The sequence below is a fragment of the Marivirga sp. genome (genome assembly GCF_024636815.1).
In the GTDB taxonomy this organism is placed as follows: domain Bacteria; phylum Bacteroidota; class Bacteroidia; order Cytophagales; family Cyclobacteriaceae; genus Marivirga.
Map to the genome: position 1 here is coordinate 1 of NZ_JAGXGF010000097.1, position 45,269 is coordinate 45,269.

Consider the following 45,269-nt stretch of genomic DNA (forward strand, 5'->3'; position numbering starts at 1 on the left):
GCTCCAGGGCTTATAAAATCAAGCATATTTACGAGTTCGGTAAAGGTGTTTTCCCCACCACTACCCGTAAAACTTAAATCTCCTTCAGGGCTTTTGTCATAGCCAAAGGCATGTGGTATTTGTTTAATGAAAATGATGATACCTATACCCGACAACATCCCCATTATAACCGATGAAGGGAAATAATAGGCGATAATACCTCCTTTGAGAAAGCCCATAATTATTTGGATAATTCCGGCCAATACAACGGCCATAAGGAAAATCTCAAAGCCTCCCAGATCCTGAATGGCAGCGAGGACTATAACAGCTAAACCAGCCGCAGGCCCACTAACTCCTGCGTGGGACCCACTTAATGATGCAACGACTATACCCCCAACTATACCGGCTATTAAGCCTGAATATAAAGGAGCACCCGATGCCAATGCAATACCTAAACAAAGAGGTAGGGCGACAAGGAATACCACAATACTCGCAGGTATATCGTTTTTTAAATTTTTTAAAGGATGAAAATTGCTCATTACTAAAAAAATTTATGTTTTATAAAAAAATTAATTATTCATCTATTTTAAACTATATTTTTTGTGAAATTCATCGAAGCCAAGCAATTCAACTTCTACATTTTTATACTTAGCTCCTTCATTGGTGTATAATTCAATTGCTTCAATTACATCAAAATCAATGAATTTTGATTTTCTAGCATCAATTATCACTTTAGAATTCTCAGGTATTTCGTCTAAAGTTTTCACCATGCTAGCTTTATTCAAGAATGACACTTCATCCGATAAAACTAATCTAATGGGTTCACCTTCTACATGTGCATTCTTATCAAAAGAATACGTATTCTTCATGTTTTTAACCAAAATGTTAAGGAATCCGGCTAATAAACCAATGATAATACCGATTAATAAATCAGTAAATACAATGGCAACAATTGTGATTATAAATGGATAAAACTGACTTGGCCCTACTTTATACATAGCCTTCATCAAATTGATATTGGCCAGTTTATAACCCGTAACCAATAGTATAGCTGCCAAACTTGCATAAGGGATCATATTGATAAATGTTGGGATTAAGAGAATAGCAACTATTAATAGTATACCATGTAACCAAGCAGATAATTTAGTTTTAGCTCCTGAATTGATGTTTACTGTACCTCTAATAATAACCGCAGTCATAGGTAAACCACCAAGGAAACCAGCAATGATATTACCTACACCCTGTGCTTTCATTTCCCTGTTTAAAGGAGTTCTTCTTTTCTGTGGATCTAATTTGTCAACTGCATCAATACTCAGCAATGTTTCTAAACTAGCTACAATAGCAATAGTGATGGCAACAGTATAAACCACAGGTTCAGTTAAGATTGACCAATCTGGAAATACGAATAGGTTTTCAAATGAAGTATCTTCACCTAATACAGGAATAGTAACTAGATGTTTTTGTGCCAGTGCCATTCCATTATCCAAAGCTATGAAAATAGCATTTATAGCAACACCTACAAATACTACTACCAATGGGGCAGGGATTGATTTGATGCTATTATTTTTTATATAATTCCAGCCTATCAGAATAATTAAGGATACTATTGATATTATAAAGGCTGTTGGGTCTATGTTTTCAAAGGCTGAGACTAACGCACTTAAAGCATTCTCATCATTATTCTGCCAGAAGTCCAAGTCACCTAAATAATCTTCGTCATATCCAAAAACATGAGGAATTTGTTTAATAATTAGTAATATACCAATTGCAGCCAACATCCCTTTGATAACGGAAGACGGGAAATAATTACCTATAGTACCTGCCTTTAAAAATCCTAAAATTAATTGTATAACACCCGCTAAAACTACTGCCACCAAGAAGCCTTCGAAAAAGCCTATTTCTTCGATACCATTATAAACAATTACTGCTAAACCTGCCGCAGGTCCTGAAACAGCTAATTGGCTACCACTTAGTAAGGCAACTACCACACCACCCACTATACCAGTAACTAAACCAGAAAAAAGTGGTGCGCCTGAAGCTAAAGCAATCCCCAAACATAATGGCATGGCTACTAAAAATACCACTAAACTTGATAAGGAGTCGCTTTTGAAATGTTTAAAAGTTATCCCTGTAAATTTCGAAAATTTTGATTCACTCATTATTTAATCAATTATTGAATTTATTGTAATAAAGTATTTACAGATTTATTCTATTGAAATCCAGTACATAACCAGAATTTCAACAAAAAACTCAAGCAAGTTTGATTAAACTTTGGGTGGAGGAGTGATTTTTAGTATAGGTATGGATTGGTAAAGATTTGAGTGAAAAAAATTATTTACCAATGATTCATGTAGAATATTATGAATGGATGCACGAAAAAGGCCTAATGCTTTTAGATTGAGGTGGTTGTTTTCGTTTTCATTATTTTCTTTTGAAGATTCTTTGCTCTCTTCTTCAAAAATATTCAAACCACTTGTTGATTCTTCTCCTAAAATATTATTTGTAACTTCTTTATGTTGCAAATCTTCAACAGCATCCAGACATAATTGTGGTATGAATGCTACATTAAAGAGGCATAGAAAAAAAAATGTTGATATGGTGATTTGAATAGTCTTCACTTATAATTTTCAATACCTCAAAATTAGGTATTAAAAAATTAAATATAGAATATAAGATACTTAAATGATTAGAAAAAGTTTCAAATACAAAGGTATTAAGGTGTAAAAAGCTCTTTTTTAATAAGTTTTAACAAAAGTCTAAATGTTCATGATTTCATGATTTTAACTTTATAATCAGTTCATCTTAGCGGTATATCTTTATAAAAAACAATTATGAAAATCTTATACGCTATACAAGGAACTGGAAATGGGCACATTAGCAGAGCCAGAGATATTATCCCAGTTTTAATTCAATATGGTGAGCTTGATGTTTTATTAAGTGGAACACAAGCAGATGTGGATTTGGAATATCCGGTTCGATATCAATTACATGGATTAAGCTTTGTTTTTGGCAAAAGGGGAGGGGTAGATGTTTTGAAAACTATAAAGTGTATGAAGTTTTTCAGACTTCTAAATGAGATATGGAAATTGAATGTTCATCAGTATGATTTGATCATCAATGATTTTGAACCAGTTTCTGCCTGGGCATGCCTATTTAAAGCTAAAAAATGTGTGGGCTTAAGTCATCAATCTGCCGTGATTCACCCTTTTTCCCCTAAACCAGAGAAGCTAGATTGGATAGGCTTTTTAATACTAAAATATTACGCACCCAGTGCGAATGCGTATGGATTCCATTTTAAGACTTATGCAGATAAAATTCATCACCCCGTTATTCGTAAAGAAGTTCGAGATTTAAAATTAAAGGAAGAGAATCATTATATAGTTTATCTACCTGCCTATAGTGACGAAAGAATTATTAAAGTATTATCAAAAATAGATGCTGAATTTCAAGTTTTCTCTAAATACAGTAATAAAAGGAAAACGATAGGTAACTTAGAAATTATACCCATTAATAATAAGTTGTATTTAGATAGTCTTAGTTCTTGTAAAGGTGTTATATGTGGGGCAGGATTTGAAGGGCCTTCAGAAGCTTTATTTCTTCAGAAAAAATTATTAGTAATCCCTATGAAGGGACAATATGAGCAACAATGTAATGCAGCGGCTTTAAAAACCTTAAATGTGAAGGTAATTAACTCCTTACATATAAAGCACCTTGATATTTTAATAGCTTTTATCAACCAACAAAATGTTCCAGTAGTTGATTTTCCAAATGAAACTAAGGGAATTATTCAAAAAATAATAAAGGAAAATGTAGCATCAGATTACTCCATCGCGGCTGATTCTTTTTCATTCTCCTGATGTTTTATGATACTGTGCATCATGCCATCAAAGATAAATTCATGAAATAAGTAGGTGCTATACCAATAGAGCCTACCAAATATTCCGTGGGGACGGAAGGTCGCAGTTTGTGTGATTTTATTTTCACCATTCTCTTTTGAGATTTTGAATTCAAGCCAAGCCTCACCAGGTAACCTCATTTCAGCAATTAAAAGTAATCTCCCTTCCTCTTTATCCGCTACTAAGACTCGCCAAAAGTCCAGAGAATCTCCTGCTATGAGTTGGTCAGGGCTTCTTCTACCTCTTCTAAGTCCAACTCCTCCTACAGCTTTATCCAAATTACCTCTTATTTTCCATAAAAAATTCCAGTAATACCAACCTTTATCTCCACCTATTTTCCAGATGTTTTGAAGAACTTCTGAACGATCTCTTTCAAATGCACTTGTCCTTTTATCCACAAAACAACCGTGAGTAGGTACTTGCACGAATTCCATTAGCTCTGGACTGATTTTCGAACTAGCAAAAGCATCTTTCCAGCTAGAAACCACTTCATTCTGCGCAATTCTATCAAAGGCCATTTTTACTGCTTCACTATATGTAATTAGTTCTTGAGGCACAATATCTTCAATTCCTTTTTTTTCTACTATCACTTCATTTCTCATGCTGTCCACCAGGCTGCTGGCAATTTTATAGCTAGTGGCAGTTACAAAATGAAGCCAGTAAGAACTTAAACGGGGGGTAAGTATCGGTAGGGTTATAATATATCTTTTTAGTCCTATCGCCTTGGCAAAGGTTAATAGCATTTCTTTATAGGTTAAAATATCGGGTCCGCCAATATCGTAAATCTTCCCATAAGATTTTTCCTTGCCTATGATTCCAGATAGGTAATTAATTACATTTTTTATGGCGATAGGTTGACAACGCGTTCTCAACCATTTTGGGGCAATCATTACTGGTAATTTTTCCACCAGATCTCTAATGATTTCAAATGATGCGCCTCCTGAACCTATGATAATGGCTGCACGCAATACTGTTAGAGATGCATTAGCTTGAGCTAAGATGGTTTCAGCATTTTTACGGGAAGATAAATGTTTCGAAAGTGAATCATCATTCGAAATTCCGCTTAAATAAATAATATGTTGACAGTTTGTTTTATTAATCGCATCTACAAAATTTTGAGAAGTATCCTTCTCCATTTGCTGGAAACTGCTTGAAGAACTGCCTAAGGAATGAACTAAATAATAAGATGCTTCAATGTCTTTTGGTAAATCTTGAAGTTGCTCTGGTTTTAGCAAATCTGCTTCATAGAACTGAACTTTTTTAATTAATTTATCTTCAAGTTTAATCCGCCTCTTATCCCTAACTAAGCAGATTACTTCATGCCCTTGCATTACTAAAACTGGCAATAGTCTTCTGCCTATGTATCCATTTGCTCCGGTCAATAATATCTTCATAATGTTAAAACCAATCTCAATCTGAAAAGTTGTAAGTTTCGTTTATCGAAAAATTAAGCTTGGTGGTAGAATTTGTTTAGTGAATAAAGATAAACTTTTTTATATTTAAATTATTATTATAAATAATTGCATTAATCTAGGATATATGGGAAGTTTTAAAGTTTTAAATATGAGAAAAAAAGCAATTGCTAATAATGAAATTAGTGTGCTTTTAGTAGGTAATAATCCTATCGAATTAGGGCTAATTTATGAAAAAATATCTGATTTAAAAGGTAAAATAAATAGAATAGAAACTGCATTTTCCCTCGAGGACACTATTAAGAAAATAAATTTAATGCATCCAAACTGCCTTTTACTAGATGATAATCTTGGATTAAATCCATTAAAAGCAATTATTAATAATGTTAATGCATTAAGTAAAGAAGTGATATCAATCACCTTATTGAAATCACACAATAAGCAAGAGGTAACTTCTGGTGTTCAGGAGTATATAATGAAGGAAGGGATGGATGGAACAAGAATTTATTATGCTTTAAGAAATGCACTTAAATTCAAGAAAACCCAACAGTTTTTCAGAATAAAATATTACTCAGGTAAAAGAAGTGTTAAAAGGTTATTTATATAAATTCTTCCAAATAGAAAGTAAAGGATAAGATTTCATCTCCTCTTTTTACTTTTACTTTAACCCTTTTACCCTCTTTTTTGCTTAATGTATTATTGATTTTTTCTAAGCTGAGCTCATGCCCTGAATAACCATTTAAACTAATAATTTTATCTTCCTTTCTTAATCCAGCATCGTATGCAGGCGTGTTTTCTCTTACTTTTTCAACTTCATAGTAAGGTTCTAAAAAATATTCACCTTTAGCAATAACAGTCATTCCGCTCATGTCATGCTTAAACTCTTCTCTAATAATACTATTTCTTTTTAAGTACAATTTCTCATTACCATAATCAAAAAACAACTTAAATCTCTTCAGCACTCCTCCGCCTATGGTGCCATTTCTTCCTGTCATATTTATGATATCTTGATAAGCACCGGAATCAGGATAATTGGTTACCACCTCTTCCAATATATATTTATCTATTGATAATTGTGGAATTCGTGCAGCATGTCCTTCAATAGTTCCTGCGATTCCTGCGCCTAATATGTCCCTTACATTTTTCTCGGGTAGCTGGATATATTCACTGCTGTTTTTGTGAAGCATGAGCGGGTGAGAAGCCCCAGTATCAATCATAAGTTTAGTTAAAATCTCTGTTGAGTCACTTACTTTTATTTTTTGGAATATGTAAGGCTTACTATTTTCGATTTTCATGTCGATAGATCTATAAAAAACTAAAGGTCGATTGAAACTTTCAGGTCTGTAGAATTTCATCAACTCATTTTTATAATCTATCCTTACGATAAAATTTTTAAAAAAATCATAACCCAAGATTCCATGGATTTTTATACCTAAGTTCTTTTGAAGGTTTAAATAATCTTCCTTTAATATTAGGAGTGGAATATTGTTTCCTGTTATGTTTCCAACCTTAATGCTAGTTCTATTTACTATATAAGCTTCCACTTCTTTTATCCCTGCAGCACCTACTAATGTTAATTTTCGATCTGGCTCAATGTTAAGTATATCGCTATATGATTTGTCAATTAAAACGGTATTGGTTACGCCTGTATCTACAATGAATTTTAAGGGGATAACGCCCTCAAATAGAACATTGATTATTATTAAATTGCTGTTTAGTTGGAAAGGGATAGTGGTACTTCTGCCATTATCATTAATTTCAAAGCCGAATTTAAAATTTTGCCCTGAAACTTTTTTAATTTCAGCTGTTAATAATAACAAGGTTAAAAAAGCATAGTGAATACACTTTTTAATCATAATTTAAAGTTATATGATGATATGAGAAATATACAAAAATACATTGAGCATACGAATCTTAAAACGACAATAACTTCAGATGATGTTGAAATGTTATTAAAAGAAGCACAAGAAAATAATATTTTTGGGATTTGTGTCCCCCCATTTTGGGTGAAAAAAGCAAAAAGAGATATTGGAAAATCTGATCTTCAATTAATTACGGTAATTGGTTTTCCTTTAGGTTATCAGATGAGTCAAACAAAAGAGGCAGAGGCAATTCAAGCTCTTAAAGATGGAGCCGATGAATTGGATATGGTTTTAAATATATCTGCTGTAAAATCTGAGATGATGTGGCCTAAAATTGAAGTTGCTAAAATGGGAAAAATAGCTCACGAGCATGGTAAAATTTTAAAGGTAATTATTGAAACGGCCTACTTATCAGATGCGGAAATTGTAGATGCATGTAAAATATGCGCAGATGCTGGGGCAGATTTTGTAAAAACTTCTACAGGCTTTGCTCCAGAAGGTGCAAAAGTAGAGTATATAAAGTTAATGCGATCCGTTTTACCTGATCATGTTGGGATTAAAGCAAGTGGCGGAATTAAGACTTATGAGCAAGCGGTAGAGTTGATAGAAGCAGGTGCTGAAAGAATTGGTACTTCTTCCGGTCCTGAAATTTGTAAAGGATTTTAGTTAGCTATTTTCATTGGAACTATTCCTTTGTGCTTGTATATCTTAATTCCAAAATGGTCAGAGATATAATTTTTCAATCTGGAATATGCTAATTGCGATTGCTTGTCATCTGGAAAGAAGATGGAAGTTTCTAAAACAGCTTTTAAGAAATTTTTTGATTTAGAAAATTCAATAATCCAATTCTTTAAAGTATCAGACCAATCGTCTTGATATTTTTCATGATGATCTCTTCCGTCAAAAAGTAGTTCTAATTGATTGGAGCTGTATTTATATCGGTAAAAACCTGCTAATTCATCATAGAAAGTAGATAGTTCCTCAAGATTGTATTCTGTTGTGGAAAGAATTTTTTCTATTGATTTATCTTTCAAGCCTAATGGGTTGTAGCGCAAAAGGTAAATATCTTTAACAATTTCAACCATTTGATTCATTAAGGAATCTTTCAGCTCCATCTGAGCATTTTCCAATAAGTAGTTTTTATCAAAAGGGAAAAATCTGCGCTGCATTTAAAAAATATTTTTTCAAATATAGAACCAAATCTATAAAATCAGAAGGCTTTTTGATGTTAAATACTCAAATTAATGTCTGATGCCACATTCATCGCAATATTTCATTTTTTCAGGAGATCGCTTTTTTGGTTTCCTTTTATGGCCGAAATAGGTCCAATCCGAATACTGAGGTTTTTCCATTTCCTTGGCTTTTTTACGTTTTGCTTTCGCATTTTCTTTCATTCTTTCCTCATATTCAGCAATCAGTTGGTCTCCCCAGCTTAATTTTTGCTTCTTTTTGAATAGACCAAAGAACCAGGTTTCTTGCCTTGCCTGAGGCCTTTGTCCATAATTTTGATTTGAATCAGGATTAAGACTAGATGGATTTTGCTGGTTATTCCCAGACTGAGACTGACTAATGGGTTGCTTTTGGCATGAAGCTAAAAACAGAACGGCACCTATAAATACAAAACACTTTTTATTCATACTCTTAAAAACGTTAATCTTTAAAATTATTGTATGCTATATCAGAACATAAATTGCAATATATAGTATATTGTACTCCATTAAAATTTATTAACTGTGAAAAAAGACTTAATTCAAATAGAATATAAAAAATTCGATACTATAGATGAACTTCCATCTGAATACCAAGAATTATGGAAATCAGCTATGGAAGCAAGACAATATTCCCATTCTCCTTATTCAAATTTTACTGTGGGGGCCGCAATAGAATTAGAGGACGGACAAATTATTACAGGAACCAATCAGGAAAATGCTTCCTTTCCAGCAGGATTATGTGCTGAAAGAACAGCCATGTATAGGGCCGGAATTCAGGCTCCTAATCAGAAGTTTAAAAAAATTGCAATTGCAGCCAGTAAGAGAGATTCGGATCAATTAGCAAGTGCACCACCTTGTGGAGGATGCCGACAGGTTATGTTAGAGTTTGAAAAAAGACATCAACAAGGGTTTGAAATATTATTTACCGATGCAGATGGTAAATTTGTTCTGTTAAATAAACCTACAGATTTATTTCCTTTTTCATTCGTGTTTTAAAATAATCATTCTAAATTTTTATAATATCATGATCCTTCCAGGATTAGTTTTGGTCTAGTATTTGAGATTTTTTAACGAAAATTCTCAAAATGCAAATAAAAATAAATACAAAATATTTTCACCGAACCATTTCTGCCGATCACCGAGTTTTTAATTTCCTTAACCTATTCATAAGAGTATAATAGGTGAATAGCTGTTAAATTTGATTCATTATTTAAAATAATTGAACAATGAAAAACAAACAGCATAACTCGGGAAAAAATAATCTATCATTTGGGGTACTTCTTTTGATAGTCGGAAGTATTCTATTGCTGGATAGAATGGATGTTATAGATTTTAGCTGGGTTTTCAGTTGGCCATTTATCCTTATAGGAATTGGTATTTTTTCTATTGTTCGACATGGGGCTAGTAATGGTTTTGGAGTGTTTATGATATTGTTAGGAAGTTTTTTTCTGGTCAGACGTGAGCATTTAATCCCGGCTGAATATTATGACTATTTATTGCCAGCAGGAATAATTATGGTTGGATTATATTTGATCTTCAGTCGTAGTTCAAAATTTAGATCTTCAAAAATTGATTCAGAAAAAGAGTTTGAAGCAAATGTTGGCGTCTCTGATGCAAAAATAGTAGAAAGCGATTATATCAAAGCAGAAGCAGTTTTTGCATCAGTGCAAAGAAGATTGATTACCAAAGATTTTAAAGGAGGGAAAATAACCACTGCATTTGGTGGGGCAGATATAGATTTATCCAAAGCAGATATCAAGGAAAGTGCTGTTTTAGACGTTGAAGTAATTTTTGGAGGTCTTAAATTAATAATTCCACCACATTGGGAAGTTCAAGCGGATGTGAGCAATGTATTCTCTGGAATTGAAGATAAAAGAGCTTTTCCTTCCGTTGATGAAGCCGATAGAAAAACTCTGTACATCAAGGGTTCAGTTAGTTTTGGTGGATTAGAATTTAAATCTTACTAAATAGGCCCTATTAGGTCATGATTTGAGAAATAAAGGGTTCTCTTTGGACTAGACTATCAAAGTTGAATCTTTTATTTTATTTAATAATTCCTATTACATTTAGTAATGTTTTTACAATTCATACGGTATCAAAATAAAGCATGGATTAAGTTTACAGGTATTATTTTACTTTGGATAAGCTTATGCACACTTTTATTAATGCAATATGGACTCAATTTTCCATCTGCATTAATTGATAGCACAATTTTCAGTCTATTATTGCTGTTAGGATTTATCTTGCTCGAAAATATTTTTAGGTTTTACTTGCCTACCAAAAGCAATGTGATTTTAGTTTTTGTTCTTCCATTCATTTTATCTTTAATTATCCTATTTTTAGGAGATTTTATAATAAAATGGACAATTCCAGATATATTCCCGAGTGCTGAATTCCTCAATTCCATTTTTCTAATTCGTGGATTCATCATTTTATTAATTTTCACAGCATATTCTTTGATGCTGAATTTTCAAGGAAAACTAGAAGAACAAAAAGAAGCTGAAGAAAGAGAAGTCAAGATGCAACAAATGATTAAAGAAGCAGAGCTTTATCAATTACGCCAGCAATTGCAGCCACATTTTTTGTTCAATAGCTTAAATTCTATTAGTGCTCTAGTAAAAGCTCAACCGGATAAAGCTAGAGAGATGTTATTACAATTATCTGATTTCTTAAGGGGTACGATCCAAAAAAAAGCTAATAAATGGATTAAGGTTGATGAAGAAATTAACTTTCTGAAACTCTTTACGGATATTGAAAAAACACGTTTTGGACACCGCTTGCAAGTTAATTTTGATATTGAGGAAGGAGTAGAAGGATTGAAATTACCTCATTTGATGATTCAGCCCCTGATGGAAAATGCCATTAAGCATAGTTTGTATGGCTTGACGGGAGAAGTTACTATTGAGGTTGACTTTAGAAAAAGAGATAAGAATCTTGAAGTAATTATTACAAATCCATTTGAGCCGGCCGCTGGACAAGCTAAAGGTGTAGGGTTTGGATTGGAGGCTGTCCAAAGAAGACTTTTTCTTATTTTTGGAAGGTATGATTTATTAAAAACGAATGCAACATCTCATCAATTTACTGTTGAACTTTTAATTCCCCAGCTATCATGATTAAAACCATTATTATTGATGACGAACCTTTGGCAGCAGACATAGTCCAGGAATTTTTAGGCGATTGTAAAGATTTTGAAATTCTATGCGTTTGCCATGATGGTTTTGATGGCTTAAAAGCAATTCAGAAACATCAGCCTGATTTAATCTTCCTGGATGTACAGATGCCAAAAATAAGTGGTTTTGAAATGCTTGAACTCTTGGAAGAACTTCCTGCAGTAATTTTTACCACTGCATTTGATGAATATGCATTACAAGCATTTGAAGTTCATGCGATAGATTATTTGCTTAAACCCTTTTCTCAAAATCGATTTAACAAGGCAATAGAAAAATACATACAAAGTGGATTAGCTCAAAATGTAAAAGATTTGCTAAATAATCAATCTTCAGAAGCAAAGGAATATTTAAGCAGGATTGTTTTAAAAGATCGAAATGACATTAAAATCATCCCGACTCAGAATATTAAATATCTTGAGGCTAATGATGATTATGTGAATATTCATACAAAAGAGGGTAAATACCTCAAAAACAAAACCTTAAGTTATTTTGAAAAACATTTAGATATTGAAGAATTTGTTAGGGTACATCGTTCCTATCTGGTGAAAATTGCTGAAATCACAAAAATTGAGACCTACAAAAAGGACAGTCATATTCTAATTTTGAAAAGCGGTGAGCAAATCCCTGTTAGTAAAACCGGTTATCCGAAGTTAAAGGCTGCTTTGGGTTTTTGATTTATCCAATGTCCCTTGTGTATTTGTGTAATCTTAAACATATTGAACGTTTAATTTTATTATAATGTCCATAGCCAATGCCAAAGTTACTTATCAGCCTATTATTTTTCTTATATATTTCAGTTAGTTTATTCGCCCAAGATACCTATCTCGCTTTTATTGATGAGGATAAAAAGGAGTTTTTCAGAAATAATGATTGGGAACTTTACTATTCCAATGATGACATAAAATTTTATGATTTTTTAATTTTCAAAGGGAATTTGGTCATAGCAGATGGTGAAGATTTCGACTACAATATTCATTTTTTAAATGAAAGCAGACTGATAGAGAAATCAAAAAGTATAAATGGAAATAATCATGCCCCTGGACTTCCAAAGTTGTATATTGATCAGGAAAATATAGCCTTTGCTCCAATGCAAAAATTTGAATGTATTATAATACCTGAAAAGGAAAGGGTAAAGAAAAAGAATAGACTAAAGAATTGGAGAAAAAGAAATCAGGGTGAGTATTTTAAAAAGTATTTGCATTACAGAGATTACACTTTTTACAGCTTTGCAAGTTTGAATGATGAGACGGGTTTCCAGGAAGTAGAAATTCAGTATGGAAAAGATGAAAAAAATCTTTCCACATTATATGTAGCCAAAATTAAGACCGATTATTTATCCTATTCAGATAATGCTGATAGAGTAGAGGTAGTTTTTTTAGATGATCGAATTTTATTGATAGATAATTTTAGTCATCAATTTTTAGTATTTGATTTTGAGGGAAATAAGCATTCTGAAACTAATTTGTCCCAATTTAAAGATAGAAATACTACTACTTATTTAAGTGATGCATTATTAAGAAAAGATCCAGTCAATAATGAAATGTATTTAGTGTTTCAGAAGGATATATATGAAATAGCCCTAGAAGCGAATAAATTTGAGTTCGAGAAAATTAAACTAGACGGAGGTTTAATGCTATATAAAGCAAGAATTTATGATAGTCACTTGTACCACCTTTTTTCCCTGGGAAAGGATAAAGGAAGAGCTATTTACAGAAAGAAATTAGAGTAAAATCAAGCCATGATTGTGAGTCATGGCTTGAATAAATATAAAATTAATCAGCAGATACTTTTGCTCCACTACTGCTATTACTTTCTAATCGAGGACTTCCTTGATAAGTGATTTTTGCAGCACTGCTAGCACTTGCATCTAAATATCCAGTAACATTCACCTCAGCTTTAGAAGCACTTGAAGCATCTATTTCACAATTTTTAACAATTAAGTCAAAAGCTTCAACATTGGCTGCACTACTAATATCCAAATCCATTTTATCTGCATTTCCTCTGAGTTTTACTTTTGAAGCACTGGAAACCTCCATGTTTAATTGATTATAATTTACATCACCAATAAGCTTGGCAGCTGAACTTATATCAATATTGAGTTTATCCCCTTTAAAACCCAAAAGATGAACTTGTGAAGCTGATGATAATTCCAATTCTTTTAACTCAGGTAAAGTAATGATACATTTCACATCCGGGATATTCCCTTTCCAATTCCATGAATCACCTGAGAAAAAATTCCAGTCCCAATCTCGTTTTTGAATATACATTTTCAGTCTTTCATTTTTCACTTCAAATCGGAAATCTTCCAAATCCTCCTGCTCATCAACCACTACCTGGAAATCATAACCATTTCCTTGTCTGATTTCAACAAATATTCCGGTGGAAGCTGAAATTTTACTAAAATCAACAATATCATAAGTTCGCACATAGGCATCATCTGAAAACGTGAAGGGTGTGGCAAAAAATCGGTCTGAATCTGTACGATTATACACACTGCTATTTGATTTCACCTCTGAACAAGTCAAACAATTCAAGCCTCCTTTTTTCTCAAAAACCCATCGGTTGTTATGTATTTGTCCCACATTATAGCCATTGATATAGATAGTGTTGCGTAAAATATGACGCATTTTTCTATCCATTTCAAATTCTTGTCCATAAGGAACATACAAAACCATATTTAAAGTTTGAGCTCTAAATGCAGCATCTTCTAAAAACTGAATGTTAGAATCGAACCAAAAAATACTATCGTTTTTTACCTCAACATTATGGTAAGTCATTTTAGCATTTTCTTCAGCATCAATCCTGCTGTTTCCTTGAGCTTTAAATCTTTTTTCTAGCTTTATTTTATCGCCTTCATATCCTCTGATTTTTAGATTTGTAACGTCATAATCTTCAAAGCCTACTTCCTTTAATTTTAATACAGCAACCTTATCTTGAAGCTCATATTCATGAGTTTCGAATACCTCTCCATCATTTCTGAATTTCATGGCAGTAGTCGGAATTATGATAGCTGCACCGATTAAACTCATAAACCAAATGGCTAAAAGTGAAAATGCTACAGTTCTATTCAATAACCATTTACGGGCCATTACACTTACTCCTGAAATCATGATAAACAGTGCCGGGACAATTAAAAACAAGAAACTGATTAGCACTAATTCTAATGAGAATGTATTGGCAATTAATTCATTTGGTATGTCGAAAAAGTTAATATTAGCTGATTCAAACCATATTCCTTGCGAAACAAAAAGTAGGACAATAAATGCAACACCCAGACCCAAACCAAATAAGCTTAATATAATTCCTAAGATTATTCTTGCAGCTTCCACTATGAAGTTCAATACTGGCCCTAAAGCTTTCGCCAAACCATTTAAGACAATAGCGATCAAACGGAAAGGGAATAATAAGATTTTCACTAAGGGAGTTTCTTCTCCATTCTCTACCTTCAAGCTGCTTTTAATATTTCTCTCAATATTGCTCAGCGTGATGGGTGTTCCTTCCATTTGCATTTTCTCAGTAACTGTTTTGGCTGCTGGAGTAATAAACCAAAGCACTAAATAAATAATAAATCCGGCTCCACCTGGGATAAGCAATAGAACAAATAAGATTCTAATTACGGCCACATCAGTTCCGAAATAAGCTGCCAGGCCACGAGCCACACCGCCAATCACTTTGTTTTCCTGGCTACGGTAGAGTTTCTTCACCTTTTCATCTTCCTTCAGATTAGGATTGGCCGGTAAGAAAATCCACATTACGATATAAGCTAAAAGAATAATAGCTGAAGTTGGGTGAAATGGGAAAAGCCCTAAAAATCCGAGTATTAATAATAATCTAATCCATAATACATCTATATTGAAATAATGTGCAATTCCTGCTGCCACACCACCGAAGATATATCTTTTGGTATCTCTATACAGTTTCTTGGTGCCAGTAGGATCTTGACTTTCGTAAGTTTCAGAAGTTTTTTCTTCAAAAGCCTCATCTGCTTCTTCTGCTTTTTGGAAATCCTCTATGCTACCCAAGGTAACCATTAGTGCGTTTACGTCCTCTAATTCAATGATTTGCTTTTCATCTTTTAGTTTAGCCAAGAAGATTTCAGCTATACGATTTTCAATATCATTGATAATTTCCTGACTGTCTTTGAAATCAGAAAAATAGCGGTTGATGGCATCCAAATAGTTTTTAAGCTTGTCAAAGCCGTCTTCTTCTATATGAAAAATTATGCCTCCTATATTTATACTTATATTCTTTTTCATTGCTTTAAAATTAAGATTTTTTAGATTAATGTTAATGAGAAATTATCAACCAATTAATTTTCTTCTTTAAATTCATCGGGTGATTTCAATTGCTCTTCAGTCTTTTTCTTGATTCTTTTGGCTGATTTATTAATCTCAATCCAAGTTTCATCCAATGCCTTTATAGTATTCTGCCCGCTTTCAGTCAATTGATAATGCTTTTTGGGCAGTCCGTTTTGCGCTTCGTTCCATTCATATTGAACTAGGTTTTCTTGTTTCAATCGCATCAAAAGAGGGTAAATAATTCCTTCTACTTTGATAAGATCTTCTTCCAGAAGTTCGTCAATGATGTCAGAGGCATAAATTTCACCTCTTCTTAAAATCTGCATCACACAATATTCCAGAACCCCAGTCCGCAATTGTGCTTTTATCTTTTCTGCTATCATATAATTATCCTTTAATGATGATTAATTTTGGCCCCTATGCCAATTCTCTTCATACTATGCCAAGATGTGTACCATTTAATAATTTGCATGATTACAGGCTTTGGTTTTAACCTCTAAATGTGCTTTTAAATAGTCATTAAGGCATTTTATATTTTTTTGAGCGTAAAATGGCGTGGTTTCTAAAAGGTTAATTTTGTACGTGAGAGGTCAATAAATAGCGAAAAGTGTACGGTTTTGAACAGCTCAAATATTCTTTCTATGTAGGCAGTTGAGTAATAATTTACTAAGATAAAAGCCTATCTACGACAATCTTTTCCTAGGATATTTGTTAATTTTGATGAATAATAGAGTTAGATTGAATTAATGCAAAAACTGCTTTACATATTTTTCTTTATAGTGCTTTCGTTTGAGTTGTCTGCTCAGGTTTCTAAACCAAAATATGCCAATGAATTTCTAGCTATTGGTGTTGGGGCTCGTGCTTTTGCCTTAGGTGGAGCAACCGTAGCTTCTGTGGAAGGAGCTTCAGCAGGTTATTGGAATCCAGCTAAATTAACGAGCCTGGAAACGGATCACTCTTTGGATTTAATGCACGCAGAGTATTTTGCAGGAATAGCCGCCTATGATTATGCTGGCTTTGCAACTTCAATTGATGAAGATAGTAAAATGGGGTTTTCATTGATACGATTTGGAGTAGATGATATACCCGATACGCGCTATCTGTATGATGCGAATGGTGCTTTGAATTATGATAATATCCGCTTCTTTTCAGCCGCTGATTATGCTTTTCAATTTTCTTATGCTCGTAATTTGAAATTTCTGGATGGACTTTCTTTTGGGGCTAATGCAAAAGTGATTCACAGAACAGTGGGTGAATTTGCTAAAGCTTGGGGATTTGGTTTTGATGTTGGGGCTGCATATAAATGGAAGAACCTAGATGTTGCATTGGTGGCACGGGATGTGACAGGAACTTTCACAACCTGGTATCATAATATAACCTTAATTGAAGATATCTATACCCAGACCAATAATGAAATCCCCGAAAATACTACCGAAATGACGGTTCCAAGATTAATTTTAGGAACTGCTTATACCCAAAAATTACCTTATAAATTTTCCATAATGGCAGAAGTGAATTTTGATGCCACTTTTGATGGAGAGCGAAATACCTACATCAGTGAAGATAAATTTTCAATTGATCCCAGAGCGGGAGTAGAACTGGCTTATGATAATATGGCTTTCCTCAGATTTGGAGGTAATAATCTTCAAAAAATAAAGAATTTTAACGGTTCAGAAAGATGGAATGGGCAAGCTAATATTGGAGTGGGTTTTAAATATAAAAGCCTGCAAATTGATTATGCTTTCACCGACTTAGGTAATAGTTCTGAATCGCTTTACTCACATGTTTTCACCATGATTTTTAATTGGAATGCGAAAAAATAGCATTTTATTTTTCATATCGCTTTTTATAGTATCTCATTTTTCCTGGGCTCAAAACCCTCAAGCATGGATCAATTTCAATCAATCTTATTATAAAATTTCAGTTGGAACCAATGCTGCTTTTGAATTAAATTATAATGATCTTTTGGAAGTAGGGGTGCCACTATCAACTATTGATGCCCGCGCCATAAGAATGTATCACAGAGGAGAAGAAATTGCCATTAGAGTGGTCGGACAAAATGATGGGAGAATAGATCAGGGAGATGTTATTCAATTTTTAGGGAAATCAAATGATGGGGTTTCTGATACACCATTATATCAAAATCCTGACGACCAAGCGCACCAATATTATAATCTTTTTTCAGATACTACCGCCTATTTCTTGACTTGGAGAACAGATGGAAGTACAGGAAAAAGAATGATAGAGCGAAATATCCTCAATAATATAGAAAACCTTCCTGAGGAGGAATCCATTCAGCAATCTAAACTCCAACTTTACACTAATAATGGGGACAGAGGGCAAAGATACAATCCGCAAAATGGGGTCTATAATTCTGCTTTTGATTTGGGAGAAGGCTGGACAGGTTCTGCCTTTACTGCTGCGACTAATTTCACGGTAAGTAATATTTTACAAGCTAATCGATCAGCAACGGTTCCTAATTTAGAAGTATTAATTCAGGGTAGAAATATGAGGCTTCATCAAACGGAAATTTTGGTGGGACCCACTGAAAATTCTTTACGCTCAATCGGCACTGTCAATCTTGAGAATTATGGGCATGTAGTTTTTAATGCAAATATACAATGGTCAGATGTTAATACTAATGGTAGTATGATGGTTCGCCTGATTCCACAAGCGGAAGGTTCGGATAGAATCTCTGCTTCCTATATAAAGTTAGATTATCAAAGGACCACTAATGTGGTAAATGAATCAGGAAATCAGTTTGCATTAAATCCTAATCCTACAGAATCAACTTATCTAAGATTTTTCAACACCAATAGCAGTGCTCGTCTTTATCGAATTGATGATTTCAATGAACCCGAATTACTCAGAACCAATAGAGTGGGAGCAGAAATTAATACGGTGATAGAAAATACTTTGAATGGTGCTCGATTATATTTGCAAAACCAAAATTTTTTAAAGCCAAAAATAGAAAGAGTAAATTTTAGGAATCTAAACAATATAAATCCGGATTATGTAGTCATTAGCCATCCTGAATTGATGAAGCCTAGCGGAGAATATAATAATCCTGTAAATGCTTATTCAGCTTATCGTGCCTCAGCTGAGGGTGGTGGATATGATACCTTGACGGTCGATATTTTAAGACTTTACAATCAATTCAATTATGGGGAGATTTCCCCTCTTGCGGTTTATAGATTTACCGAATTTTTAGTGCAAAATACTAAAGCGGAAATGGTATTTATTATTGGCAAAGGAATGAATTGGTATCATAATTACCACCGAAGAAATGAAATCCCTAATAGTTTATTTAATGAGTATGTACCTACTGCAGGCGCTCCCGGCTCTGATAATTTATTTGGTTTTAACCTTACGGAAAATAATAGAGCATCCATTTCATTTGGAAGATTGAATGCTCATAATAGTCAGATTGCAGCTAATTATTTAGATAAAATAAAGGAGATGGAATCTAAGCCTTTTAATGATTTAAGGAGGAAGCATTTTCTAAATCTAAGTGGAGGGATTTCTTTTTTTGAAGTCAATCGATTTATCAATTACATAGAAGATTTTGCTGATGACCAATCAAGTCCTTATGTAGGTGGGGATTATTCAAATCTAACTAAAGAGACTACCCAGGTGGTAGAGTTTATAAATGTAGCGGATCAGGTAAATCGCGGTTTAAATTTAATCACCTTTTTTGGTCATTCCGCAGCAAATACAGCCGATATCGATATCGGATTGGTTTCAGATGAAAGTTTAGGTTATGAGAATAAAGGTAAATATCCTTTCATCTTAATTAATGGATGCGATGCAGGGGCCTTTTATGAAATAGCTAAAACTGCGCGAACTTTTGGGGAGAACTGGGTGAATACTGCAGAAAAAGGAGCTACTGGGGTTATAGCTCATTCTTACTTAGGGTTTGCAAATGAATTAAAGCGCTATAGCGATATATTTTTTGCTAAAGCCTATGGTGATTCAGTGTTGATTAATCAACCCATCGGGATAGTGTATAAAGAAATAATAAATGAATACTTATCTATTTTTGGTGCTAATCCGGCACCTCTTTATTTATCACAAGCCCAACAAATGAATTTGTTGTGTGATCCCGCCTACAAACTTTTCCCGGCAGAAGATCCTGATTATGAAATTACTAATGAATCTTTAGAGATAGTCTCCTTGGATGGTAATAATATTGATGCATTGACATCTGAATTTGGTATAGATGTAATCATTAAAAACTACGGAATAACTGATAAAGATTCAATAGAGGTTTTGGTGAAAAGAACTTTGCCTGATAACGAAATTATAGTTCAGGATACGCAATACGTAGCCCCGGTTTATCATCAAGATACCGTACGCTTAACCATTTTTAATGATAGGCCTGAAAGTTTTGGGCAAAATATATTTGAAGTTATTTTAGATCCAGCCGGAAAAATTGAAGAGCTAAACGAAAATAATAATACTGCTCAAATAGAGTTTTTCATGTCATTAGGCACCACCTTGAACTTATACCCCTATACTTATGGAGTAAGTGGCATGCAGAACACCACTTTAACAGCCCAATCCATTGATTTAAAATCCGGGGAAAGAGAATTTATTTTTCAAATAGATACTACTGAAAGTTTTGACAGCCCTTACTTAAAATCTGAGACTTTAATGGCCAGAGTCATAGCAAAATGGGATGTTAACTTGTTGGCTGAAGACGATCAAGTATATTATTGGAGAACCAAATTTGCTAATCCTCAGGCAGGAGAATTAGATGAATGGACGACTTCCAACTTTATTTATAATGTTTCCTTACCTCAAGCGTGGAGGCAAAATAGTCAAACCCAACTAATGCAGAACAGTATAGTAGGCTTAACCATAAATGAGAATTGGGCATTTGAAGAAAATGTTTTTGATATTATTGCAGAGGCTCCGGGCAATAATGAGATTGACGACATCAGCATTAAAATTAATGGAAATGAATACGCTACTTCTGGAAGCCAATTGGGCCCTTGTGCTATTAATACAGTGAATTTAGTAGCTTTTGATAAGTCAACAGGTGTTCCTTATGTAATCCTTTCGAATGGTAATTTTGATGTTTTAGATCCTTTGTCCTGCGGAATTCGACCACAAGTGATCAATCAAATTAGAAATAATCAATTAAATCAGCCAGCCGAATATTTTAAGAAATATTATGATGAATTGCCAGATGGGGATTTTGTATTATTGACTTCTTATGATAGTGTTGCCTGGAATGTTCTAAGAGCGAATAATAGAGCAGAATTATTAGATTTAGGAGCGACTCCCTCAGCTATTGATAATTTACAAAATGGAGAGCCCTATATTTTATTGGGGAGAAAAGGTGTAGGAGCTGGAAATGGAACTGAAAGGATTGCTGATGCATCTTCAACAGTACCCACCATAGATCAAACGCTATTCTTACAAGAAGAATTAGTAGCTCGTTTTGAGTCAGGATCTATTTTGTCAAGAATGATAGGACCCGCTAAATCATGGAATTCAATCGATGCTAATTTTTCAAAAGTGGAAGCGACTGATGATATCCGCTTAGATGTTTTTGGAATTGATACCTTGAATAATCAGAGTTTAATATTTTCTGATGTACAATTGCCACTAGATATTTCAGCTGTTGATGCAAACCGATTTCCGCAATTGCGATTAAGAGTTACACTTTCTGATCCGGATAACCTAACACCGGCTGAGCTTTCAGCCTGGCAGGTAGTCTATGAAGAAGTGCCCGATGCAGTATTAATTCCTCAGGATGAAAATACTCCAGAGGCAAATGAAATAGCAGAAGGGGAGCTTTATACGAAATCATTTCAAGTATTTAACGTAACGCCTAATTCATTCGATACTCCTATTTATTATCAGCGTCAGATTTTTAATCGGGAAACAAGGACTTTTTATACTGAGGAAATGCAGATTCCACCCTTATTAGCCGAAACGGATACTTCTTTCACTATTGAAGTCAATACCCGCGGAAAAGTTGGTGAGAATGATTTAAACCTAAATTTTAATTATAACAGACCGTATAGTGAAAAACGATTTACCAATAATATATTAGACTATAATCGCTTATTCACTGTAAAAAAGGATTCACTTCCACCTCTAGTAGAAGTAACCTTTGATGGAATTACGATTTTAGATGGTGATATTGTTTCCCCAAGGCCCTACATTCAAATAAAATTGAAGGATGAAAATACTTTAATTACTAAATCAGATACCACAGGAATTGAAATTCGATTAAGAAGAGATTGTGAAGAGTGCATTTCAGAAAGAATAAATTTCTCTAATGCCAATATTGAGTGGATTCCGGCTACAGAGGAAAATTCTTTCACGGTTAATTACCAACCGGATGGTTTAGAAGATGGGAATTATCAATTGAGCGTACAAGCTTCGGATGCAAGTGAAAATACAGCAGGGGAGGAGCCCTACAAAGTTCGTTTTGAAGTAGTCAATGCTTCCACTATCACAAATTTTTATCCTTATCCAAATCCTTTTTCAACCAGCACTCGCTTTGTTTTTACCCTAACGGGAACTGACCTGCCGCAAGAGATTAAGATTCAGATTTTAACGGTTACAGGCCGAGTGGTTCGGAAAATATTGCAGGATGAAATCGGACCAATCCATATTGGAAATAACATAACCGATTATGCCTGGGATGGGAAAGATGAATTTGGAGATAGGCTAGCCAATGGAGTTTATTTATACAGAGTATTAGTCCGTAAAGACGGAGCTTTTATGGAACAAAGAGCCACCTCAGCAGACAAAGCCTTCACTAAGGGCTATGGGAAGTTGTATATTTTGAGATGATGGGCTTATGGTTTTGATGCTGAAATGAAAACCGTCATTGCGAATCCCTTTAAAGTGAAGCAATCTCTTAGGATTAAAATCAGAAGGAAGGAACCTTCTTGGCACCTCTTATTCTCTTTTAAATTTAATTATTTTCATTATATTTATTTCTTAGTTCATCTTCAATTAAAATCACATTTGATATTGGTTGCAGATGAAAGGTAAATAGTAGCAATAAAGTTGTCATTATTTAAGGAATATTGGGAATAGTGACATTTTTTATGTCTCTATTTAATTGTTGCCACACATACAAAAAACGACAGTGCAGACAAACAAGAACATACCATATTATTTGACAGCAGTAGGAATTTTCATTTTGCTGAAATTTGGTTTTACACTTGCTGACAATAACGACTTGGCCTTTCTTCTCAAACCGACCGACAAACTTTTTGGATTTTTGACAGGCTCACATTCCATTTATCTCTCAGAAAGTGGATATTTCCACGAGCACTTAAACATCATTATTGACAAATCTTGCTCGGGTTTTAACTTTTGGGTTTTGTGCTTCCTTCTTTTTACTTATTTGACAGTAAAACACTCTGACAAGACTTTAAGCAAAATCCTGATAATCCCGACTGCTTTAATTGGAGCGTATCTACTGACGATTTTTGTAAATACATCAAGGATTTTTGCCTCCATCGTTGTACAGACTCAGACAGAAAGCATTTTCCTGAACCAACAACATATCATACACGAAGCTATTGGCATAATTACGAATCTGACATTCCTGATTTTGGCTTACGTACTAATTGAGAAATTATTAATCCACAAACGATACAATGCGAAATTTGCTTAATCCGAAATGGCTATTTGTTATAAACACGCTACCGTTGGTCGTGCTGTTTTTCCTTTTTTTTGGTCAGTTTAATATCATAAAAACCTTATTGGAAGATAACAATATCCAACTTTGGAAAACTTTTGGTCTTTTGTTGGGAGTTCTTGGATTACTGAATTTTTCTTATGCTGTTTATTTGACTCTAAAGAAACAGAATGTTTCTGTATGGTATGGTTTACTCGCCCTAATTTGTTACATCCCTTTCATTTATCTCTATGGCTACCATTTAGACAAAATCATTCCTTTTTCAATCCCTCAATGGATGGTTTCGGGCAACATCTTTTTATACGTTGGAACATTCCTAATGCCAACACTTGCCTATTCTTTATTTGTTTTAGTTTCTCATTTTACACCTGACAACAAGGAACACAAGGCTTGGGTAAATTTTCTAATTGCAATAGGTATTCCTGTTGCAGGTTACTTGTTTTCACAAATCATACTTCCATTATGGCAACGAGTTGAAGGCGAATTTTATGTACACGCTTTTGTGGTAATTGTGATTACTGCCACTTTAGTTTTTCTATTTTTCTTAACTCGGGGCATTTTTATACTTGCGACAAAAAAGGCAGAAGTTTGGCAGAAATACCAATTAGCTTGGAAAATTCCAATTGCTGTAGTGCTTCCTTTGGTAGGATTATCTGTAAACAACGGACACCTATTTAATGATTTTGGTCCGAGTGAATCAGGAATTTTTGGAGATTTCAATAATGCTTGGTTTTATATTATTGCAATTGTTAATGGCATTTTTATTTGCTTACCCAACCTTGAAAATAAAATATACCGACTACTTGTATTCATCGGAAGAAGCATAACGTTTGCCTATACTTTCTATTTCTTTTTAGTATTCCTTCCGTTTTTGCCTTTATCAGTAATTGCAATTATTGCAATCGGAACAGGATTTTTAATGCTAACACCTTTACTGCTTTTCGTTATTCACATCAACGAGCTTTCAAAGGATTTTACTTACTTGAAAACACAGATTTCCAAAAAACTCATCATTGGAATTTCGTTATTGGGCTTTTTGGTAATTCCAGCATTTATCACAGCAACTTACCTGAAAGACAAAAGTGTTTTAAATGAAACACTAACTTATCTATATAGTCCTGATTACTCAACTCAATATGAAATTGATAAAAGTTCACTTCAAAAAACGCTTAATGTTATAAAAAGCCATAAAGAAAACAGAGGTGGAATATTTGGCAATGGTATTCCTTATTTGTCTTCCTATTTCAATTGGTTGGTAATGGACAACCTTACTTTGTCAGACACTAAAATCAACACTATTGAGAAAATATATTTTGGTAAAACTTCTTTTGAGTTACGCCCTGAAAATATCCAAAACGACAATGTTCAAATAAGTAATATTTCCACTAACAGCACCTACGACAAAACTCAGAATGCTTGGAAAAGTTGGGTTGACTTGGAAATAACCAATAAAAGTGGAAATAATTGGTTTTCAGAATATGCCACAACGATTGATTTGCCCGAAGGATGTTGGATTAGTGATTACTATCTATATGTTGGTGACATAAAAGAGCCAGGTATTTTAGCGGAGAAAAAATCGGCTATGTGGATATTCTCACAAATCCGAAACGAAAATCGCGATCCAGGGATTCTATATTATTTAACAGGAAATAAAATTGCTTTCAGAGTTTTTCCGTTTGCAAAAGATGAAGTGAGAAAAACGGGTATAGAACTCGTACATAAAGAGCCAATAAAGCTCAATATTGATAGCAACATAGTTGAATTAGGAAACAAAGAAGAGACTATTAACGAAAACATTGAAACTGAAAATATTGCATATGTTTCAGTTCAACAAAAACAAAAATTGAATTCGGTTAAACGTAAACCCTATTTTCATTTTTTAGTTGACGCTTCTAAAGACCAAAACAGTAATTCAACCGATTACATCAAAAGAATTGAACAGGTTATTAAAGACAATAAACCTCTTTCGGAAAACGCAAAAATCAGCTTTGTAAACAGCTATGTAATCACCAGAACGCTTGATAATGATTGGAAAGGTGAATATAAAAGTCAAACTTTTGAAGGCGGTTTTTATTTGGATAGAGCAATAAGAAAAACCTTGCTCAATGCTTACCAAGATAAATCGAAAACATATCCTGTAATTATGGTCGTAACTGACAGTATTCAAAATGCTGTTTTAGACAAAGATTTTGCAGACCTCAAATTCACATTTCCTGAAAGCGACTTGTTTTTCAGCCTAGACGAAAACGGGAATTTTAGAGAACATTCTTTAGTAGAAAACCCAATAGATGATCTGCCCGAAATACATAGAGAATGTATGTTCTGCGAAACTGTTTTGGAATACAAATTATCTGATAATTCTTTTGCCTATTTGCCAAATAACAATGAGCCAAGCATAATTTTAAAGAAGGATGAATTTGAAGTTAACAAAAATGAGATTAAAGAAAAGAATTGGCAATCTGCTTTGATAATGCAAGGGCAATGGAACTCGCAAATTCTGCATCCTGAAAACTCAAACAAAGAATGGCTGAATTTGGTAAAATACAGTTTCATCTCAAAGGTAATGACACCAGTAACATCCTATTTGGTGGTAGAAAATGAAGCACAAAAAGCTATGCTGAAAAAGAAACAAGAACAGGTTTTATCAGGTAACAAATCCTTAGAGCTTGGCGAAGATACCCAAAGGATGAGCGAACCAAGCTTGATTTTGTTGACAATTCTTCTTGGACTAATATTATGGTTCAGAGAAAAACGAAAAAGACATTTGATGGAATAAATAAAGTACGTGTGGCAACATTGTATAAGCGTAATGCGGGCTGATTCGCTAAAATGAAATTTTTTTCGCTTTTAATAAAATTGGAGATCACCGATACTGAAATACTCCGAAACCCGCACTACGCTTATACTTACCGTGAATGGTTAATCTAATAAAGCAATAATATTATCCACATTAGACAAATAGCTGCTTTTATCCCTATTGATTTTGGATTGTTGGCTCGCACCTATTAGAAACGTGATAATAGTGGCTGATACTGATTTAGCTGTATTCTTTTTGACCCCCTTTTCTACAAGGAAGAGTATAAAATATTTTTCAATGCGAGCGTAGTGCTCAGCTATTTTAACTCCAACCTTTGTATTTTCTCCATTAACTAATGAACAACTATTTGCCATAAAGCAACCTTTACGTTTATGATCATTCATTAATTCATCAATATAAGCTTCCAATAGTTTTCGTAACCCTTGCTTGTAATCAGATTCTGATTCTAAGGCCTGGTCAAGGAAGGGAAAATTGGAATTGGTATAACTCTCAATGCATTGGTTGAATAGGTTTTCTTTGCTTTTAAATGTTGCATAAAAACTACCCTTGCCTATTCCAAGATGTTGGGTTAAATCAGATATGGAGGTGGATTCATAACCTTTTTCCCAAAACAATTCCATTGCCCTTTTCAAAGCCTCATCTACATCGAATGTTTTAACTCTAGGCATCCTTTTATTTACAATTTTCTCCAAATTTAGAAAATTAATTACTTATCCTAATAGTTTCAATTATCTTTTTAGCCCTAGGTCCCGAATTTATGGACGAAAATAATATGGGTGAGATGACAACTACAATGTTAGCTGTTATGCTCCCTGGATTTTTTCTTTATTTTGCTAAAGATTCAATTAATGGTGTTAGTGCTGGAAAGTGGATTATGGGAATTATGGTACGAGATGCCAAAAATCCAAATGAGGTTCCTTCTTTTAGTAGATTGCTCCTCCGCAATTTGTTTATAATAATTTGGCCAATTGAATTTATCATTCTTGCTTCAAATAAAGATAAAAAAAGGCTTGGTGACAATACTGCAAATACTATAGTCGTTAAGAATCCTGATAAACCCTCAAGATTACCTAGAATTTTAGCATTAGTAGGAGTTGGTATTGCCTTTTTTACATTCATATTTTTATTTGCTGGGACAGCGATGAAAAACTCTGATGCATATAAAGTCGCAGTTAAGGAAATTGAACAGAATCAGGAAATATTAGTGGAGACAGGTGGAATTGAAGGATACGGGATGATGCCAATTGGTAGTGTAAATATTTCAAATGGAAACGGACAGGCTCAATTGGAAATAAAGGTTCTTGGAAATGACAAAGATTTAAATGTTAGTGTCTATCTAACTAAAGAACCGAATGGAGAGTGGAAACTAATAGAAATGAATAAATAAAGGCGCTAACACTATACGCTATAAAATCATAGTCGGCTGTGCGATGTTACACTTCAAACATTTAACATAGAAACAATTTAAATAAAGGACAAATGAAAAAAATAATAGGAATTATTACTGTTCTAATTCTATTTGTTTTGACAATATTGTCTTGTGAAAAGATTGAGTTGGAGAAGGACGTCCCCGATTGCATTGAAAGTAAAATCAGGAAAATAAAAAATGAAGAAGTTCAGAATCCTCCAACTGAGGTTTGGGAATGGAAAGCAGATGGAATGATCTATTATTATATTTCATCTGAATGTTGTGATCAATTTAACTTCTTGTATGACGAAAACTGCAATCAAGTTTGTGCTCCAGACGGAGGGATATCAGGAGGCGGAGATGGGAATTGCCCTACATTCAATGAACAAATTGAAAAAACCTTAATTTGGAGAGACGATAGAGGATAAAAAAAACTGCGCAGACAGTGGTGAATTTCAATTGTTTAGGTAGAGCATTTAAGGTTCTGTTCCAGTGTCCCGATAATCGCTCCGAAATGCCTAATTTTCCGTATACCAAAGCGTAAAGAGACCACATAAGATTTACAATAAAAATCGAGGAAATGAACATTTCATTTCCCCTTTGAATTAGGAGTTGACCTAATTTTTATTATTGGATTTTTGAAATTCCTGACGGTTATAAAATTCATCACCTTGGTGATGAGATTCATCAATTGACTTTTCCGGAAAATATTGTCCAAAGACTGTTATCTCATACTTACGATCCACACCTTCATCTTTGCTAAACCTTTTGGTTTTAGCAAAAGTACTGTGATTGATTTCATTAGTGAGCACCTTTTTATTTTCTTCATCCAGATTCACCATTCCTATCGGAATGATTAGATGATTTTCTCCTTCTTTATTAACAAATTCATGAGCGCCTCCTCCTGATGATTCATTATACACTTCATGTCCTTCCTCTATCAAAGATTCATCTACTTCTATGTCCAAATAGACCACCCTCTTTTTTTCTTTGTTGGCCAATAAACCATCTACTTTTCCAATCGTGCGGTTATCGGTATCTTTTACTTCCCATCCTCTAACGTCACTATCATCTGAGGCTACCTTATATTTGGAAAGATCATCCAGGTAATAAAGGTTTTTATTATTTTCTGACATGGTTCTAATTTTGTGGTGAGTTATTATTCATTTCTTCTAGCAAATCAGCAGACTCTTGGAAGAAATTTTTAACATCTTCTTTTTGATCTAAAGTAAGTACATCAGTTTCAATGTCCGCTGCTGCCTTTTTCACTTCATCGGCTTCACTTGTCAAATCTGGAAAAGCATTCTGTTGGATATTCTGTAAAGATTGAGCCAAAATCCTAGCTGCTTCTTTTATAGAATTGGCATGGGTAGTTTCGAAAGCTTCTTGGGTAATTTTCTCTAATAGAGTTCTTACCCTAGCTATATCCTTTTTGATATCATAGCCAATTTCAACGGCCATTGCATTGGTAGCCTTAGTTAATTTTAAAAAAGCTTCATTGATAAACTCATGATCAATCCCCATGGTGTCAGAATGTTCTTTCATAAAACTTACATAGGCGGTCACAGTAGAATTATTCGGAGATACCTGCCTTGTTTCTGATGATTCTTCAGTTGTTTGCTCAGTTGTATATTTTTGTCTATCATCAGATTCATCATCATTATTAAAGGTAAATATGTAAATCAGTATGCCAATGATGATCAAAATCAAAAGTATCCATGGCCATTTAGGCGTTTTCTTTTCTATTTCTATTTCGGCCATAATTATTATTTTTTTAAGGTTGTAAAAATTCTAACGTTAGCACCTGATGTAAGGTTTTAGGAAAAAATTGCTTTTTATCAGCTATATATGGAAAGCCCCTTAAACTGTAAATATATTTAGCGTTAAAAACATAGAACGATTAGCACTATTCATTTCTGGCAGTTAGTTTTACTTAGAGATCTACTATTTAGCTGGAGTGGCCTAGGTTTTAAAACCTTAGCGTTAAACATTTATAGTCACTCTAAATACTTAATTAATAATGAAAAATATAACCTTAATTCTAATAACCTGAGTTCGACTCTAATTTGTAAATTCAGATTTTCATATAATTCAATAGACAAGGCGTCTTTGAGAAGATATAGCGTGCTATATCGAGGGAAGATAACGCAGTATATTGGATTATATGGAAAAGCTTTTCCTATCCCACCTCTAAACAGCGATTTTCTTCCTAAAAATTCCTTATAATAGCCCGCTATTGCTTCAGAATTTTTAGTTGAAACTCACTATTTACAGGCGTTCTGAATCCTAAATTAGAATCGAACTCAGGTTAATAAGTATTTTTTATGCAGTATTTAGCGCAAAAGCTCAAGACTTATCTCAAGGTTTTCGATTAGGAATCTCCACTAGTATTGATGAAAATTTAAGTTCGGGAAGTATGTCTTTCGGTAATTATACGGGTTATTCCGCAGAATATTTTAAAATATTTCCGACACTTAACTTTCTAAGTCAGACAATTGGATTAAAAAATCAAGACAAGTAAATTATTAATTCGAGACACAAAATTAATCTCCCATCTCAACTCGAGAAGTTCTTAATAACATGAAGTCCGGTTTTACGGCCAGCATTTTTCATTTTCCAATCACAACTATTAAGTAATATCTCAATAAGTGTGAATAATATAACACATAATGATTTTAATGTAAGATTATGATCATTGATGAGTTATACCTTTGGTTGTTTAATACCTGTCTCCAAAATGAGGGTGTATCCTTAAAATAGTCAGTATAATTTATTATTATGAGTGAGAAAGTAGAAGTTGAGAAAAAGGCAATAAAAAAACTTGTTGAGCTAAACGAAGAGTTAGAGAACTATTTTAGAAATACGATTATACCTCAGCTGTTTGTGGACGCTGACATGATTCTAAGAAAGTTCAGTCCACCAGCAAATACTCACTTTAAGTTAGCGAAAGAGCATATTGGAAAATCTATTTATAATATACCAGCTCTTACTCAACTCAATGGATTGGTAGAAGTCATTAAAGAAGTAATAACGACTAACATTGATTATGAAGATGAAATTCAAACGCCAGACAAGCGATGGTTTCAGATGAATATACTTCCCTACATCATTAAGAAAGAAAATATTACGAATGGTGTAGTTATAACTTTTGTGGATATCACTGGTCGGATTAATGATAAAAAAATTATTGAAAAGATAAATGGTGAGCATGAAACTTTTATCTACTCTGTTTCTCATGATTTAAATGGCCCCATATCAAATTTGATTGCCTTGGTTGATTTAATAGATCGTTCAAAGACCGATGAGAATAAAGATGATACCAAGAAATATTTGAAAATGATTAAAGAATCAGCACATTCTTTAAAAGATATTATAAGTGAACTTACGCATATTGCTAAGATCGGTACTGATGCGAGCGACCTTGCTGATAAAGTTAATATTGAAAAGATTTTGGAGGATGTAAAGCTAACTTTGAAAAATCAAATCTATCAATCCCATGCCAAGATTACTACCAATATTCTTGTTCCCGAAATTCAGTTTTCAAAAAAGAACCTCAGAAGTATCCTCTATAATTTAATCTTTAATTCCATTAAATTTTCTAAAGATGACACCACCCCTGAGATTTTCATAAAAACAGAAGAAGCCGGAGAGTTTACCCTAATTTCAGTGACTGATAACGGAGTTGGTATTGAGCCGGAAAAGAAAGAGGAAATATTTTCAAAATTTTCACGATTGAAACCACATATAGAAGGAACTGGATTGGGTTTATTTATCATTAGCAAAATGGTTAGCAACCAGGGCGGAAAAATTGAAGTGGAAAGTGAGGTAGATAGTTTTACTACTTTTAACATTTATTTGAAGCATGGCTAAAAGGTATCTTCTTAAAGTTTCCATACTTAGGGTTTCTACACAAACTTTCCAGTTCTAAAGGTTTTCCATTACAAAGAATTCAGAAATTAATTTCACCGCAGGATAGCTTATTATTTTTATTACGTGTTCGCCACAGCTAAAATGTTAGTGATAGCAAAAGAATAATCACTTAAAAGAAATGGAAAATAGTCATAGAATGAATCAAGGCAAGGAAAGCAAAAGCCACTATACAAAATTCGTATTGATGTTGCTAGCATCCTTTACCGCAATGTACATAACCATGTATTTTAATACATATGAAATAGATCATGTTTATTTCAGCCTTACCCGTTTCTACATGGCTTGTTTAGGGATTTCTGCTATGGCCGTGATCATGCTTTTTTTTATGTTAAAAATGTACATGAACAGAAAGAAAAATATTGGAATTATTTTGGGTAGTGTAATTCTTTTTGCGAGTGCTTTAACTTTAGTGAGGACACAAACTCCAGTTGGTGATGTACTGTATATGAAAGCAATGATTCCACATCATTCAATAGCCATACTCACAAGCAAAAGAGCAGAAATAATAGATCCTGAAGTAAGAAAACTGGCAGATGATATTATAAAGGCTCAAGAAAAAGAAATTGCAGAAATGAATGCGCTTATTATAAGATTGCAAGCAGGTGATTAGTTACTTTGTCGAATAACATTCAGGCTAAAAACCATTAAAAATAGGTTTAAATGGAATCATCATCCATCAGTGAAACTTATCATTTCAAATTCTATTAATTATTATTAACTGATAAAATATATTTATTTTAATTTGTGAATTTGTTATATGGCTTAGGAATTGCTTACTTCAGGTTTGTGTTTTTAATGGCCACAAATTAGATGGATTATACTCAATAAGTAAGGCAAGATGAAAATTTTACTAATCCCCTTTTTCTTATTATTTGGTGATTTCGCTATTGGACAAGTACCTCCATATGAACAAATAGCGTTTGACTACTACAGAAATGTAATTCTTGATGATGATAAACCAGACAAGAAATTTACATTGTGGACAGAACTTCATAGACAATTTGACATTTTCCATTACCCAAGATGTTTAGATTTTAAATTAACAAATGTAGATTCATTAAATCTTAATGCTTCTGGATTAACTCATCTTGAATTGAAAAATGATAAAAGGTTTAAAATCAAACCAACACATAAAGGGGCTTTTCCAAGGGTTTATTCTCAACTTTCATACCACACTACCAACGATCAACATATAGTGGCGATTATTGAAATTCATAAAAACCAAGGAATTGTGTATTACATAGAAATGAAAAATTCGGGTGATGTAACTAATTGGTGTAAAGGCGGGTGGATAGAATAAGCATTTTTCATATTATATTCTGATAAAAATAATGACACCATACCAGCCAATTAATGTTTTTGTTTTTCTACTGTTGCAAAAGAATTAACCCGACAACTTCCGAGGAACTCGGAAAAGCGGGAGGGAGGAAAATTTAGCGGGCCAGCGCAGGGTTTGAGGGTAGAAGCCAGCCAGAGGCTGGTCAGCCTCTGGCTGACATTAAACTTTCTTGAATTTTTGTTTCTTTTTGTTCATGCAAAAAGAAAATAGAAAAAATTGGAAACGAAAGCTTGGAAATTCAATAAGAAACATTGAAAAGTAAAATCAATTATAATGAGAAGCTTAAGAATTATCAATTTGCTTGAGATAGCTTGTGCCAATTCAATATCAAGATTAACAATTCTCAATTCGCAAACTGCGAATTGAGAATTGTTTTCATCTCCTTATAAAATTAAGAGTTAAATCATTCAGTCCAACTCATTGGATATTTCTTATCCATAAATTCTTTACCTTCTTCAGTAGCGAAAAGTGGTTTGAAAGTATCCAACATTACGGCCAGTTCTTCAGTTTCTTTTGCTCCTATACTTTTTTCTACTGTCCCAGGGTGTGGTCCATGAGGTAAACCTCCAGGATGGAGCGTAAAAGAACCTCTATCTATTCCTTTTCTACTCATAAAGTTACCTTCCACATAATACAATACCTCATCGGAATCAATATTACTGTGATTATAAGGTGCAGGAATAGCATCAGGGTGATAATCGAATAATCTTGGTACAAAAGAACAAATCACGTAACCCGCTGCCTGGAAAGTTTGATGTACGGGAGGCGGCTGATGGATTCTGCCAGTTATCGGCTCAAAATCATGGATGGATAGCGTATAAGGATATAAAAATCCATCCCAACCTACTAAATCAAAAGGGCTGTGATCATAAACATAATGATGAATATAACCGCCTTTTTTAATTTTAACATGATAATCTCCTTTGCTTTCTTCTGTAATCATTTCCTGTGGAGGATGAATATCACGCTCGCAATAAGGAGAATGTTCCAATAGTTGACCCAATTCATTTCTATATCGGCTTACCGTTTCTATTGGGCTAGCTGATTCCATAACTAGATATCGAATTTCACTTGTGTCCCATTCCAGTTTATAGATTGTGGTTCTAGGTATTACTACATAATCACCCGCTTGAATTTTTAGCTTTCCAAATTGGGAATACATATAGCCACTGCCATCATGAATGAATAATAACTCATCTGCTTCCGCATTTTTATAGTAATAATCCATGCTTTGGCGACTCGGCATACAAAGCGCCATGGAAACGTCATCATTCATCAATAATACTTTTCGGCTGTCAAGGAAATCACTTCCTGTATTTTTAACACCTGATGTATTTAAGTGAATTTGTTGTAGTGGTAAATCTTTATCAGGTTTGGCTCCATAAGCCACAGACTTTTTAATCTCCTTAACCCGAGTTGGAGGATTTATGTGATATAGATTTGAATAAATACCTGAAAACCCTAAAGAACTGACTAATTCTTCCGCATACAAACTTCCATCTGGTTGTCTGAATTGAGTATGTCTTTTAGGTGGTATGTTTCCTTTTCTTACGTAATATGCCATATTATTAAAATTCTAAAAAATTATTTCTTAGCTAATGTTTCAGCTCTATCAAAAAGTTTAAGTGCTTCCAGGAACACTTCATTCTGTTGATTAAAGATAGGGTAGAAGCCCTCATTATTCCAAATATTTCTCGCTATGTAAGCCTTGCTATAAAGTTTTATTAACTCTTTAGATTTGTTAAAGCCTTCTTCATTAAACTCAACATTATTGCTTTTAGCCAGGCTTGTCAATTCATTTAGCATTTTATCGGTCACTTGGAAATTATTGATAAATCCTTCCATTCCCATGTTCTCCAACAACTTTTTATTCTTTTCATAATAAGAGAAAGTGTATTGTCTTAAGGTATTGCTTAAGAATAATCTATTCAAATATGTTGAAGTCTGAGCAGTATCAAGCGGTACGAAATAATCAGGCATTATACCTCCGCCACCATATACAATTCTACCATTTGAAGTAGTATATTTCAATGAATCATCAAATTGGATGCTGTCAGCTACGAAATATTCCCCATGCTCATAGCGATAATTCATATCCTCTCTATATTCGTTAGGATTTTCACCAAAGGGTTTTTGAATAGACCTTCCTGAAGGTGTATAATACCTTGAGATGGTCAATCGCAATTCAGAACCATCTTTTAAAGGAACCGGCATTTGAACCAAACCTTTTCCGAATGATCTTCTTCCCACTATCAAACCTCTGTCATTATCCTGAATAGCACCCGAAACAATTTCTGAAGCGGAAGCACTTCCTTCATTAATCAGTACAATTAAAGGACTTTCTTCGAATTTTCCTTCTTTAATAGCTCTGGCTTCAGAATTGTATCTTTGCTCTTTTCCTTTTGTATAAACTATTAAGGCATTATCTTTCAAGAATTCATCTGCCATGCTGATTGCCTTATCCATATAGCCACCAGGATTATCCTGTAAATCCAATATTAATTTCTTTAAACCTTCTTCTTTCAATTTATTTAAGGCTTCCATAAACTCATTATAAGTAGTAGCGGAAAAACGGCTTACTTTAATATAACCGATTTCATCATCTACCATATAACTCACATCAACAGAAAATTGAGGAATTTTATCTCGAATGATTGTGTATTCAACCGGCTCCTTTAAGCCTGATCGCATAATTTTCAATTCTACCTCGCTGCCTTTTTCTCCCCTCAAGTTTTCATGGACTTGTCTGTTGGTTAAACCGGTCCCTGCTATGTTTTTACCATCCACAGCTATGATTTTATCGCCAGACTGTAAGCCGGCAGTTTCAGAAGGACCTCCGCTCAAAGGTGCTACCACATAAAGGGTATCATTAAAAATATTGAATTCAATCCCAATACCTTCAAAATTTCCTTTTAAATCAGCAGAAACCATTTCCAAATCTTTAGCGGGAATGTAAGAGGTATGGGGGTCTAATTCTTTAACGATTCCTTCAATGGCGCTATTCACCAATCTGTCGGTGTCCACCTCTTCCACATAGTTTTGATCAACCTGCAAAAGAATCTCTTTTATTCTTGTAATTCCCTCTAAAACAGTATCTTTATTGGAAGAAGGATTCGCCATAGTGGCGCCAATCAATATGCCTGCCGCCAAAGTGGAGAAAATGATGATCGGCAGTTTGATCTGAAATGAACTATTTTTATTGTTTTGCACGTTTAAAGATTTTTATTTTAACAAATAACGCAGGAAATTAGTAAATCGTTGGATTGAAAAGCTTTAAAATTAAATTACCTTTGTAATATACCTAAATTAGTTAAAGTGGAATACTCTCAAAAGAAAATAAAGGAATTAGTTGCAGAAAATTACGTTTTTGCTTCCGTTCTCTATTATTTAGGTATAGAATACTATGAATTTGCTGAAGATTCATTGGAAAAAGTATGCAAAACCAAGAAAGTTGACCTGAATTATGTAGTTTCTGAATTGGAGAAAATCAATCAAAATGAGGAAATAGAAAATATCAGATTATTATCTTTCCCCATTGATTTGGTGATTACTTATCTTAAACATGCTCATTTCATTTTTATAAAAAAAGATTTACCATTTTTAGTGAAATTGGTAAATAAGTTGAATAGCATTTCTCCTGATTTGGCACCGGTAGAAAGAGAAATTAAGGATGTATTTCCTTTGTTTGTGGAAGATTTTGTTCACCATATATATGAGGAAGAAGACACCCTGTTCGAATATATTTCCCAACTCAAAGCAATAGAAGATAAAAAGAAGAATCCATCTGCATTTTTTTATAAGTACCCCAACTTCAATATGCAGAAATTTGCTATTGACCATGAGGTGCATGATGATGAAATGAAAGGTATTCGTTTTTTGATGGATCAATATCCTGTGGACCAAGAATCACCACTGAATGTAAAAGTTCTTTTTTCAGAATTGGAACGCTTCGAAGATAAACTGAAAGTACACGCTAAAATTGAAAATGAAGTTCTTTTCCCCAAAGCCCTGATGCTGGAAAAATCAGTCAGAAAGAAGTTTGATTCGCTTATCCGTTTGAATTAAACAGTTTTCTTTTAGACAACCGCTAGAAATAATACAAATTTATTTGATGACATGCCTAGAGTTTTAGCAATAGATTATGGTACCAAAAGAGTTGGTTTAGCAGTAACAGATCCACTGAAAATCATTGCTTCACCCTTAGAAATGGTTCATTCCAAAGATTTAATCCTGTACTTATCCGAGTATTTCACAAAAGAAGAAGTAGAAGCTGTGGTTTGTGGTTATCCTACCAATGAAGAAGGAGAAGCTACTGACGCTACCCGTCATGTTGATGCATTTATTAATCTTTTTAGAAAGAAGTTCCCAACAATGCCCTTACATTTGCAAGATGAAAGCTTTAGTTCGCAAGAAGCTATGCAAGCCATGATACATTCCGGATCCAATAGGAAACAAAGGAATAAGAAATCGGGTAATATAGATAAAATTAGTGCGGCAATTATTTTACAACAATTTTTAGAAGAAAATTAAATTATGATTTATCCTATAGTAGCCTATGGGCACCCTGTTCTCAAAACAAGGGGGAAAGATATAGAAAAAGGGGAGATGGATGTGAAAGCATTGGTGGATGATATGTTTGAAACCATGTACAATGCAAATGGTGTTGGGCTTGCTGCTCCTCAAATTGGCAAAAGCTTAAGATTATTTGTGATTGATACTGACCCAATTGATGATGATGACGATGAGCCTAAAGTAAAGAAGGCTTTTATTAATCCGGAAATATTAAAGGAAGAGGGAGAAGAATGGGCTTTTGAAGAAGGTTGCTTAAGCATTCCTAATATTCGGGAGGATGTGAATCGTAAGCCTAATATTAGGATAAAATATTTTGACGAAAACTGGGAAGAGCACGAAGAAGAATTTGATGGATTTGTAGCTCGAGTTATCCAGCATGAATATGATCATATAGATGGCATTCTTTTTACAGACCATGTTTCAGCTTTTAAAAAGCGAATTTTGAAAGGTAAATTAGGAAATATCAGTAAAGGAAAAGTATCAGCTGATTATAAAATGATATTTCCTTTAAAGAAGTAAATAGATGTAAGTTCAGCTTGATTTTAGCTATTGTTTTAATTAAACTTATAATTAAATTTGATTAGTGCAATAAAGCTGAATGCTTCTGTAACATTGGCAAACTTATTGCATGCAATATCATTCAACATACTTATTTTCATTATGAATCGATTATCAAAAATATTAGTCTTGAGTATAACAATGGTTTTTTGTATTTCCGTTGCAGTAGCTCAGCAGAAAAAAGCCTCAGAATTTATTGAGAATGGTATCAATAAATTTGAAGAGAAAGAATATATGGAGGCTATTGTAAGCTTTAACGAGGCTATAAAATTAGATCCACAAGCGCATCAGGCTTATTATATGAGAGGTAATATCAAACAAAAATTTGCGGATGTTCATGGCGCTATGAAGGATTATAACAAAGCAATAGAAGCAAAAGCGGATTTTTCAGAAGCATATTTTGAAAGAGGGAATATCAAATATTTACTCCAGGATTATTATGGAGCGATCAATGATTATACTAAAACCATTGAGCTCAATGAAAATAATTTAGACGCATATTATAAAAGAGGACAAGCAAAACAGCAATTAGAAGCTTATCAGGATGCCATAAATGACTGTACAAAAATCATTGAAAAGGATAAAGATAATGTGGATGCTTACTATCTAAGGGGTGTTTTAAGAATTGAATACGGTCAGCTTTCTGAAGGTTGTCTTGATTTAAGCAAGGCTGGAGAGCTGGGTGATTTAAAAGCTTATGAAATGATTCGTGAAAGATGCAATGATGTAAAATGTTATCCTTCTGAATTTGAATAAAAGAAGTAAAAGAATTTAAAAAAGACCCGTGAGATTTATAATCTTACGGGCCTTTTTGGTTTCGGATACTCTTTATAAACATCTAATTTCATCACTTTTCCTCCTGTTCTTGGATTATCTTTCACTTCAATGGCAAATGAAAATTCCCCATAAGTATGCCTATTATCTTTAAAGTCGTTCAAGCCAGAGGTTGGCAGGCTATCCCGATCTGCTAGCTAGCGGACCACCCTTCTCTTTAAAAAGAGAAAGGGAACATTTTAGCAATCCTCATAAAATTTTTGATAATTAATCTCTTAATCCGTTTAAAAAAAAGATGTAAATCTGTGCGATATTTCTCCCCTCTATTCTCCGAAGAGAGGGGAAGATTTGTCAAAGACGAATCAGGGGTGAGTTTCTTTGATTAGCTTAGCAATAAGCCAATCGAGCTAGTTATATAGTAGAAAAAATTGGGAGAAAATGAAAGCAAAGAATATTTCACCCAAAGGTATTGAATTGATAAAGTTTTTAAAGCTTAGTCTTCACTTTCTTCCATTCTTTAATTTGCCAATAGATTTTCCCAGTACTCAAGTGATTTTCATTTTTGTCATACAGTTTTATTTCACACGGAATAACCACAGCATCTTCTGTTTCTAAAGGCTTTTCCACTTTATTTTTCACCCAGTCTTCATCAATGGAGAACTCAGCAAAGGCATCCATCTTCGCCTGAAAATGATATTCCATTTCCAACTTCTGCATGATAATGCGGTATTTTTTTACATCCAGCTTATATAAAATCATCAAGCCGGTAGTATATTCAGAAATGGTAGCCATCGCACAGGCATGAATTCCCTTGATATGATTCAAATTTCTTTTCTTATAGGGTAGTTTGGTTTGAATTTTATCGGGTGTAATCTTCGTGATTTTAAATCCATGCGGTTTGTTGAAAGGAATCATTCGGTTCAATCCCTGATTAAGAAGCCATAAATAAAATTTAGAATCCTGCGCTTTATTAATGATGGAAGTTAAGTTCATGAAATTGATTGTTTATCAGATTGAATTGAATTTGAAAGTGATTTTTATAAAATATTACAGGTTTTATAAAGCAATCTCGTTGAAATAGACCTATTTTTCAACTATTGATAAAAATTTATTATGCATGCTGAGTTTTTGGGAAAGAGAAAGTTTAACGAAATACGATTATATCATAGTAGGTGGAGGCATAGTGGGTTGTTCAACAGCCTACCATTTGAAGAAGAAATATCCTAAAGCTGAAATCGCCATAATTGAAAGGGGAGTTTTTCCAAGTGGTGCAAGTTCAAAAAATGCGGGTTTTGCATGTTTTGGAAGCTTGACAGAATTAGTGGATGACAGAAATGGACTTAGCGAAGACGAACAGTTAGCTTTAGTAGAGAAAAGGTGGAAGGGGTTATTAGCGCTTCGAAATATCTTGGGAGAGAAAAACATAGGCTTTGAGGAAAATGGAGGGTTTGAAGTCATTAGAAAAGCCGAACTTCCTGCCTTAGAGTATTTAGATCATTATAATCAATTGCTCAGCAGCATATTCAAGAATGATGTCTACAGCCTAAAACCTAATTTGATTCAAGAATTTGGTTTCAAGTCAAATGATATTGAAACTATTGTCTCGAATCCCTTCGAAGGACAGATTGATACTGGCAAAATGATCAAGAGTTGGTGGTCTTTGTGTAATGAAACGGGCATTAAAATCATTACGGGTTGTGAGGCGAAAGATTTTCAAGAAGAGCATGATAGTGTAAAACTACATTGCCAATCTGCTAATCAATCCTTTTACTTAGAAGCTAAAAAGTTAGCAATTTGTACTAATGCATTTGCTCAAAAATGGTTTAATAAGGAAGATATCAATCCTGGAAGAGGAATGGTTTTAGTGACTCATCCAATCGAGAATTTAAAATTTAAAGGTGTTTTTCACTATGATGAAGGCTATTTCTATTTCAGAAATGTTGGGGACAGAGTTTTGATTGGCGGAGGTCGGAACCTAGATAAATCTACTGAAGACACCACCGAATTTGGAATTAATCCTAAAATTAAATCAGCTATTCTACATGATTTGAAAGAATTGATTTTACCTGATCAAGAATTTTCAATTGATATGGAATGGTCAGGTATCATGGCATTTGGCAAAACTAAATCACCGATCATAAAAAAAATATCCGATAAAATTGCAATTGGAGTACGGCTAGGAGGGATGGGAGTTGCCATTGGTACTCAAGTAGGACAGGAATTACATGAATTGCTTGCTGACTGATAACTTGAAATAGTGTAATTTTTTTTAATATTTTAATTTAGTGTCATAGTAAGCCTGTAGGACGGGCATTATTTATTTTAGGGATTTTGGATTCAAAAAGAGGAATAGAAATAAAAATGTTTGAGACCTCCTGCAAGGAGGTTGAGTTTTTTTATTTCCCTCCTGTGAATTCAAAATATCGTTAAGAAATAAATACAGCCCTAGATTTTTGTTTACTTTTTATCAATGAAAAAGTAAAAGCCTGCCCGGCTTGAGGGCATTTGTATAAGATTCATTAATCATATATGAGTAAATTTAGGTTCTAAAATTCAAAGAGCTCCTTATTTTTATTATATTTCGAATTAATTTAAAATTAATATTTTGATTTAACTTCCATGACGGACAAGCAGCTCAAGCCAAGTTTACTACAAGCACTGATTCCAATAATATTTTTAATTTTTCTTTTAAGCTTAAATGTTTATTTCTTTGGTGATGGAACTTTAGATGGTTCTAACCAAATTGCTTTGATATTATCAGCTGGAGTTGCTGCTATTATTGCTTTAAAGGTTGGTTTTAAATGGTCAACTATGCTTGATGGCATAGTCAGCAGCATTAGTTCGGCTATGTCTTCTATATTGATTTTATTATTAATAGGTTCTTTGGCTGGTACATGGTTGTTAAGCGGTATTGTCCCCGCCATGATTTACTATGGCTTAAATATATTAAACCCTACCATTTTTCTATTTGCAGCTTGCATTGTGAGTGCGATCGTTTCAGTGGCAACAGGAAGCTCCTGGAGTACTATTGCTACATTGGGCTTAGCGTTGTTAGGAATTGGACAAACCTTGGGTATGAGCGAAGGAGTAGTAGCAGGAGCTATTATTTCAGGAGCATATTTTGGTGATAAAATGTCTCCTTTAAGTGATACTACTAATCTTGCACCCGCTATGGCTGGAACGGATTTGTTTACTCATATTCGTTATATGGCTTACACTACGATTCCATCATTATCCATTGCATTGATTATATACTTAGTTTTAGGTTTTATGAATAGCTCAGAAACCGATATCGAGCAGGTAGGCTTAGTTCAAGCGGCAATTCAGGATAAATTCAATATTAATTTATGGTTGTTTTTAGTCCCTGCAGCAGTGATATTTATGATCGTAAAAAAGATTTCTGCAATTCCAGCTCTTTTGATCGGTTCGTTATTAGGAGGTGCATTTGCAATCATTTTTCAGCCGCAAATTATTGAAATCATTTCGGGTGGTGGAGGAAATCTCTTTGAACAATCTTATAAAGCAGTGATGTTGTCTATGTATGGAGATATTAGTGTTACCACCAATAATGATATGGTAAATGATTTACTTTCCACTAGTGGGATGGCAGGTATGTTGAATACCATTTGGTTAATTGTTTGCGCTATGGTATTTGGAGGAGTGATGGAGTCAACCAATATGTTGCGAGTAATCACAGCTTCTATCATCAAATTAGCAAATTCAACAGGCTCATTGGTGGCATCAACTGCCGGAACTTGTGTGTTTTTCAATGTCACTGCTTCCGATCAATATTTGGCGATTGTAGTGCCTGGAAGAATGTTCGCAGAAACGTATAGAGAACGTGGTTTAAAACCCGAGGTATTGAGTAGAACGTTAGAGGATTCAGGTACAGTGACTAGTGTTTTAATTCCATGGAATACCTGTGGAGCAACTCAATCATCGGTATTAGGTGTTTCAACTTGGACTTATGCGCCTTATGCATTTTTTAATATCATAAGTCCGTTTATGACGATATTATTCGCATATCTTAATATTAAAATAAGAAGATTTACTGATAAATGAATTTTGTAAAGGAGATCTCGAAAGAAGAAATCAATGAATTGCCTCTTTGGAAATTTGAAGGCGAAATTACATTGGTGGAGAAAGATAAAGATTGGGAAGAGGTAATTCCCAAGCTGTGGAGAGCCGAAATATTAGGTTTTGATACCGAAGCCAAGCCTGTTTTTAGAAAAGGACAGTATAATCCTGTTTCTCTTATACAGCTGGCTACAGAAGAGGAGGTATTTCTTATCCGTAATTTAATGTGTGGTTTTCCGGGTGATTTAATCCGGATTTTTGAAGATCCTTCCATCATTAAAACGGGAGCTGCTATTCATGATGATTTGAAAGACTTGCAGAAATTAAGAAAATTTAAACCGGCAGGCTTTGAGGATATTGGTTCCATAGCAAGAGAAAACGGAATGCTACAAAGTGGCGCTAAAAATCTGACAGCGATTTTTCTTAATAAAAGAATTTCCAAAGCTCAGCAAACCTCCAATTGGGAGAAATCAGAACTCACACAAGCACAACTTGATTATGCTGCAACAGATGCCTATCTGGGTTTAAAAGTATATGAAGTTTTTGAAAGAATTGGATGGGTTTGATAATTTAATATTACCATTGATCAAAGATTTTAAGAGCGATAATTTTTAATATGGAAAGAAATTAATTTTTCATCCATTGCGTTTAATATATTCATTTTTATTCGCTAATCTAAATTTCCCATTCTCCAATATGTAACAACTGTTACTATCCTATCCTTTGAAAGTCCGTTACTTAGCATTATAATTCATAAAGAAGAAAAAATGAAAAATTCAAATAAAACAATAATTGACGTAAGGTCAGAAGGAGAATTTGCAATGGGTCACGCAGAAGACGCATTGAATATTCCTTTAAATGAAGTAGAATCTCGTGCTGAGGAAATCAGCAAGATTGAAGGTGAAATTATTTTGTGTTTTGCATCAGGAAACAGAAGTGGAATGGCACAACAGATATTGCAGTCCAAAGGGATTGATTGCCATAATGGTGGTTCTTGGTTTGCGGCTGAAAACTATGCAATGGCCTTATGAGTTTCCTGAGAAAATTATTCGGAATGGGCCCAGCTGTTGATATGAAAGCATTAGCAGATGATGGAGCTATTATATTAGATGTAAGAACAAAAGGAGAATTTCAAAGCGGACATATTAAAAAAGCAATAAATATTCCTGTTGAAAGTCTTGATTCTAATTTATCTAAATTGAAAAATAAGGATAAAGCCATTATTACTTGTTGCGCTTCCGGAATGAGAAGTGGACGTGCAAAAGGTATTTTGAAAGCAAAAGGTTATGAAAAAGTTTATAATGGTGGAGCATGGACTTCACTCAATAGAAAAATTGCATGATTAAGACTATTTTACATACCCCTTGGACTTTCATGCGCTGGCTTAGGTTGGCTATAGGGCTATATTTAGTCTTTGTAGGCATTACAGAGTCAGAAATATTTGCAGGAAGCATAGGCGCCCTTTTTACTTTTTTAGCCTTGTTTAATCAAGGTTGTGGAGGAGGAAGTTGTGCTAGCGGAAACTGCGATTTACCAAAAAAATAAAATTAGAACCTAGAGTCTAGAACCTAGATTTCGTCTTGATTCTAGACTCTAGACTCTAAAAATCCCACCAATGATTGAATTCTGGAACGAAAGATACGCCAAAGATGAATTTATTTATGGAACTGAACCAAATGAATTCTTGCGTGAACAATTAGAAAACCTACCTAAAGGTAAAATCATTTTACCCTGCGATGGAGAAGGAAGAAATGCTGTTTTTGCCGCCAAATTAGGCTGGGAGGTAAATGCCTTTGACTTCAGTTCTTCTGCTAAAGAAAAAGCTAAAGCTTTGGCTAAGCAGGAGAGTGTAAGTCTCAATTATGAAGTGGCTGATATCCATGAAAAGGATTTTAAAGAAAACTCAGTGGATGTGGTGGCTTTAATCTATGCACATTTTCCTGAAAAATTAAGAAAAATTGCTCATCAAAAAGCAGTAAAATGGTTAAAGCCCGGAGGTCGACTTATTTTGGAAGCTTTTAATCCTAATCAACTTGATAATAATACTGGTGGTCCTAAAAGTATAGACATGCTTTACACTGAATCAATGTTAAGAGATGATTTTCAAGATCTAAAAATTGAAAAACTGGAAAGTTTGGATACAAATTTGTCTGAAGGTGATTTTCATAAGGGTAAAGCTGATGTTATCAGACTTATTGCAGTTAAAAAGTAATTACTGAATTTTATTTTAGACGGAAGTCGAAATCTTTGATCGCGTTTAGCCTACATTACCTTTCATCTATCCGTGCTCTAA

The 45,269-nt window shown here is 33.9% G+C and carries 44 protein-coding genes; 28 read left to right on the forward strand and 16 right to left on the reverse strand.

All coding sequences use genetic code 11. The annotated features are described in order from the left end of the window. From Q0L29_RS07205 to Q0L29_RS07215, 3 genes are all read right to left on the reverse strand, one after another. Positions 1–518, reverse strand: a 518-nt coding sequence (locus Q0L29_RS07205) for a SulP family inorganic anion transporter (RefSeq protein ID WP_296620337.1), incomplete at its 3' end; no start/stop codon positions are given. Positions 519–560: 42 nt separating this feature from the next. Beyond that, positions 561–2,138, reverse strand: a complete 1,578-nt coding sequence (locus tag Q0L29_RS07210; RefSeq protein ID WP_296620339.1) for a SulP family inorganic anion transporter — start codon at positions 2,136–2,138, stop codon at positions 561–563. 105 nt (positions 2,139–2,243) lie between these two features. Beyond that, entirely contained in the window at positions 2,244–2,597 is a 354-nt protein-coding gene (locus Q0L29_RS07215; protein ID WP_296620341.1) for a hypothetical protein, read from the reverse strand. Between the two features lie 213 nt (positions 2,598–2,810). On the opposite strand from Q0L29_RS07215, the gene Q0L29_RS07220 reads away from it, so the two are divergent. Beyond that, the gene (locus Q0L29_RS07220) at positions 2,811–3,836 is read left to right on the forward strand and encodes a glycosyltransferase family protein (protein ID WP_296620343.1); all 1,026 of its coding nucleotides are present in this window, start codon (positions 2,811–2,813) and stop codon (positions 3,834–3,836) included. On the opposite strand, the gene Q0L29_RS07225 is transcribed toward Q0L29_RS07220, so the two are convergent. Then, positions 3,800–5,269 carry an SDR family oxidoreductase gene (locus Q0L29_RS07225; RefSeq protein ID WP_296620345.1) on the reverse strand — a complete coding sequence of 490 codons (1,470 nt, stop codon included), beginning with the start codon at positions 5,267–5,269 and terminating at the stop codon, positions 3,800–3,802. The genes Q0L29_RS07220 and Q0L29_RS07225 overlap by 37 nt on opposite strands. Positions 5,270–5,438: 169 nt before the next feature. On the opposite strand from Q0L29_RS07225, the gene Q0L29_RS07230 reads away from it, so the two are divergent. After that, a complete protein-coding gene (locus Q0L29_RS07230; RefSeq protein ID WP_296620346.1) occupies positions 5,439–5,894 on the forward strand; it encodes a hypothetical protein in 456 nt (151 codons plus the stop codon). Here the strand turns inward: Q0L29_RS07230 and Q0L29_RS07235 are convergent. Next, on the reverse strand, positions 5,887–7,143 hold the full coding sequence (locus Q0L29_RS07235; protein ID WP_296620348.1) for an aspartyl protease family protein: 1,257 nt from the start codon (positions 7,141–7,143) through the stop codon (positions 5,887–5,889). The two genes, Q0L29_RS07230 and Q0L29_RS07235, sit on opposite strands and share 8 nt — an antisense overlap. A gap of 21 nt (positions 7,144–7,164) precedes the next feature. Between Q0L29_RS07235 and deoC the strand changes: the two genes are divergently transcribed. After that, positions 7,165–7,815 carry a deoxyribose-phosphate aldolase gene (deoC, locus tag Q0L29_RS07240; RefSeq protein ID WP_296620349.1) on the forward strand — a complete coding sequence of 217 codons (651 nt, stop codon included), beginning with the start codon at positions 7,165–7,167 and terminating at the stop codon, positions 7,813–7,815. On the opposite strand, the gene Q0L29_RS07245 is transcribed toward deoC, so the two are convergent. Further along, positions 7,812–8,318: a hypothetical protein gene (locus Q0L29_RS07245; protein WP_296620351.1), complete on the reverse strand. Its 507-nt coding sequence runs from the start codon at positions 8,316–8,318 to the stop codon at positions 7,812–7,814. The two genes, deoC and Q0L29_RS07245, sit on opposite strands and share 4 nt — an antisense overlap. Positions 8,319–8,390: 72 nt before the next feature. Next, a complete protein-coding gene (locus Q0L29_RS07250; protein ID WP_296620353.1) occupies positions 8,391–8,786 on the reverse strand; it encodes a hypothetical protein in 396 nt (131 codons plus the stop codon). Between the two features lie 96 nt (positions 8,787–8,882). On the opposite strand from Q0L29_RS07250, the gene cdd reads away from it, so the two are divergent. From cdd to Q0L29_RS07275, 5 genes are all read left to right on the forward strand, one after another. Next, a complete protein-coding gene (gene cdd / locus Q0L29_RS07255) occupies positions 8,883–9,356 on the forward strand; it encodes a cytidine deaminase (RefSeq protein ID WP_296620355.1) in 474 nt (157 codons plus the stop codon). 230 nt (positions 9,357–9,586) lie between these two features. Next, positions 9,587–10,327, forward strand: coding sequence for a DUF5668 domain-containing protein (locus Q0L29_RS07260; protein WP_296620357.1), 741 nt, complete (start codon positions 9,587–9,589; stop codon positions 10,325–10,327). Between the two features lie 105 nt (positions 10,328–10,432). Beyond that, the gene (locus tag Q0L29_RS07265; RefSeq protein ID WP_296620359.1) at positions 10,433–11,473 is read left to right on the forward strand and encodes a sensor histidine kinase; all 1,041 of its coding nucleotides are present in this window, start codon (positions 10,433–10,435) and stop codon (positions 11,471–11,473) included. Beyond that, positions 11,470–12,204, forward strand: a complete 735-nt coding sequence (locus tag Q0L29_RS07270) for a LytTR family DNA-binding domain-containing protein (protein WP_296620361.1) — start codon at positions 11,470–11,472, stop codon at positions 12,202–12,204. The genes Q0L29_RS07265 and Q0L29_RS07270 overlap by 4 nt, the downstream gene beginning before the upstream one ends. 77 nt (positions 12,205–12,281) lie before the next feature. Then, positions 12,282–13,259 carry a hypothetical protein gene (locus Q0L29_RS07275; protein WP_296620363.1) on the forward strand — a complete coding sequence of 326 codons (978 nt, stop codon included), beginning with the start codon at positions 12,282–12,284 and terminating at the stop codon, positions 13,257–13,259. Positions 13,260–13,302: 43 nt separating this feature from the next. Here the strand turns inward: Q0L29_RS07275 and Q0L29_RS07280 are convergent, their stop codons facing one another. After that, on the reverse strand, positions 13,303–15,786 hold the full coding sequence (locus Q0L29_RS07280) for a DUF2807 domain-containing protein (protein ID WP_296620365.1): 2,484 nt from the start codon (positions 15,784–15,786) through the stop codon (positions 13,303–13,305). Between the two features lie 53 nt (positions 15,787–15,839). Continuing rightward, positions 15,840–16,211, reverse strand: a complete 372-nt coding sequence (locus tag Q0L29_RS07285; protein WP_296620366.1) for a PadR family transcriptional regulator — start codon at positions 16,209–16,211, stop codon at positions 15,840–15,842. A 363-nt stretch (positions 16,212–16,574) separates the two neighbouring features. Here Q0L29_RS07285 and Q0L29_RS07290 point away from each other — a divergent pair, with 363 nt between their 5' ends. The 4 genes from Q0L29_RS07290 to Q0L29_RS07305 all read left to right on the forward strand — a co-directional run bounded on the left by Q0L29_RS07290 (position 16,575) and on the right by Q0L29_RS07305 (position 26,276). Continuing rightward, the gene (locus Q0L29_RS07290) at positions 16,575–17,651 is read left to right on the forward strand and encodes a PorV/PorQ family protein (RefSeq protein ID WP_296620368.1); all 1,077 of its coding nucleotides are present in this window, start codon (positions 16,575–16,577) and stop codon (positions 17,649–17,651) included. After that, positions 17,638–22,641: a C25 family cysteine peptidase gene (locus Q0L29_RS07295; protein ID WP_296620370.1), complete on the forward strand. Its 5,004-nt coding sequence runs from the start codon at positions 17,638–17,640 to the stop codon at positions 22,639–22,641. Before Q0L29_RS07290 ends, Q0L29_RS07295 begins: the two co-directional genes overlap by 14 nt. A gap of 301 nt (positions 22,642–22,942) precedes the next feature. Further along, positions 22,943–23,476 carry an exosortase K gene (gene xrtK, locus Q0L29_RS07300; RefSeq protein ID WP_296620372.1) on the forward strand — a complete coding sequence of 178 codons (534 nt, stop codon included), beginning with the start codon at positions 22,943–22,945 and terminating at the stop codon, positions 23,474–23,476. Beyond that, positions 23,460–26,276, forward strand: a complete 2,817-nt coding sequence (locus Q0L29_RS07305) for an MSEP-CTERM sorting domain-containing protein (RefSeq protein ID WP_296620376.1) — start codon at positions 23,460–23,462, stop codon at positions 26,274–26,276. Before xrtK ends, Q0L29_RS07305 begins: the two co-directional genes overlap by 17 nt. A gap of 143 nt (positions 26,277–26,419) precedes the next feature. Here the strand turns inward: Q0L29_RS07305 and Q0L29_RS07310 are convergent, their stop codons facing one another. After that, a complete protein-coding gene (locus tag Q0L29_RS07310; RefSeq protein ID WP_296620378.1) occupies positions 26,420–27,010 on the reverse strand; it encodes a TetR/AcrR family transcriptional regulator in 591 nt (196 codons plus the stop codon). Between the two features lie 26 nt (positions 27,011–27,036). On the opposite strand from Q0L29_RS07310, the gene Q0L29_RS07315 reads away from it, so the two are divergent. Beyond that, positions 27,037–27,705: an RDD family protein gene (locus Q0L29_RS07315; RefSeq protein ID WP_367275761.1), complete on the forward strand. Its 669-nt coding sequence runs from the start codon at positions 27,037–27,039 to the stop codon at positions 27,703–27,705. Positions 27,706–27,797: 92 nt separating this feature from the next. Then, positions 27,798–28,154 (forward strand): hypothetical protein, encoded by a 357-nt coding sequence (locus tag Q0L29_RS07320; protein WP_296620380.1) that lies wholly within the window; start codon positions 27,798–27,800, stop codon positions 28,152–28,154. Between the two features lie 189 nt (positions 28,155–28,343). Here the strand turns inward: Q0L29_RS07320 and Q0L29_RS07325 are convergent, their stop codons facing one another. Further along, complete coding sequence (locus Q0L29_RS07325; protein WP_296620382.1) at positions 28,344–28,862, reverse strand: PRC-barrel domain-containing protein; 519 nt, start codon at positions 28,860–28,862, stop codon at positions 28,344–28,346. Between the two features lie 4 nt (positions 28,863–28,866). Continuing rightward, positions 28,867–29,487: a hypothetical protein gene (locus Q0L29_RS07330; RefSeq protein ID WP_296620384.1), complete on the reverse strand. Its 621-nt coding sequence runs from the start codon at positions 29,485–29,487 to the stop codon at positions 28,867–28,869. Positions 29,488–30,504: 1,017 nt separating this feature from the next. On the opposite strand from Q0L29_RS07330, the gene Q0L29_RS07335 reads away from it, so the two are divergent. The 3 genes from Q0L29_RS07335 (at position 30,505) to Q0L29_RS07345 (ending at position 32,956) form a co-directional block, all read left to right on the forward strand. Next, positions 30,505–31,596, forward strand: coding sequence for a PAS domain-containing protein (locus Q0L29_RS07335; RefSeq protein WP_296620386.1), 1,092 nt, complete (start codon positions 30,505–30,507; stop codon positions 31,594–31,596). A gap of 178 nt (positions 31,597–31,774) precedes the next feature. After that, entirely contained in the window at positions 31,775–32,266 is a 492-nt protein-coding gene (locus tag Q0L29_RS07340) for a DUF305 domain-containing protein (protein WP_296620388.1), read from the forward strand. 228 nt (positions 32,267–32,494) lie between these two features. Next, complete coding sequence (locus tag Q0L29_RS07345) at positions 32,495–32,956, forward strand: hypothetical protein (RefSeq protein ID WP_296620389.1); 462 nt, start codon at positions 32,495–32,497, stop codon at positions 32,954–32,956. 442 nt (positions 32,957–33,398) lie between these two features. Here Q0L29_RS07345 and Q0L29_RS07350 read toward each other — a convergent pair whose 3' ends face one another. Both Q0L29_RS07350 and Q0L29_RS07355 read right to left on the reverse strand, forming a co-directional pair. Beyond that, positions 33,399–34,559 carry a homogentisate 1,2-dioxygenase gene (locus Q0L29_RS07350; protein WP_296620390.1) on the reverse strand — a complete coding sequence of 387 codons (1,161 nt, stop codon included), beginning with the start codon at positions 34,557–34,559 and terminating at the stop codon, positions 33,399–33,401. Between the two features lie 20 nt (positions 34,560–34,579). Continuing rightward, the gene (locus Q0L29_RS07355; protein WP_296620392.1) at positions 34,580–36,205 is read right to left on the reverse strand and encodes a S41 family peptidase; all 1,626 of its coding nucleotides are present in this window, start codon (positions 36,203–36,205) and stop codon (positions 34,580–34,582) included. 105 nt (positions 36,206–36,310) lie between these two features. On the opposite strand from Q0L29_RS07355, the gene Q0L29_RS07360 reads away from it, so the two are divergent. From Q0L29_RS07360 to Q0L29_RS07375, 4 genes are all read left to right on the forward strand, one after another. Then, on the forward strand, positions 36,311–37,060 hold the full coding sequence (locus Q0L29_RS07360; protein ID WP_296620393.1) for a hemerythrin domain-containing protein: 750 nt from the start codon (positions 36,311–36,313) through the stop codon (positions 37,058–37,060). 51 nt (positions 37,061–37,111) lie between these two features. Continuing rightward, a complete protein-coding gene (gene ruvX / locus Q0L29_RS07365) occupies positions 37,112–37,525 on the forward strand; it encodes a Holliday junction resolvase RuvX (RefSeq protein ID WP_296620395.1) in 414 nt (137 codons plus the stop codon). 3 nt (positions 37,526–37,528) lie between these two features. Then, entirely contained in the window at positions 37,529–38,086 is a 558-nt protein-coding gene (def, locus tag Q0L29_RS07370; protein WP_296620397.1) for a peptide deformylase, read from the forward strand. Positions 38,087–38,227: 141 nt separating this feature from the next. After that, positions 38,228–38,881 carry a tetratricopeptide repeat protein gene (locus Q0L29_RS07375; RefSeq protein WP_296620399.1) on the forward strand — a complete coding sequence of 218 codons (654 nt, stop codon included), beginning with the start codon at positions 38,228–38,230 and terminating at the stop codon, positions 38,879–38,881. Between the two features lie 35 nt (positions 38,882–38,916). Here the strand turns inward: Q0L29_RS07375 and Q0L29_RS07380 are convergent, their stop codons facing one another. Together Q0L29_RS07380 and Q0L29_RS07385 are read right to left on the reverse strand one after the other, a co-directional pair. After that, positions 38,917–39,063: a hypothetical protein gene (locus tag Q0L29_RS07380; RefSeq protein WP_296620401.1), complete on the reverse strand. Its 147-nt coding sequence runs from the start codon at positions 39,061–39,063 to the stop codon at positions 38,917–38,919. A gap of 322 nt (positions 39,064–39,385) precedes the next feature. Further along, complete coding sequence (locus Q0L29_RS07385; protein WP_296620403.1) at positions 39,386–39,892, reverse strand: DUF4442 domain-containing protein; 507 nt, start codon at positions 39,890–39,892, stop codon at positions 39,386–39,388. A gap of 124 nt (positions 39,893–40,016) precedes the next feature. On the opposite strand from Q0L29_RS07385, the gene Q0L29_RS07390 reads away from it, so the two are divergent. From Q0L29_RS07390 to Q0L29_RS07420, 7 genes are all read left to right on the forward strand, one after another. After that, the gene (locus Q0L29_RS07390) at positions 40,017–41,144 is read left to right on the forward strand and encodes an FAD-binding oxidoreductase (RefSeq protein WP_296620404.1); all 1,128 of its coding nucleotides are present in this window, start codon (positions 40,017–40,019) and stop codon (positions 41,142–41,144) included. 374 nt (positions 41,145–41,518) lie between these two features. After that, positions 41,519–42,961, forward strand: a complete 1,443-nt coding sequence (nhaC, locus tag Q0L29_RS07395) for a Na+/H+ antiporter NhaC (RefSeq protein ID WP_296620406.1) — start codon at positions 41,519–41,521, stop codon at positions 42,959–42,961. Next, positions 42,958–43,542 (forward strand): 3'-5' exonuclease, encoded by a 585-nt coding sequence (locus tag Q0L29_RS07400; protein WP_296620408.1) that lies wholly within the window; start codon positions 42,958–42,960, stop codon positions 43,540–43,542. The genes nhaC and Q0L29_RS07400 overlap by 4 nt, the downstream gene beginning before the upstream one ends. 201 nt (positions 43,543–43,743) lie before the next feature. Further along, positions 43,744–44,007 carry a rhodanese-like domain-containing protein gene (locus Q0L29_RS07405; protein ID WP_296620410.1) on the forward strand — a complete coding sequence of 88 codons (264 nt, stop codon included), beginning with the start codon at positions 43,744–43,746 and terminating at the stop codon, positions 44,005–44,007. Next, the gene (locus Q0L29_RS07410) at positions 44,004–44,318 is read left to right on the forward strand and encodes a rhodanese-like domain-containing protein (RefSeq protein WP_296620412.1); all 315 of its coding nucleotides are present in this window, start codon (positions 44,004–44,006) and stop codon (positions 44,316–44,318) included. The genes Q0L29_RS07405 and Q0L29_RS07410 overlap by 4 nt, the downstream gene beginning before the upstream one ends. Beyond that, the gene (locus Q0L29_RS07415; protein ID WP_296620414.1) at positions 44,315–44,521 is read left to right on the forward strand and encodes a hypothetical protein; all 207 of its coding nucleotides are present in this window, start codon (positions 44,315–44,317) and stop codon (positions 44,519–44,521) included. Before Q0L29_RS07410 ends, Q0L29_RS07415 begins: the two co-directional genes overlap by 4 nt. A gap of 70 nt (positions 44,522–44,591) precedes the next feature. Next, on the forward strand, positions 44,592–45,188 hold the full coding sequence (locus tag Q0L29_RS07420; RefSeq protein ID WP_296620416.1) for a bifunctional 2-polyprenyl-6-hydroxyphenol methylase/3-demethylubiquinol 3-O-methyltransferase UbiG: 597 nt from the start codon (positions 44,592–44,594) through the stop codon (positions 45,186–45,188). The last annotated feature ends 81 nt before the right edge of the window (positions 45,189–45,269 follow it).

Bases quoted from the DNA above. Each gene is read 5' to 3' on its own strand.
- Q0L29_RS07210 (WP_296620339.1), bottom strand. From the start codon at position 2,138: ATGAGTGAATCAAAATTTTCGAAATTTACAGGGATAACTTTTAAACAT.
- Q0L29_RS07220 (WP_296620343.1), top strand. From the start codon at position 2,811: ATGAAAATCTTATACGCTATACAAGGAACTGGAAATGGGCACATTAGC.
- Q0L29_RS07225 (WP_296620345.1), bottom strand. From the start codon at position 5,269: ATGAAGATATTATTGACCGGAGCAAATGGATACATAGGCAGAAGACTA.
- Q0L29_RS07230 (WP_296620346.1), top strand. From the start codon at position 5,439: ATGAGAAAAAAAGCAATTGCTAATAATGAAATTAGTGTGCTTTTAGTA.
- Q0L29_RS07235 (WP_296620348.1), bottom strand. From the start codon at position 7,143: ATGATTAAAAAGTGTATTCACTATGCTTTTTTAACCTTGTTATTATTA.
- deoC (WP_296620349.1), top strand. From the start codon at position 7,165: ATGAGAAATATACAAAAATACATTGAGCATACGAATCTTAAAACGACA.
- Q0L29_RS07245 (WP_296620351.1), bottom strand. From the start codon at position 8,318: ATGCAGCGCAGATTTTTCCCTTTTGATAAAAACTACTTATTGGAAAAT.
- Q0L29_RS07250 (WP_296620353.1), bottom strand. From the start codon at position 8,786: ATGAATAAAAAGTGTTTTGTATTTATAGGTGCCGTTCTGTTTTTAGCT.
- Q0L29_RS07260 (WP_296620357.1), top strand. From the start codon at position 9,587: ATGAAAAACAAACAGCATAACTCGGGAAAAAATAATCTATCATTTGGG.
- Q0L29_RS07265 (WP_296620359.1), top strand. From the start codon at position 10,433: ATGTTTTTACAATTCATACGGTATCAAAATAAAGCATGGATTAAGTTT.
- Q0L29_RS07270 (WP_296620361.1), top strand. From the start codon at position 11,470: ATGATTAAAACCATTATTATTGATGACGAACCTTTGGCAGCAGACATA.
- Q0L29_RS07275 (WP_296620363.1), top strand. From the start codon at position 12,282: ATGCCAAAGTTACTTATCAGCCTATTATTTTTCTTATATATTTCAGTT.
- Q0L29_RS07280 (WP_296620365.1), bottom strand. From the start codon at position 15,786: ATGAAAAAGAATATAAGTATAAATATAGGAGGCATAATTTTTCATATA.
- Q0L29_RS07285 (WP_296620366.1), bottom strand. From the start codon at position 16,211: ATGATAGCAGAAAAGATAAAAGCACAATTGCGGACTGGGGTTCTGGAA.
- Q0L29_RS07290 (WP_296620368.1), top strand. From the start codon at position 16,575: ATGCAAAAACTGCTTTACATATTTTTCTTTATAGTGCTTTCGTTTGAG.
- Q0L29_RS07295 (WP_296620370.1), top strand. From the start codon at position 17,638: ATGCGAAAAAATAGCATTTTATTTTTCATATCGCTTTTTATAGTATCT.
- Q0L29_RS07305 (WP_296620376.1), top strand. From the start codon at position 23,460: ATGCGAAATTTGCTTAATCCGAAATGGCTATTTGTTATAAACACGCTA.
- Q0L29_RS07320 (WP_296620380.1), top strand. From the start codon at position 27,798: ATGAAAAAAATAATAGGAATTATTACTGTTCTAATTCTATTTGTTTTG.
- Q0L29_RS07325 (WP_296620382.1), bottom strand. From the start codon at position 28,862: ATGTCAGAAAATAATAAAAACCTTTATTACCTGGATGATCTTTCCAAA.
- Q0L29_RS07330 (WP_296620384.1), bottom strand. From the start codon at position 29,487: ATGGCCGAAATAGAAATAGAAAAGAAAACGCCTAAATGGCCATGGATA.
- Q0L29_RS07335 (WP_296620386.1), top strand. From the start codon at position 30,505: ATGAGTGAGAAAGTAGAAGTTGAGAAAAAGGCAATAAAAAAACTTGTT.
- Q0L29_RS07340 (WP_296620388.1), top strand. From the start codon at position 31,775: ATGGAAAATAGTCATAGAATGAATCAAGGCAAGGAAAGCAAAAGCCAC.
- Q0L29_RS07345 (WP_296620389.1), top strand. From the start codon at position 32,495: ATGAAAATTTTACTAATCCCCTTTTTCTTATTATTTGGTGATTTCGCT.
- Q0L29_RS07350 (WP_296620390.1), bottom strand. From the start codon at position 34,559: ATGGCATATTACGTAAGAAAAGGAAACATACCACCTAAAAGACATACT.
- ruvX (WP_296620395.1), top strand. From the start codon at position 37,112: ATGCCTAGAGTTTTAGCAATAGATTATGGTACCAAAAGAGTTGGTTTA.
- def (WP_296620397.1), top strand. From the start codon at position 37,529: ATGATTTATCCTATAGTAGCCTATGGGCACCCTGTTCTCAAAACAAGG.
- Q0L29_RS07375 (WP_296620399.1), top strand. From the start codon at position 38,228: ATGAATCGATTATCAAAAATATTAGTCTTGAGTATAACAATGGTTTTT.
- Q0L29_RS07385 (WP_296620403.1), bottom strand. From the start codon at position 39,892: ATGAACTTAACTTCCATCATTAATAAAGCGCAGGATTCTAAATTTTAT.
- Q0L29_RS07390 (WP_296620404.1), top strand. From the start codon at position 40,017: ATGCTGAGTTTTTGGGAAAGAGAAAGTTTAACGAAATACGATTATATC.
- nhaC (WP_296620406.1), top strand. From the start codon at position 41,519: ATGACGGACAAGCAGCTCAAGCCAAGTTTACTACAAGCACTGATTCCA.
- Q0L29_RS07400 (WP_296620408.1), top strand. From the start codon at position 42,958: ATGAATTTTGTAAAGGAGATCTCGAAAGAAGAAATCAATGAATTGCCT.
- Q0L29_RS07405 (WP_296620410.1), top strand. From the start codon at position 43,744: ATGAAAAATTCAAATAAAACAATAATTGACGTAAGGTCAGAAGGAGAA.
- Q0L29_RS07410 (WP_296620412.1), top strand. From the start codon at position 44,004: ATGAGTTTCCTGAGAAAATTATTCGGAATGGGCCCAGCTGTTGATATG.
- Q0L29_RS07415 (WP_296620414.1), top strand. From the start codon at position 44,315: ATGATTAAGACTATTTTACATACCCCTTGGACTTTCATGCGCTGGCTT.
- Q0L29_RS07420 (WP_296620416.1), top strand. From the start codon at position 44,592: ATGATTGAATTCTGGAACGAAAGATACGCCAAAGATGAATTTATTTAT.